58 protein-coding genes and 6 pseudogenes are annotated in these 55,000 nt (G+C 59.0%); 22 read left to right on the top strand and 42 right to left on the bottom strand.

What is annotated here, in order from left to right:
• The first annotated feature begins 59 nt into the window (after positions 1–59).
• Positions 60–1,310 (top strand): hypothetical protein, encoded by a 1,251-nt coding sequence (locus KIP88_RS35385; protein WP_249791255.1) that lies wholly within the window; start codon positions 60–62, stop codon positions 1,308–1,310.
• A 436-nt stretch (positions 1,311–1,746) separates the two neighbouring features.
• On the opposite strand, the gene ligD (KIP88_RS35380) is transcribed toward KIP88_RS35385, so the two are convergent.
• A complete protein-coding gene (ligD, locus tag KIP88_RS35380; protein WP_214492803.1) occupies positions 1,747–4,434 on the bottom strand; it encodes a DNA ligase D in 2,688 nt (895 codons plus the stop codon).
• An 81-nt stretch (positions 4,435–4,515) separates the two neighbouring features.
• On the opposite strand from ligD (KIP88_RS35380), the gene KIP88_RS35375 reads away from it, so the two are divergent.
• Positions 4,516–5,367 carry a Ku protein gene (locus KIP88_RS35375; RefSeq protein ID WP_214492802.1) on the top strand — a complete coding sequence of 284 codons (852 nt, stop codon included), beginning with the start codon at positions 4,516–4,518 and terminating at the stop codon, positions 5,365–5,367.
• A gap of 26 nt (positions 5,368–5,393) precedes the next feature.
• Positions 5,394–6,407 carry an ATP-dependent DNA ligase gene (locus tag KIP88_RS35370; RefSeq protein WP_214492831.1) on the top strand — a complete coding sequence of 338 codons (1,014 nt, stop codon included), beginning with the start codon at positions 5,394–5,396 and terminating at the stop codon, positions 6,405–6,407.
• A 196-nt stretch (positions 6,408–6,603) separates the two neighbouring features.
• On the opposite strand, the gene KIP88_RS35365 is transcribed toward KIP88_RS35370, so the two are convergent.
• From KIP88_RS35365 to KIP88_RS35350, 4 genes and pseudogenes are all read right to left on the bottom strand, one after another.
• On the bottom strand, positions 6,604–7,059 hold the full coding sequence (locus KIP88_RS35365) for a pyridoxamine 5'-phosphate oxidase family protein (protein WP_308163709.1): 456 nt from the start codon (positions 7,057–7,059) through the stop codon (positions 6,604–6,606).
• A gap of 430 nt (positions 7,060–7,489) precedes the next feature.
• Positions 7,490–8,734 carry a DUF763 domain-containing protein gene (locus KIP88_RS35360; protein WP_214492801.1) on the bottom strand — a complete coding sequence of 415 codons (1,245 nt, stop codon included), beginning with the start codon at positions 8,732–8,734 and terminating at the stop codon, positions 7,490–7,492.
• A 71-nt stretch (positions 8,735–8,805) separates the two neighbouring features.
• Positions 8,806–9,461: pseudogene (locus KIP88_RS35355) on the bottom strand (DUF72 domain-containing protein).
• 138 nt (positions 9,462–9,599) lie between these two features.
• Positions 9,600–10,768, bottom strand: a pseudogene (locus KIP88_RS35350) (zinc-dependent alcohol dehydrogenase).
• A gap of 125 nt (positions 10,769–10,893) precedes the next feature.
• Here KIP88_RS35350 and KIP88_RS35345 point away from each other — a divergent pair.
• A pseudogene (locus KIP88_RS35345) lies at positions 10,894–11,680 on the top strand (SDR family NAD(P)-dependent oxidoreductase).
• A 910-nt stretch (positions 11,681–12,590) separates the two neighbouring features.
• Here the strand turns inward: KIP88_RS35345 and KIP88_RS35340 are convergent.
• The 3 genes and pseudogenes from KIP88_RS35340 to KIP88_RS48275 all read right to left on the bottom strand — a co-directional run bounded on the left by KIP88_RS35340 (position 12,591) and on the right by KIP88_RS48275 (position 14,244).
• On the bottom strand, positions 12,591–13,106 hold the full coding sequence (locus KIP88_RS35340; RefSeq protein ID WP_214492800.1) for a DUF2243 domain-containing protein: 516 nt from the start codon (positions 13,104–13,106) through the stop codon (positions 12,591–12,593).
• 165 nt (positions 13,107–13,271) lie between these two features.
• Positions 13,272–14,002, bottom strand: a pseudogene (locus KIP88_RS35335) (DUF72 domain-containing protein).
• Positions 14,003–14,052: 50 nt separating this feature from the next.
• Positions 14,053–14,244 carry a hypothetical protein gene (locus KIP88_RS48275; protein ID WP_214492799.1) on the bottom strand — a complete coding sequence of 64 codons (192 nt, stop codon included), beginning with the start codon at positions 14,242–14,244 and terminating at the stop codon, positions 14,053–14,055.
• A 92-nt stretch (positions 14,245–14,336) separates the two neighbouring features.
• On the opposite strand from KIP88_RS48275, the gene KIP88_RS48605 reads away from it, so the two are divergent.
• Both KIP88_RS48605 and KIP88_RS35320 read left to right on the top strand, forming a co-directional pair.
• The gene (locus KIP88_RS48605; RefSeq protein WP_214492798.1) at positions 14,337–14,522 is read left to right on the top strand and encodes an FAD-dependent oxidoreductase; all 186 of its coding nucleotides are present in this window, start codon (positions 14,337–14,339) and stop codon (positions 14,520–14,522) included.
• Positions 14,470–15,246 (top strand): NAD(P)/FAD-dependent oxidoreductase, encoded by a 777-nt coding sequence (locus KIP88_RS35320; protein ID WP_249791254.1) that lies wholly within the window; start codon positions 14,470–14,472, stop codon positions 15,244–15,246. Before KIP88_RS48605 ends, KIP88_RS35320 begins: the two co-directional genes overlap by 53 nt.
• Positions 15,247–15,290: 44 nt before the next feature.
• Here KIP88_RS35320 and KIP88_RS35315 read toward each other — a convergent pair whose 3' ends face one another.
• The 8 genes from KIP88_RS35315 to KIP88_RS35280 all read right to left on the bottom strand — a co-directional run bounded on the left by KIP88_RS35315 (position 15,291) and on the right by KIP88_RS35280 (position 20,076).
• A complete protein-coding gene (locus KIP88_RS35315) occupies positions 15,291–16,376 on the bottom strand; it encodes an IS630 family transposase (RefSeq protein WP_214492796.1) in 1,086 nt (361 codons plus the stop codon).
• A gap of 56 nt (positions 16,377–16,432) precedes the next feature.
• Positions 16,433–16,738, bottom strand: coding sequence for a hypothetical protein (locus KIP88_RS35310; protein ID WP_214492795.1), 306 nt, complete (start codon positions 16,736–16,738; stop codon positions 16,433–16,435).
• A 12-nt stretch (positions 16,739–16,750) separates the two neighbouring features.
• Positions 16,751–17,254, bottom strand: coding sequence for a ferritin-like domain-containing protein (locus KIP88_RS35305; protein WP_214492794.1), 504 nt, complete (start codon positions 17,252–17,254; stop codon positions 16,751–16,753).
• Positions 17,255–17,314: 60 nt separating this feature from the next.
• Positions 17,315–17,635: a hypothetical protein gene (locus KIP88_RS35300; protein ID WP_214492793.1), complete on the bottom strand. Its 321-nt coding sequence runs from the start codon at positions 17,633–17,635 to the stop codon at positions 17,315–17,317.
• Positions 17,632–18,267 carry a cysteine hydrolase family protein gene (locus KIP88_RS35295; RefSeq protein WP_214492792.1) on the bottom strand — a complete coding sequence of 212 codons (636 nt, stop codon included), beginning with the start codon at positions 18,265–18,267 and terminating at the stop codon, positions 17,632–17,634. Before KIP88_RS35295 ends, KIP88_RS35300 begins: the two co-directional genes overlap by 4 nt.
• A gap of 274 nt (positions 18,268–18,541) precedes the next feature.
• The gene (locus KIP88_RS35290; protein ID WP_214492791.1) at positions 18,542–19,390 is read right to left on the bottom strand and encodes a Ku protein; all 849 of its coding nucleotides are present in this window, start codon (positions 19,388–19,390) and stop codon (positions 18,542–18,544) included.
• A 66-nt stretch (positions 19,391–19,456) separates the two neighbouring features.
• Positions 19,457–19,735: a hypothetical protein gene (locus KIP88_RS35285; protein WP_214492790.1), complete on the bottom strand. Its 279-nt coding sequence runs from the start codon at positions 19,733–19,735 to the stop codon at positions 19,457–19,459.
• Between the two features lie 101 nt (positions 19,736–19,836).
• A complete protein-coding gene (locus tag KIP88_RS35280) occupies positions 19,837–20,076 on the bottom strand; it encodes a hypothetical protein (protein ID WP_249791253.1) in 240 nt (79 codons plus the stop codon).
• 189 nt (positions 20,077–20,265) lie between these two features.
• Between KIP88_RS35280 and KIP88_RS35275 the strand changes: the two genes are divergently transcribed.
• The 5 genes from KIP88_RS35275 to KIP88_RS35255 all read left to right on the top strand — a co-directional run bounded on the left by KIP88_RS35275 (position 20,266) and on the right by KIP88_RS35255 (position 23,241).
• Entirely contained in the window at positions 20,266–20,496 is a 231-nt protein-coding gene (locus tag KIP88_RS35275) for a hypothetical protein (protein WP_214492789.1), read from the top strand.
• Positions 20,483–21,073 carry an alpha-ketoglutarate-dependent dioxygenase AlkB gene (locus tag KIP88_RS35270; protein ID WP_214492788.1) on the top strand — a complete coding sequence of 197 codons (591 nt, stop codon included), beginning with the start codon at positions 20,483–20,485 and terminating at the stop codon, positions 21,071–21,073. The genes KIP88_RS35275 and KIP88_RS35270 overlap by 14 nt, the downstream gene beginning before the upstream one ends.
• Positions 21,070–22,017 (top strand): non-homologous end-joining DNA ligase, encoded by a 948-nt coding sequence (gene ligD, locus KIP88_RS35265; protein ID WP_214492828.1) that lies wholly within the window; start codon positions 21,070–21,072, stop codon positions 22,015–22,017. The genes KIP88_RS35270 and ligD (KIP88_RS35265) overlap by 4 nt, the downstream gene beginning before the upstream one ends.
• 83 nt (positions 22,018–22,100) lie before the next feature.
• A complete protein-coding gene (locus KIP88_RS35260) occupies positions 22,101–22,973 on the top strand; it encodes a YihY/virulence factor BrkB family protein (RefSeq protein WP_214492787.1) in 873 nt (290 codons plus the stop codon).
• 64 nt (positions 22,974–23,037) lie between these two features.
• A complete protein-coding gene (locus KIP88_RS35255) occupies positions 23,038–23,241 on the top strand; it encodes a hypothetical protein (RefSeq protein ID WP_214492786.1) in 204 nt (67 codons plus the stop codon).
• Positions 23,242–23,359: 118 nt separating this feature from the next.
• Here KIP88_RS35255 and KIP88_RS35250 read toward each other — a convergent pair whose 3' ends face one another.
• From KIP88_RS35250 to KIP88_RS35240, 3 genes are all read right to left on the bottom strand, one after another.
• Positions 23,360–23,896: a DUF4142 domain-containing protein gene (locus KIP88_RS35250; RefSeq protein ID WP_214492785.1), complete on the bottom strand. Its 537-nt coding sequence runs from the start codon at positions 23,894–23,896 to the stop codon at positions 23,360–23,362.
• 89 nt (positions 23,897–23,985) lie between these two features.
• Positions 23,986–24,165, bottom strand: a complete 180-nt coding sequence (locus KIP88_RS35245; RefSeq protein WP_249791252.1) for a hypothetical protein — start codon at positions 24,163–24,165, stop codon at positions 23,986–23,988.
• A 39-nt stretch (positions 24,166–24,204) separates the two neighbouring features.
• Positions 24,205–24,414: a hypothetical protein gene (locus KIP88_RS35240; RefSeq protein ID WP_214492783.1), complete on the bottom strand. Its 210-nt coding sequence runs from the start codon at positions 24,412–24,414 to the stop codon at positions 24,205–24,207.
• A 686-nt stretch (positions 24,415–25,100) separates the two neighbouring features.
• Between KIP88_RS35240 and KIP88_RS48600 the strand changes: the two are divergent.
• Both KIP88_RS48600 and KIP88_RS35230 read left to right on the top strand, forming a co-directional pair.
• Positions 25,101–25,649: pseudogene (locus tag KIP88_RS48600) on the top strand (ferritin-like domain-containing protein).
• A gap of 230 nt (positions 25,650–25,879) precedes the next feature.
• Complete coding sequence (locus KIP88_RS35230) at positions 25,880–26,224, top strand: hypothetical protein (protein ID WP_214492782.1); 345 nt, start codon at positions 25,880–25,882, stop codon at positions 26,222–26,224.
• Here the strand turns inward: KIP88_RS35230 and KIP88_RS35225 are convergent.
• From KIP88_RS35225 to KIP88_RS35210, 4 genes are all read right to left on the bottom strand, one after another.
• On the bottom strand, positions 26,184–26,444 hold the full coding sequence (locus KIP88_RS35225; RefSeq protein ID WP_214492781.1) for a hypothetical protein: 261 nt from the start codon (positions 26,442–26,444) through the stop codon (positions 26,184–26,186). The two genes, KIP88_RS35230 and KIP88_RS35225, sit on opposite strands and share 41 nt — an antisense overlap.
• A 102-nt stretch (positions 26,445–26,546) precedes the next feature.
• Positions 26,547–27,569, bottom strand: a complete 1,023-nt coding sequence (locus tag KIP88_RS35220) for an alpha/beta fold hydrolase (protein WP_214492780.1) — start codon at positions 27,567–27,569, stop codon at positions 26,547–26,549.
• Between the two features lie 559 nt (positions 27,570–28,128).
• On the bottom strand, positions 28,129–28,542 hold the full coding sequence (locus KIP88_RS35215; protein WP_249791250.1) for a DUF421 domain-containing protein: 414 nt from the start codon (positions 28,540–28,542) through the stop codon (positions 28,129–28,131).
• Between the two features lie 131 nt (positions 28,543–28,673).
• Positions 28,674–29,201 (bottom strand): NUDIX domain-containing protein, encoded by a 528-nt coding sequence (locus KIP88_RS35210; RefSeq protein ID WP_249791249.1) that lies wholly within the window; start codon positions 29,199–29,201, stop codon positions 28,674–28,676.
• 259 nt (positions 29,202–29,460) lie between these two features.
• Here KIP88_RS35210 and KIP88_RS35205 point away from each other — a divergent pair, with 259 nt between their 5' ends.
• A complete protein-coding gene (locus KIP88_RS35205) occupies positions 29,461–30,075 on the top strand; it encodes a M50 family metallopeptidase (RefSeq protein ID WP_214492779.1) in 615 nt (204 codons plus the stop codon).
• A gap of 408 nt (positions 30,076–30,483) precedes the next feature.
• On the opposite strand, the gene KIP88_RS35200 is transcribed toward KIP88_RS35205, so the two are convergent.
• The 4 genes from KIP88_RS35200 to KIP88_RS35185 all read right to left on the bottom strand — a co-directional run bounded on the left by KIP88_RS35200 (position 30,484) and on the right by KIP88_RS35185 (position 33,234).
• Positions 30,484–30,834, bottom strand: a complete 351-nt coding sequence (locus tag KIP88_RS35200) for a hypothetical protein (protein WP_214492778.1) — start codon at positions 30,832–30,834, stop codon at positions 30,484–30,486.
• A gap of 43 nt (positions 30,835–30,877) precedes the next feature.
• The gene (locus tag KIP88_RS35195; protein WP_214492777.1) at positions 30,878–31,177 is read right to left on the bottom strand and encodes a PilZ domain-containing protein; all 300 of its coding nucleotides are present in this window, start codon (positions 31,175–31,177) and stop codon (positions 30,878–30,880) included.
• Between the two features lie 188 nt (positions 31,178–31,365).
• A complete protein-coding gene (locus KIP88_RS35190; RefSeq protein WP_374226545.1) occupies positions 31,366–31,974 on the bottom strand; it encodes an NYN domain-containing protein in 609 nt (202 codons plus the stop codon).
• Between the two features lie 891 nt (positions 31,975–32,865).
• Positions 32,866–33,234, bottom strand: coding sequence for a response regulator transcription factor (locus KIP88_RS35185; RefSeq protein ID WP_214492776.1), 369 nt, complete (start codon positions 33,232–33,234; stop codon positions 32,866–32,868).
• 749 nt (positions 33,235–33,983) lie between these two features.
• Here KIP88_RS35185 and KIP88_RS35180 point away from each other — a divergent pair.
• A complete protein-coding gene (locus tag KIP88_RS35180; protein WP_214492775.1) occupies positions 33,984–34,184 on the top strand; it encodes a hypothetical protein in 201 nt (66 codons plus the stop codon).
• Positions 34,185–34,641: 457 nt separating this feature from the next.
• Here the strand turns inward: KIP88_RS35180 and KIP88_RS46845 are convergent.
• The 4 genes and pseudogenes from KIP88_RS46845 to KIP88_RS48595 form a co-directional block, all read right to left on the bottom strand.
• Positions 34,642–34,752, bottom strand: a pseudogene (locus tag KIP88_RS46845) (DNA ligase); the annotation flags it as partial.
• Positions 34,753–34,935: 183 nt separating this feature from the next.
• The gene (locus KIP88_RS35175; RefSeq protein WP_249791248.1) at positions 34,936–35,181 is read right to left on the bottom strand and encodes a response regulator transcription factor; all 246 of its coding nucleotides are present in this window, start codon (positions 35,179–35,181) and stop codon (positions 34,936–34,938) included.
• A 215-nt stretch (positions 35,182–35,396) separates the two neighbouring features.
• On the bottom strand, positions 35,397–36,164 hold the full coding sequence (locus KIP88_RS35170; RefSeq protein ID WP_214492774.1) for a Ku protein: 768 nt from the start codon (positions 36,162–36,164) through the stop codon (positions 35,397–35,399).
• Between the two features lie 10 nt (positions 36,165–36,174).
• Positions 36,175–36,393 carry a Ku protein gene (locus KIP88_RS48595; protein WP_214492773.1) on the bottom strand — a complete coding sequence of 73 codons (219 nt, stop codon included), beginning with the start codon at positions 36,391–36,393 and terminating at the stop codon, positions 36,175–36,177.
• A 773-nt stretch (positions 36,394–37,166) separates the two neighbouring features.
• On the opposite strand from KIP88_RS48595, the gene KIP88_RS35160 reads away from it, so the two are divergent.
• The 4 genes from KIP88_RS35160 (at position 37,167) to KIP88_RS35145 (ending at position 40,793) form a co-directional block, all read left to right on the top strand.
• Positions 37,167–37,385, top strand: coding sequence for a hypothetical protein (locus tag KIP88_RS35160; RefSeq protein WP_214492772.1), 219 nt, complete (start codon positions 37,167–37,169; stop codon positions 37,383–37,385).
• A gap of 1,055 nt (positions 37,386–38,440) precedes the next feature.
• The gene (locus KIP88_RS35155) at positions 38,441–39,229 is read left to right on the top strand and encodes an alpha/beta fold hydrolase (protein WP_214492771.1); all 789 of its coding nucleotides are present in this window, start codon (positions 38,441–38,443) and stop codon (positions 39,227–39,229) included.
• Positions 39,222–40,343: a PAS domain-containing sensor histidine kinase gene (locus KIP88_RS35150; protein WP_214492770.1), complete on the top strand. Its 1,122-nt coding sequence runs from the start codon at positions 39,222–39,224 to the stop codon at positions 40,341–40,343. Before KIP88_RS35155 ends, KIP88_RS35150 begins: the two co-directional genes overlap by 8 nt.
• A 75-nt stretch (positions 40,344–40,418) precedes the next feature.
• Complete coding sequence (locus KIP88_RS35145; protein ID WP_214492769.1) at positions 40,419–40,793, top strand: response regulator; 375 nt, start codon at positions 40,419–40,421, stop codon at positions 40,791–40,793.
• A 96-nt stretch (positions 40,794–40,889) separates the two neighbouring features.
• On the opposite strand, the gene KIP88_RS35140 is transcribed toward KIP88_RS35145, so the two are convergent.
• The 3 genes from KIP88_RS35140 to KIP88_RS35130 all read right to left on the bottom strand — a co-directional run bounded on the left by KIP88_RS35140 (position 40,890) and on the right by KIP88_RS35130 (position 43,146).
• Entirely contained in the window at positions 40,890–41,936 is a 1,047-nt protein-coding gene (locus KIP88_RS35140; RefSeq protein ID WP_214492768.1) for a hypothetical protein, read from the bottom strand.
• Entirely contained in the window at positions 41,933–42,220 is a 288-nt protein-coding gene (locus KIP88_RS35135; protein ID WP_214492767.1) for a hypothetical protein, read from the bottom strand. Before KIP88_RS35135 ends, KIP88_RS35140 begins: the two co-directional genes overlap by 4 nt.
• Positions 42,221–42,486: 266 nt before the next feature.
• A complete protein-coding gene (locus tag KIP88_RS35130; protein WP_214492766.1) occupies positions 42,487–43,146 on the bottom strand; it encodes a hypothetical protein in 660 nt (219 codons plus the stop codon).
• Between the two features lie 432 nt (positions 43,147–43,578).
• Here KIP88_RS35130 and KIP88_RS35125 point away from each other — a divergent pair, with 432 nt between their 5' ends.
• On the top strand, positions 43,579–44,232 hold the full coding sequence (locus KIP88_RS35125) for a recombinase family protein (protein ID WP_214492765.1): 654 nt from the start codon (positions 43,579–43,581) through the stop codon (positions 44,230–44,232).
• 420 nt (positions 44,233–44,652) lie between these two features.
• On the opposite strand, the gene KIP88_RS35120 is transcribed toward KIP88_RS35125, so the two are convergent.
• The 8 genes from KIP88_RS35120 to KIP88_RS35085 form a co-directional block, all read right to left on the bottom strand.
• On the bottom strand, positions 44,653–45,180 hold the full coding sequence (locus KIP88_RS35120; RefSeq protein WP_214492764.1) for a cytochrome c: 528 nt from the start codon (positions 45,178–45,180) through the stop codon (positions 44,653–44,655).
• Positions 45,181–45,235: 55 nt separating this feature from the next.
• Positions 45,236–46,360: an acetylserotonin O-methyltransferase gene (locus tag KIP88_RS35115; protein WP_249791247.1), complete on the bottom strand. Its 1,125-nt coding sequence runs from the start codon at positions 46,358–46,360 to the stop codon at positions 45,236–45,238.
• Positions 46,361–46,838: 478 nt separating this feature from the next.
• Entirely contained in the window at positions 46,839–48,041 is a 1,203-nt protein-coding gene (locus tag KIP88_RS35110) for an acyl-CoA dehydrogenase family protein (RefSeq protein ID WP_214492763.1), read from the bottom strand.
• A complete protein-coding gene (locus tag KIP88_RS35105) occupies positions 48,041–49,414 on the bottom strand; it encodes an MFS transporter (RefSeq protein WP_214492762.1) in 1,374 nt (457 codons plus the stop codon). Before KIP88_RS35105 ends, KIP88_RS35110 begins: the two co-directional genes overlap by 1 nt.
• A gap of 24 nt (positions 49,415–49,438) precedes the next feature.
• Positions 49,439–49,684, bottom strand: coding sequence for a DUF1127 domain-containing protein (locus KIP88_RS35100; protein ID WP_214492761.1), 246 nt, complete (start codon positions 49,682–49,684; stop codon positions 49,439–49,441).
• 421 nt (positions 49,685–50,105) lie between these two features.
• Positions 50,106–51,563 (bottom strand): PLP-dependent aminotransferase family protein, encoded by a 1,458-nt coding sequence (locus tag KIP88_RS35095; protein WP_214492760.1) that lies wholly within the window; start codon positions 51,561–51,563, stop codon positions 50,106–50,108.
• A gap of 242 nt (positions 51,564–51,805) precedes the next feature.
• Positions 51,806–52,075, bottom strand: a complete 270-nt coding sequence (locus tag KIP88_RS35090; RefSeq protein WP_214492759.1) for a hypothetical protein — start codon at positions 52,073–52,075, stop codon at positions 51,806–51,808.
• Positions 52,076–52,148: 73 nt separating this feature from the next.
• The gene (locus tag KIP88_RS35085; protein WP_214492758.1) at positions 52,149–53,111 is read right to left on the bottom strand and encodes a homocysteine S-methyltransferase family protein; all 963 of its coding nucleotides are present in this window, start codon (positions 53,109–53,111) and stop codon (positions 52,149–52,151) included.
• 231 nt (positions 53,112–53,342) lie between these two features.
• Here KIP88_RS35085 and KIP88_RS35080 point away from each other — a divergent pair, with 231 nt between their 5' ends.
• Entirely contained in the window at positions 53,343–53,969 is a 627-nt protein-coding gene (locus tag KIP88_RS35080; RefSeq protein WP_214492757.1) for a TetR/AcrR family transcriptional regulator, read from the top strand.
• A gap of 364 nt (positions 53,970–54,333) precedes the next feature.
• Positions 54,334–54,678, top strand: coding sequence for an integration host factor subunit alpha (locus KIP88_RS35075; protein ID WP_214492824.1), 345 nt, complete (start codon positions 54,334–54,336; stop codon positions 54,676–54,678).
• Positions 54,679–55,000: the final 322 nt, after the last annotated feature.

The following is a 55,000-nucleotide window of genomic DNA, read 5'->3' as shown; positions in this document are numbered from 1 at the left end:
CAACGATGTGCCAGGGCGGCGCAACTGGGGTTACGACGGCGTGCTTTTGAACGCGCCAAATGCGCCGTATGGACGGCCCGAAGACCTCAAGCGGCTTCTGCGCTGCGCGCATGAGCAAGATGATCTATCTTGACGTCGTTTATAACCATTTCGGGCCACAACTGAATTACTTACACAGTTATGCCGAGCCCTTCTTTACCGACCGGCATTCGACGGGATGGGGACCGGCAGTCAATCTTGAAGGCAATCATGGCGGGTTCGTGCGTCAATTCTTGCTCGACAACGCCCTCACGTGGATCAGGGATTACGGCTTTGACGGGCTACGGTTCGATGCCGTCCATGCGCTGAAAGACGATTCCGAGAAACATTTTCTCCTCGAACTTGCCGATACGATACGCACGCGACTTGTGGGCCGGCATGTGCACCTAATGCTCGAGAACGAAGCCAATCAGTCCCATTTGCTGGAACGCAAGACTGGTCGCGCATGCCTTTACAATGCGCAATGGGGTGATGACTTCCACAACGCCCTGCATGTGTTGCTGACGGGCGAGAAAGAAGGCTACTACCGTGCCTTTGCCGACAAGCCGCTGGATCATTTGGCCCGCAGTCTCACCGAAAGCTTTGCTTATCAGGACGAAGTCTTTCCTTTGCACAACAAACCACGCGGCGCCAAGAGCGCGCATCTGCCGCCGGACGCCGCCATCTTTTTCGCCCAAAACCATGATCAGGTCGGCAATCGCGCGCATGGTGAACGGCTTTCGACTCTTGTGAGCACTGAAAAACTACGGCAGGCGATGGCGCTTGTTTTGTTGAACCCTCACATACCGATGCTATTTATGGGCGAAGAGGCTGCCGCTGAGACGCCATTTCTGTTTTTCTGCGATTGGCAGGGCGAGGCCGCCCAACTTACCCGCGACGGCCGTCGCAAAGAATTCGCAGAATTCAAGGCCTTTTCGACGCCAGAGATGCGCGACGAAATCCCCGATCCCAAGACGAGAGGACATTTCTCTCCTCGAAACTCGATTGGGATCGAATCCAGCATGCGCCGCGCAGCCGCGAATTCCGCGCGCTCACGCATGAGTTGCTCGCAATACGGCATCTCCAAGTGGTGCCACTTATCAAGGAGGGGTTTGCTCGTGCCCACGCCGAAACGTTCGGACGCTCGCGCACGGCCATGGAAAGTATCAACGTCATCTGGCATACGCAAGAAGAGAACAGCCTTCAGATCATCAGCAGCTTTGCCGATAATTCTGTACCCTTGCCTAAAATCGAGGGCAACGTCATCTGGAATTCGGAGCGCGTTCCGGTGATAGCGTCACTCCGGCCGCACCAGATCGTGGTCGCTATTGGCGACGGCAAACCGCAGCCGTAACTCGTTACGCGACCGCCCTTGTTTGGGCGGATGAGCCTTACGCGCACGGGGGGCGCCAGTTGCTCGCCTCCGCGTGGAACAGGCGTCCTGAAGGATACACGGAAGATCCGCCCCTTGAGCGACACGCATCCCACCGATGTTCAAACAAACAGCCCGATGGGCCGAGCGCCGCCACACCAAAGCATTGAAATCGACATGCGGCGTTCATCGAACCAGGAAACGGTCGGCACGACAAAGCTCTGAGCCTAGTTGTCTATGGCAGTTTCTAAGCCCTAAGGCCCGCCAAGGGCTTTTCTTCGTCATCAACGAGGCCTGCAATTTCGAAAGTGCATATGGCGTCCCGAGGGCGATAAATGAACAGCCGACGGATGCAGTCAAGCTGCCCGTTTAAGCTTCGCTTGTCTTGCTATCGCCTCTAGCGGCGGGCGTTCGCCGTCGCAGTAATCGGACCACGCCTTTGACTTCTTGAGAAGCTGGGACACGGTCTGGATAGTGTATTGCATGGGGTCGAGGCCGTGCTTGACCTGGGACCATGTGATCGGCATCGAGACCGGCGCATGCGGGCGTGCCCGGGGGGAGAGTGGCGCCACCGCTGTCGAAAATTGATCGTTTCGCAAATAATCCAGAAATATCTTCCCCGTTCGTTTTGCCTTGCTCATGTTGATCAGATACCGGTCCGGACTTTCGCTCGCCATCTGGCTGCAAACGTCGCGGGCAAACTGCTTCGCGTCGGCCCAGGTCAGTCTTTGTCCCTTTTTAGGGGGCGCGAGCGGTGTCACGACGTGCAATCCTTTGCCGCCGGTCGTCTTGCAGAAGGACACAAGGCCGAGATCGGTAAGGCGATCGCGCATTTCCTTTGCAGCGTCGATGACGACCTCGAAATCGACATCGGGCGCCGGGTCGAGATCGAACACCAGGCGGCCGGGAAGTGCGGGATCGCCGGGCTGGTTGTTCCAGGGATGCAGCTCGACGCCGGCACTTTGAGCTACGGCTGCCAGACCCTCAATTCGATCAATTTGCACATAGGGTTTGCGGTCGCCAGAGACGGATACTTCGTCAAGTAGGTTTGAGCCGCCCTTCATCGAGTGACGCTGAAAAAAGCGCTGTCCGCCGATGCCATCAGGCGCGCGGATTATTGAACAGGGACGGCCCTTGAGATGCTCCATCATCCACCCGCCGACGCTCTCGAAGTACTTGGCAAGGTCCAGTTTGGTGAGCGCCCCGTGTCCCTCGTCAGGCCACAGGATCTTATCCGGCCGACTTAGAGGAACTCCCATGACGACCCCGCCATTGGAGGCGTCGGACGACTCCCTTACGAATCTGGCGCGGCGCGCAGGAGCAGGCTTTGCGATGTCGATCCTATCGGCTGGCGCGGGCGTCTCTGCTTCGACCTCCTTCGCAGGCTTGTCCCGGCGAAGGCCCTTGAAGGCGGCCTGCCGGATCATGCCTGCTCCGGTGAAGCCGGCAAACTCGATCTCAGCCACCAGTTCGGGCTTCAACCAATGCATTCCGGCCTTCTTGCGAGGTGCATCCTTGCCACCAAACGGATTCGTCTCCGATGCAGCGGCCTTGAGCTTCGGCATCAGATTCGCGACCTTCTCGCCACCGTAGCCGGTTCCGACATTGCCGACGTAGACGAGGTGGTCGCCGCGATACACGCCGGCCATCAGCGATTTGAACTGGCTGCCATTGCTGTTCCAACCTCCGATGACCACCTCGTGTCCAGCGCGACACTTGGCCTTGATCCAGGAGTCGGTCCGTCCGGGAGCATAACGGGCGGATGTTAGCTTTGAGACGATCCCTTCCAGTGACATCCGGCAAGCGGATTTGAGGACCGCTTCACCGCCGCTCTCGAAATGCTCGACGTAGCGGATTTCGGTCTGGTCTTTTCCGTAAGCCTTTTCGATCAGCTTCTTTAGAGCCAGCTTACGATCGGCAAGACTCTCTTGCCGCAAGTCCTGACCCTTGAGAAACAGAAAATCGAAGGCGAAATAGATCAGGTCATCGGTTTTCCCATCAGACAGGGCGGCCTGGAGGCCGGCGAAATCAGGGGAGCCGCGGCGGTCGAGAGCGACGATTTCTCCATCCACGATGCAGTCAGGCAGCTTGCTGGCGGCCATTGCTATTGCGCCAAATTTGGCCGTCCAGTCGAGTCCCTTGCGGGTCTTCAATGTCACCTCACCGCTCTCCACTCGCATCTGAATGCGGTATCCATCAAATTTGATCTCGTGGACCCATTCGCTCCCGGCCGGCGGCCGGTCTACCGACGTACATAACTGAGGGGCGATAAAAGGGGGCATCTTTGGATCGGAAGCTGTCTGCCCTTTTTTGGAAGCCTTTTTCCCGGGAGAGCGACTGCTTCGGACCGCTACCGGGCGAGACCGTTTCTTCGCCGCAGGTGTGCGCGCGGCAGCGCGATGTGACTTCGTTTCGGCTTTTGCAGGCGCTCGGGTCTTCTTCGCCGTGACGAAAGGCTTCGGGCCCCGACCTTTGCCCGCCGTGATTTCGTCCATCGATCGGCCAGAGGCCACCGAGGTATCCTCATCCAAAAGCTTGTTCTTTTTTCCTTCCCGGGCGAACTCATCGCGATGCTTGATCAGAAGCCAATTAATGCGCTTTTCTTCTCGCTTGCGCATCCGGGTCAAAATCCAGCCGCCATGAAGCTTCTCACCCTCCAAGGTAAAGTCCAGCTTGCCTTTCCGATAGGCGCGCTCCGGATCTTTGCAATTCCAATGGCCGCGATCCCAGACCATCACGGTGCCGCCGCCGTATTGGCCTTTGGGGATCGTGCCTTCAAAGTCACCGTAATCCAGCGGATGATCTTCGACTTCGACCGCGAGGCGCTTGTCGTGGGGGTCGAGGGAAGGGCCCTTGGTGACGGCCCATGATTTGAAGACCCCGTCAAGTTCGAGCCTCAAGTCGTAATGCAGGTGCGACGCTGCATGCTTTTGGACGACGAAGCGGAGGCTCTTTGAAGCCTTAACTTTCGTGTCCCCGCCGGGCTCGGCCGTTTTGGAGAAATCGCGTTTGGCGCGGTACTTTGCGAGCAGCTTTCTGACCATTAACGCACCGTCAACATTAGATCCTGACGGAACTGAAAGATCCCGGTCCGGTTAAAGTTCCAACTGCAACGGAGATCGAAAATGGCGCCTCGTGCCTATTGGAAGGGTTCGCTAAAGCTTTCGCTCGTGACTTGTCCGATCGCGCTCTATCCCGCCTCAACTCAGGCGGAAAGAACGCATTTCCACCAAATCAATACCAAGACGGGCCATCGGCTGAGGCAGCAGATGGTGGACGAACAAACCGGTCGGGTCGTCGACAAGGACCATAAGGGCAGAGGGTACGAACTCTCGAAAGGAAAGTATGTCGAGATCGAGGAGGAAGAGCTGGACGCCGTGAAGCTCGAGAGCACTCACACCATCGAAATCGACGATTTCGTTCCCGCCGAAGATATCGACGAGCGGTACCTGGACAAGCCGTACTACATCGTCCCCAATGGCAAAGCGGGCGCGGATGCGTTCGTGGTCATTCGCGACGCCATGAAGCGAAAGGACAAGGTTGCGCTTGCGCGCGTGGTGCTTTCGAACAGGGAACATGTCATCGCACTGAAGCCGCTTGGCAAAGGATTATTGGGAACGACCTTGCGTTATCCCTACGAGTTAAGGGATGAGGATGATTACTTCGACGACATTCCCAATCCGCGCGTGTCGAAGGACATGATCGATCTAGCTTCTCACATCCTCGATAAGAAGGCTTCGAAATTCGACCCAGACAAATTCAAGGACAAGTATGAAGCGGCGCTGAAGGCCCTGGTCAAGCGCAAGGCTGCAGGCAAGACGATCGAAGTCCCGGAGGAAAATGCAGAGGAAAGCAACGTCATCGATCTGATGGATGCGTTGAAACAGAGCTTGGGACGCAAGAAAGCTGCCACTCCCTCTGCAAAAGGAAAGAAGCGGGCCCCGGCGCGCCTTAGTCGCAAGCGGAAAGCGGCGTGAAGAAAAACCGCGTACATAGCGAGGCGATGGAGGCGCGCTCCGTCGACGCCATCCCCTCAGGCAAGGAGTGGCAGTACGAGCCAAAATGGGATGGATTCCGTTGCCTCCTGACGCGGGATTCCGGCGCCATATCCATGTATTCTAAGTCGGGCCAGGATCTGGCGCGATATTTTCCGGAACTAGTTGCCGCGGCATTGACCTTGCGCGAAAAAAGCTTTGTCCTCGATGGCGAAATCGTCGTTCCCGTAGATGGGCGACTTTCGTTCGACGACCTGCTGCAGCGCATTCATCCCGCGGCGAGCCGCGTAAAAAAACTGGCCGAGCAAACTCCGGTGCTTTTTCTCGCGTTCGATTTGTTGAAGAAAGGAAAGACCGAGCTTGCAACCCAGCCCCTGAGCAAGCGGCGGCCGCAACTCGAGCAGTTTGCCACCCGTCACTTTTCCAGCAAGGACCTTTTTCGTCTATCCCCGGCCAGCCTGAGTCTGAAAGACGCAGAACGCTGGCTTACGTCCGCAGGTGGCGGAAGCGACGGCGTCATCGCGAAACGCCTCGATCTTCCGTATCAAGCCGGTAACCGTGATGGGATGCAGAAGATAAAGCGGTACCAAAGCGCGGACTGCGTGATCGGCGGTTTTCGCTACGGGGAAAACCTTCAAGTCGGCCGCAAGGTCGTGGGATCGGTCCTCCTCGGATTATATGATGCCGACGGCTTGCTTCATCACGTGGGCTTTTCTTCAGGCATCAAGGCCAAGGACAAGCTGGCCCTCACGGAAAAGCTCGAGGCCATAAAAAATGATCGGAGTTTTACGGGTAATGCCCCGGGGGGGCCCAGCCGATGGTCGACAAACCGATCGTCCGAATGGCAGCCGGTGAAGCCGAAATACGTGGTCGAAGTTTCTTATGATCATTTCACCGGGGGGCGTTTCCGCCATGGCACATCGATCCTGAGGTGGCGACCGGACAAGAAACCTCGTCAATGTACCTTTGAGCAGGTTGATCAGAAGATAGATCGCCGGCTCATGGCAGCCGTTGATATTTAACTCCGCTATTGAGCGGTAGACACCTGCGATAGCACCTCGTCGCTTTGGAGAAGAACAAGAGGGAGTGTTGGTTTTGGGGCAAGTCGGCTGCATAGCGACGCACAAGCGCCCTGATCCGTCTAAGGCAACTTCTCCCAGATCAATCGTCTCGCTCGTTCTCAAGGCGCAGCGGGATGTCGACGTCGCCCCGGTCCCCCTACACTTGGACTTCGCCTTCCTCTTCACCGTCCCAGTAGGTGATCCGATTCGCCTTGACCTTAATGAGCACGATGTTAGGCGTGTCGACGCCTTTGTCGAACCAGCGATCTAGGTCGCTTGTCCAGTGCGCTCTGAATGTAGCCTTATCGCGGATGAGTTCGGCGCTGCCTTCGATCGCCACGTAAATCGCATCCGAAAAGATCCCGCCTTCACCGGTAAATCCGAGAGCAACTTTAGGGTTGGCCTGAATATCGGCAACGGTTCGGGCTTGCTCATACGTGAAATAATACGACGTGCCGTCATATTCAACATCGCCGTTGTTACTCATCGGCCTGTTGGCAATCTGACCGCCTTCGGTGTGCGTAGATAGAAAACCGCGATGTCGATCCCAGCCATTCTCTTGTGGTGCATGGACGTGGCCCTCCGTTCTTAACGATGGCAAGCGGACGAGCACAGCAAGTGTTCCGAGGATTCTTGGTCGCTGCCCGGTTCAGCGCTGTCCGAAGCAAGGTTAGGAGCCGGACTAGTCGTTCTACTGCGCTCCCACTGCCAGTCCGGCAATATATCGCTTGTCCAATGTGCCAGGGAGGACGATTGCGTGAGTCCCCGACTGCCTCTGATCGCCAAGACGGCGTTTCGCTGGCCTGCCGGCCTCCCGCTTCGATCTTGCGTGTTGAGGCGGTCAGCTGTTGCCTCGGCACCGGCTCGCCCAACCCGCCGACGTCTCGGCCAGGGAATAGTCCGACGCGGCGCGGTTTGGGAAATTGGCGGCCAAGGTCCGCAGTTCTTGCCTCGTGATGGGCATCCAGCAATATCGTGGGCGAGACGTCAGCAAGGCTCGGGCACGCGACTGAAAGGCCATTCCAACCCAGCTCGCCAGCCGATTAAGAATCGGCGGCTTTCTTTCCCGCCGAGTCTTTCTCCCAGCCGAATACCGATCTGCCATCCAGCGCGGGAGAGGCCGCGCGCTCAACAGCAATAAAGGACTGCAATGACGGCCCCTCCGCGAAGCGCTCAAGGCGGCGCGCCTGGGTGTCGAGCCGCTTCAGCGCCTGCATCTCCTCGTCTCGTCCGAGCCCGGCTTTCTGTACAGCCGACTTCATCACGCGGATGGTTTCATCGTAAACTTTGAGTGGAACGGGGTAGGGGTGGCGATCTTTCCCGCCATGCGCCAGCGAGAAGCGCGCAGGATCCCGGAAGCGGTAGGGAGCTCCGTGCACGACCTCGGCCACCATGGCGAGCGATCGGACCGTGCGCGCGCCGACGCCAGGCGTCAGGAGAAGTTCCGGGAAATCCACCGGGCCGCGCTCCGCCGCTGCTGCGAGCGCGCCATGGAGCCGGCGCGTGAAGACGTCGCTGGACCGCACGTCGTGGTGTGCGGGCATAACGAGGTGCGGGAGCAAGGCCTGGGCCGGCGCCTCGTCCGAAAGGGCCGAAAGCTCGGAAACGATACGGTCCGGACCCAAGCCGGTGAGCAACTCCAACTGGGCTGAGCGCGAGGTCTCGGCGCGCTTGTCCGTAAGGTTCACGATCTCGCCCTGCACAGGCCCGTCGATCGCACTGTGCGGTTCGTCTACGAAGCTCTTCAGATCTTCGGAATGCCAATGGTACCGGCGCGCCTGCTTGTTGTCGCCGTTCATGCCCTGCTGCACGACCGTCCACTTGCCGTTGTCGGTGACGAAGAATCCGTGCAGATAGAGATCGAAGCCGTCTTGGACCGCGGCGCTGTCGACCTTGGCGACGAGGCGGCTCGCGCGGGTAAGCTTGGCGCCGTCGAAACCGACGCGTTCGCCTAGTAGACGCAATTCGTCTGGCGTCTTGCGTGAATGCCGGCCTCGGCCCCCACAGACGTAAATGCCAAGTTCCCCTGAGAGCGGTTGCAACCCGCGCTTGAGGGCGCCGATAACGCTGGTGGTAATGCCGGACGAGTGCCAATCCATGCCCATTACCGCACCGAAGGCCTGGAACCAGAATGGATGAGATAGCCTCCGAAGGAACTCGTCTCGGCCGTAGTGATGGACGATCGCCTGCGTGATGACGGCACCTAGCGCAGACATGCGCGTCGCGAGCCAGGGCGGCACACGTCCACCGTGCAGAGGAAGAATTGCCGTCCCGGAGCGTCTTGTCATCGAATCGCGTCCAGGTTCGCCCCAACTCTATACAGAGTTCGACGGTCAGGTGAGACTTGCCAAGCGGCGTGTTACCGCTTTGCAAGCATTTGCTTCAACTTCAGGGCATCGATCGGCGCGGCGCTCTTCTGGTCGTTGTCGAAGAAAACAAACACGTCGCACCCTTGCGCTTTCCATGACCTGATACGCTGGGCCCACCCCGCCAGGGCATCTGTTGAGTAGTGTCCCTTGTATCGTCCGCCGGGACCATGGCCTCGAACATAGACGAAGTCCGCTGTCCGCCTCCAGGGTGCCGGCGCGTCATGATGGTCGGAGATGCATAGCGAGATGTTGTTCTCCGACAGGAGGCGCATGATTCGTGGCGAATACCAACTGGGATGGCGAAATTCGAAGCTGTAACGTCTTTTCGGCGAAAGCATTCGGAGAAAAGCGGAAAGGCGGTCTGCATCGGCTTGAAAAAGTTGGGTGGCAATTGAAATAGGACCGAGCCGACTTTGTGACCAAGCAACGACAGGCGATTTTCCATCAATTCGAGGCTGTTGGCCGAGTTTGCAGAGAGCCGCTTCCAATGGGTGATGAACTTTGAAGCCTTCCACGCGAACACGAAGTTCTTGCCGGTCTGCTCCTTCCAGCTTCTGACCGCATCGGGCGTCGGTGTGCGGTAGAAAACGCCATTTAATTCGGCGGTTTGAAACTGGCTGGCGTAATATTGGAGCTGTGCTCTTATGGGAAGACCGGCGGGATAGAAGGGCCCTCGCCACGAATCATAATGCCACCCGGACGTGCCAATTAGAACGCGAGCCATGGCACATTCATCGCGCCCGCCCGATCAAACAATGCTTGGGATTCGGTGCCTCGAAGCAGTTCATGGTTTCATGACAACCTTGATGCATCCGTCCTGCTTGGCTCGGAACGTTTTGTATAGTTCAGGTCCTTCCTCAAGGGTCGCTCGATGGGTGATTACGAACGAGGGATCGATTTCGCCCTTCTCGATGCGCCCGAGTAGCTGGGGCAGGTAGTGCTGGACCGGTGTCTGGGCCATGCGGAATGTAAGGCCCCGGTTGATGGCCGACCCCATGGGAATCTTGTCCAACAGGCCGCCGTATACGCCGACGATCGAGACGGTCCCGAAGTTGCGGCAACAATGGATCGCCTGTCGCAGGACATGGGGACGGTCGGTTCCCATGAACGTCGCGACCTTGATGCGGTCGACGACGGCGTCGAAGCCAGAGCCAATGTCCGGCTCAGTTCCGACGGCGTCTATGCAGGCGTCCGCCCCGCGGCCATTGGTCATCTCCTGGATCCGGTCGTAGATATCCTCCTTCTTGAAGTCCAGCGTCACGGCGCCCGATTCCTGGGCCAGGGCGAGCCGCTCCGGAACGGTGTCGATGGCGATCACCCGTTCAGCCCGCAGCAGGAACGCGCTCTTGATCGCGAACTGCCCGACGGGTCCGCAGCCCCAGACCGCGACCGTCTCGCCGCCCTTCAGATTACAGAAATCGGCAGCCATGAAGCCTGTCGGAAAGATGTCCGACAGGAAAAGGACCTGTTCATCGCTGAGCCCTTGCGGGACCTTGATCGGGCCGACATCGGCATAGGGCACCCGGAGATACTCGGCCTGGCCGCCGGCGTAGCCGCCCAGCATGTGAGAATAGCCGAAGAGTCCCGCCGGGGAGTGCCCCCAGAGTTTTTCGGCCACCTTGTGATTGGATTTGAGCGCTCGCAGCCGGAGAAGAAGCCTTTTTTGCAGAAGAAGCATTCTCCGCAGGAGATCGTAAATGGAACCACGACGCGGTCGCCGACCTTAAGCTTCTTGTTTTCCGAACCGACTTCGACGACTTCGCCCATGGTCTCGTGACCCAGGACGTCGCCCTTTTCCATCGTGGGCATGACGCCATCGAACAGATGCAGATCCGAGCCGCAGATGGCGCAGGCGGTGACCTTGATGATGGCGTCGCGCCCGTGCTCGATCTTGGGATCCGGTACCGTGTCACACCGAATGTCGTTCTTGCCGTGCCAGGTCAGCGCTCTCATTCCAAAATCTCCATGCCGCAAGCTGTGCTGGGACAAACTCTGGAAAGAAAATCGGTTCCTCAAGTCCGCGGAACGACAATGGAAAGCCGGGGTTGGGATGAACAACGACACCAAAGGAGATTGCTATGTCTGCTATCCGACCTTTTGCGATCGTCACCGGGGCATCAACCGGCATTGGATTTGAACTGGCGAAGCGCTGTGCAAAGTAAGGCTACGACCTTCTGATCGCGGCGGACGAACCTGAGATCGAAAAGGCGGCGGCTTCGCTACGTACCGATGACGGGAAAGTGGAAGCTCTGGAGGCGGATCTCGCGACGATTGAGGGCGTCGACAAGCTCTATGCGGCAGCGAGCGGGCGTCAGGTCGACGCACTATTGGCAAATGCCGGGCGCGGTCTTGGCCAGGCATTCCTGGACCAGGATTTTGAAAAGGCGCGGCGGGTCGTCGATACCAATATCACCGGCACGATCTACCTGATCCACAAGGTAGGTAACGATATGCGTCGCCGGAATACGGGAAGGATTCTGATCGTGGGATCAATCGCGGGCTTTATACCCGGCAGTTTTCAGGCGGTTTATAACGGGACCAAGGCCTTTCTCAATTCGTTCTCATTTGCGCTGCGTGACGAACTCAAGGACACCAAGGTGACGGTGAGCTGTCTCATGCCCGGCGCAACCGAGACGGAATTCTTCCGCCGGGCCGAAATGATGGATACCGCAGTCGGGACCGCAGAAAAAGATGATCCCGCCGAGGTCGCGAACAACGGTTTCGATGCCATGATAAAGGGCGAGGGCGACGTGGTTAGCGGGTTCAAGAATAAAGTTCAGTCCGCCGCGGCCAATGTAACGCCGGCCAGCGTTCTGGCCAGCCAGCAATCGCAAGAAGGCCGAGCCGGGTACCGCAAAGCAATGATGGATCTGTCTCTTGTATATAGGCCTCCCTTGATTTCTGGTGACCGTTCGCACGAAAATCGCGGGGCCGCTCGGCGCCGGCGGCCGGTTTCATCAGCAGTACTTTCCTCGACGGTCGTCAGTTAGCTATCGGCTGCCAAAATCGGACGCGTGGCCGCTGTTGTCTGGATGTCCGTTGCCGCCATACCCGCGCGCGCGACTGGGCCTTAACCGCCGAACCCTCGATCGGGGCGGTGGCCGTCGGCATCGCACTTCTCCTAGCGTTATCATTTGTTCGTCTGGCGGCTTTTTGCTGGCCGGGCGAAGTTGACTGTTGGGATAACACTGGCACGGCGGTGGTAGTTGCAAAAGCGACGGTCAGAGCGAGAATAGAAATTCGCACGAGCATGCCTCCTTGGTTCACGCCCACACAACGCGCCAAACATTGATGGCTTCCCGGTTAAGGCGGTACCGGCGCCGATTGCCCGTTTTACTCGCGATTTCTTGTATGCCTTAGCAACCGCTGGAGGTGCGGGTCGTTTAGTCACGAACTAGGAGTACTTCCATGTGGCAAACTCAAGGACAAGTTGGTCGGAAAGACCAAGCAGGCCGTCGCCGAGATTATAGGGGATAGGAAATTGAACGAGCAGGGTAAGGAACAGGCCAGAACTATTGAGCCTACAAATAGTGAGCCTCCCGGGAAGCCAATCGGAAATTTGAACAAACTCACCTGACCCGACCTGACCTAGCTTGCCAACGGTCGAGTAGAATGTGACCATTCACGCCTTGGCCTTAAGGGCTCGAAGAACAGATAAAGGCGAGGAAATCGTCCAAAGCGGGATTGAAGCCGAACACGGCCAGCCGCCAAACCGGGGCCGTCGCCATTAAAACCAGTACGACGAAGACGGACCACACGAACATCGGTGGTACCGTCATCGGGCGGCCCTTTGGCGTACCAAGCCTTCAGGGTCGCCCTCGCGTTGTCCCTGCCGCAGCAAAATCCATCCGATGATAAGCATCAATATGCCCCACAAGATGAAGCCGGCATCAAAGTAAAACCGGTAGGCTGGATCGACAATTTCGTTTACGTGGTGAATGCCAAGCAAGTGGTGATCGACGAGACCCTCGACAACATTGAAGCCGCCGAAGCCAATTAGGATACTTCCTGCTAGGAGTTTGCTCGACCAATACAGATGAAAGCGCTGGGCCGTGCGCCATAGGATAAAAAGCCCCGCTACTACGAATAGATAAGTAGCGCTGTGGAAAATGCCGTCCCAAAACGTGTTGAGCTCATAATTCTGGATGGAATTCATCGGGTACCAGGTGCTCAGCATGTGATGCCAGCGAAGGACCTGATGAAAGATGATGCCGTCAAAAAATCCGCCCAGGCCCAAACCGAAAAGTATGCCAGCTGAAATTGGAAACTGCGCCCTCACTGCCCTTTCCATGTGCCACCCGTTTTCACAAGACGCCGACAAAAACGCCGCCAACGCTTGTTCTAACCACTGTTTAAGTACCCTGCACGCGAGCCCGAGCCGATGCCGCGGCGTCGGAACACCATCGACTACGCGTGTCGGGCGCGACATCACCGTCCAACCAGAGTGATTTGCTGGTTATGGAGCTATTTCCCAAACATCTGAGAACGCCCGCGAGACCGACAAAGTTCCCGCGTTCCGCTTTACGGTCGCCGGGAGGACGCGGCCCAGCATCTTCCGCAGGGCGGTCGCGTTTTTGGGGGCGTGGGCCTCGTTGTCGTTATTAAAATATATCCAGGCGCGCTTCGCTCCGCTTGCCTTAATCCTATCCGCCCATACTTCGAGCTCGTTTTTTGAGTAGTCGTGCCGATACCAGCATTTCGGGCCGTGCAGGCGGATATAAACTTCGTCGGCGGTTCGTATGAGTTCATCAGGCAGCCGCGGTCCGCTGCAGGAGCAAAAAATGATCCCAGCCTTCCGGAAGGCGCTGTAAACCTCCTCATTCCACCAACTGACGTGCCTGAATTCAACAACGTTGCGGCGCGCGAGATCAAGCTGGCTGACAATGTCATTGAGCCGGGTCCTATGAAGCGATAGCTCGGCGGAAGCTGAAAGAGAAAGCAGCCCATCCGGTCGCCCAGGATATCGGCGATTATCCCAAAGTCCTTCACGAGGGTCTTAGTGCCCTTGAACCTCTTGATATGGGTGATGAGTTCGCAAACCTTCACGGTATAAACGAACTTTTTCTTCCCCGGCTGACGGCGCCAGGCCTGAACGCCGGCGACTGTCGGCCAGGAGTAAAAGGATGCGTTGATTTCGACCTTGTCGAAGCGCTTCAGGTAATGCTCAAACCAATCGTTCTGCGGCACGCCGGCATAGAAAGAATCCCGCCATTTCCAGTAGCGCCAGCCCGAGCATCCTACAAAAATGGACGGTTTCGATTCAGGCGGGTTCTGCGGGCTTTCAGTTTCTGCCCGGACGCGTAGGTGTGCAGCTTCGCCGCACGCTTGATGTTATCCTCGCGCTGCTTCTCGCGGCGTAGCCGCCTCCGTTCACGGCGCTCTTCGAGCGTCAGTTCTGTCCATGGAGCTGCTGTTTTTGCGCGCGGCATGAATTCCTTCCCGACATCTAACGCATGAACATCGGGAAAGGCTCCAACGACCGCGAAGAGCCCTATCTTCCTAGCGTAAGAAAGGCCTTTAGATGCAATTTGATGTTCTCATTGTCGGCGGCGGACCTGCCGGATTAAGCGTCGCACTCATCCTCGGACGGTGCCACCGCAGCGTTTTGCTCTGCGATGCGGGGCGCCAGCGCAACCTGAGATCCCCCGCAATCCATGGCCTTCTTGGAAGGGAAGGGCGGGCGTTCTCCTTCCTCATTTCTGATTGAGGCGCGGGAAGAACTCTCCCGCTACGAAACCGTCTTGGTGCGCGAGACCTCCGTTACCGATATCATTCCTGCCAGCGATGCGTTCGAGTTTAGCAGCGCGGACGGTACGACTGGCAAGGCTTCGAAGGTTCTGCTCGCCACGGGCCTTGTTGACGAACTTCCTGAACTCGCAGGGATCGAACCTCTCTACGGCGTTTCTGTCCATCATTGCCTGTATTGTGACGGCTTCGAATACGTTGGGAAGCCGGTAGCCGCGTTTGGTGAGGGTGATAAGGGCGCGGAGCTTGCTATTATGATGAAGCACTGGATTGAGGACGTTGTCGCTTGCAGCGGTGGATCTGAGGTGAGCGCGAAGGCAGCGCGAAAGCTCGAAGAACATAACATTCCGCTACGCTCGGAGGCAATCCAATCCATGGAAGGCTCGAATGGAGAGCTGAAAAAGATCGTATTCAGGAGCGGCCCTGATCTGCCACGGGCTGGCCTATTCTTTTCGACCGGCTGCCATCAGGCGTCTGATCTTTCTAAGCGTCTCGGCTGCCGGCGGAACGCGAAAGGCGGCGTGGTGACGGACCCTGTTACCGAGGAAACCAGCGTCCCCGGCGTCTACGTTGCGGGTGACGTGTCGCGCGACGTTCTTTTGGTCGCGGTAGCCATCGCGGAAGGCGCGCAGGCTGCGGTTGCAATCAACAAGGCGTTTTTGCGCCGCGACGGGTTTTGCGACTAGATGAAAAAGCTCGCTAGTGTCCCGATTCTGAAGTCGACTTCATTCTAGGCGTTTGCGGCGAGTGTGCGAAGGCAAAAGCGTTGGATGCTGGCCAAGATGTCGTCGGCGGTCTTGGTCCAGCGGAACGGTTTGGGATCGGTATTGGTGGCGTCGATGCAAGCCTTGATCGCTTTTTCGAGTTCGGCGACCGAACGGAACACGCCTCGTTTCAAGGCGCGCTCGGTCAGCAGGGCGAAGAAGCGTTCGACCTGATTGATCCATGACGCTGAGGTTGGCGTGAAGTGCACGTGCCAGCGCGGGCGCTTGGCGAGCCAGTTACGGATCGGCCTGGTTTTGTGGGTTGCGTAGTTGTCCATGACGATGTGAACGTCGAGGTTGGCCGGCACGTTGCGCTCGATCTCATCCAGGAATTTGCGGAACTCGCTCGCGCGGTGGCGGGCCATGCACTTGCCGACGATGGTGCCCGCTTTCACATCGAGTGCCGCGAACAACGATGTCGTTCCGTGCCGCTTGTAATCGTGCGTACGCCGCTCGGCCTGTCCGGGCCGCATCGGCAACAGGGGCTGCGTGCGGTCGAGCGCCTGCACCTGGCTTTTCTCATCGACACACAACACGATAGCGCGCTCGGGCGGCGACAAGTAGAGCCCGACGATATCGCGCACTTTCTCTACGAACAGCGGATCGGTGGAGAGCTTGAAAGTCTCGACGCGGTGCGGTTGCAGGCCGAAGGCGCGCCAGATGCGATGCACCGTCGAGGGCGCATGACCGATCTCTTTAGCCATGCTCCTGAGGCTCCAGTGGGTGCCACCCTTTGGTCGCGTCTCCAACGTTTTGCGGATCGTGCTCGCGATTTCGTCGTCGCCAATCTCGCGCGGCGCGCCGGGCCGCGGCTCGTCGTAGAGACCGTCCATACGGTGGTCGGCAAAGCGGTTGCGCCAGGTGCCGACCGTGTGCGTGCAGACCCTAAGCTTCGACGCGATCTCTTTGTTCTTGAGACCGCCAGCCGCCGCCAACACAATGCGCGCCCGCTCCGCCACGGCCTGCGGCGCGCCGTGCTTGCGCGTCAATGCCGTCAGCTCGCGCTTCTCCACGTCATCGAGTACGATCGCGACAGCTCGTCCCTTGGCCATTCCCGCCTCCCGGTCTAAAGGTCGGCAGAAATGTAACTGATTTGTCGATCAGGACACTAGCTCTTCGCTTCCTTCTCGGCTTTGGGATACCAGCGCCAAACGCCGATGGCGTTGATGAAAAGCAAAATGACGTTCTGGATAACGAGCGACGCTTTGCTTTCGATCCAGCCGTCGACCATCCAGGCGATGCAGGCGACGATGAAGATCACAAATCCGAGGACGGTGACGCGCGCATTCAAGTTTGCTGCCACGAGGGCTGCAGCCAACACTGTGGTCACGGCAGCGAATGTTCTTAATATTATCAGTATGTCCATGCTTTCCCCAAAAGAAGGCCGCCCGACAGTGAGCGGCCCTTGTTTCAATTGGCACCACGTTCAGGCGGCTCTTTTGTTTACGTTGCGCAGCGCCATTGCGTTCAGTTTGTCATTCGTCAGCTTTTCCTCATCTAGGTTTTGCTGCAGCACGGACGCGCAATCCCCGCGGCCTAACATTTTTGCCCATGCGATCAGCGCTCCATAACGCGCGATCTCATAATGCTCGACGGCCTGGGCGGCGGCGATCAGCGCGGCGTCAAGCACGTCCTTGTCGTCGACTTCGCCCGCAACGTCACTCGCTTCTTTCAGGATACCGTCGATCGCGGGGCAATCAATGCCTTTGGCTTGGACGCCGTGCATTTGGAATACCTGTTCAAGGCGGGAGATCTGGCCTTTTGTTTCTTCCAGGTGCTTTTCGAAACCGTTCTTCAGGGTCGCGTCCGTTGCCTTGGAGACCATGTCCGGTAGGTTCTTCGCGATCTGCTGCTCGGCGTAGTAGATGTCCTGCAGCGTATGCACGAAAAGATCGTTCAGCGTTTTGATGTCTTTGGTAAAAAAGCCCATGGCTTCCTCCTATTGGGGTTTGCCAATCAAACCATCCCGAGGAAAAGGAGTTCCTAGATATTAGAGCCGAGTAATTTCCTGCGCGCGGATGACGAGCTCATCCTGGGAAAGCTCCCGCTCTAACCGAGCGCGCAGGGACCGCCAGAAAGGGCGGTCGAGGTGCTCAACCATCACCTCGACTACAGCGATGCGGTCTTTCTCGGTCGCGCCGCCGCTTTGCCACAGCCCCTGTCCCGGGGCCCGCAGAAAGCTCGTCGCGCCGCCGAACTTATCCGTCAGTTCCTCAAGGAACCCTTCGAACCATTCCTTGCCTATGGGCCGCCCGTTGCCGGTTTCTTTCGGCAGGAGGATCTGCACGAGATGCGAGGGGCCTGAGCTCATGAGACTTTGCGGTGCCGCGTGCCCTGCCAGCTTTCAAGGAGGGTTTGCGTCGTGACGGTTTCGACCTGCTCGCCGAACCGATTCATGTAGACATTCATCATGGCGTCGTGGGTTTCATCCGCCGAGCTGCAAAGGGCATCGGTCACAAGGATAACGCGGAAGCCCCAATCGATCGCGCCCAGCATTGTGGCGAGCACGCAGACGTCGGTTTCACCGCCCGTGATGATGACCGTGTCGATGCCGGCGCTACGCAGCTGCTGGTGGAGGTCGCTCCCCGTCCACGGGGAATAGACATGTTTGTCGTAGGTGCGGGCAGGGGGAACGAACTTCGCGAGGTCAGGAACCAGCCCGATCTTTTCCGGGCCCAGCTGATCGATGGTCATGGAGCCCCAGCGCACATAGTAGTGCCGCCACATCCCGACGCCCTGACCGGGCTTCTGGGCCGGGATGAAGCGGGTAAAGATCGTCCGTTCCGGGTGGGTAGAAGTAATTGACACGATGTTCGGCAGCACGCGCTCGAGCCAGGGCATTTTCCACTCGGAGCCCTCAGCAAACATCCGCTGCATGTCCACGCAAATATGGACAGCTGTCTCCCCTGGCGCGCCATAACGCAATATGTCGTTCTTTGACATCGCCGTATCCCTGAAAACCAGCTCTAACGGTGCATTGAGAACTTCGTTCCAAAGCCAAGGAACGGGTTACAGGCCATGCAACGGCTAGCCCAGCGGCAAGGGCGGTAGGGCAGTCAAAGGACGGAGCGCATGCAGCGGCGAGCGGAGCGAACTTACCTTTGACGGCTAAGGGCGCAGCCCTTCTTGCGCGAGGGGCCGTAACCGGATGGCCGAGACGAAAGACTCGGGCGCCGATAGACGCTAGTGCCCGGTCGCGGCGTAAGCCGCGGCGCGCTCAGCCGGCCTTGCGCTTTTTAGCGGCCTTCTTCGCCGGAGCATTTGCAGGCTTTGTTGCGGGCGCCGCCTTGCCGGATGATTTCAGGCTCGCCCGCAGCGCATCCATCAGGTTGACTACGTTGTCGGGCGCCGTCTTCTTGGCGGCAACGATCGGCAGACCCTTCTGCTTTTTGTTCAAAAGCTCGGTCAGCGCGCGCTCGTAGTGATCCTCGAACTTGGCCGGCTCGAAATGCCCACTCTTCTGCTCGACGATGTGCTTCGCAAGATCGAGCATGTCCTTGGTGATTTTCACGTCCTGGATATCGTCAAAATATTCGGACGCATCGCGCACCTCGTAAGGATATCGCAGCAGCATGCCCATAAGCCCTTTGTCGCGGGCTTCCAGCGCGATGATATGCTCGCGGCTTGTCAGCACGACCCGCGCAATCGCCACCTTGTCGAGCGAACGGATCGTCTCGCGGATAACAGCATAGGCGTCATGGCCGACTTTGCCGTCGGGCACGATATAATAGGGGCGTACGAGATAGAGGTCGTCGATCTCGCTGCGCGGGACGAACTCGTCGATTTCAATGGTGCGGGTGGATTCGAGCGCTATGTTCTCAAGCTCGTCTTTGGTAACTTCCAGGTATTGGTCGGTATCGACCTTGTAGCCCTTGATGATGTCTTCGGACGCGACTTCCTCGCCGGTCTCGGCATCGACCTTGAGGTAGCGGATTCTGTGGCCGGTCTTCTTGTTGATCTGGTTGAAACTGATCTTCTCGGACTCCGATGTGGCCGGGAACAGGGCGATCGGGCAGGTCACGAGTGAAAGGCGCAAAAAGCCCTTCCAATTGGCACGCGGGGCCATGAACTGAAACTCCACCTCTACTGAATGGGCTCAATATAGGCGGAGATCAGCCGATGTGGAGTCGCCTTAGTCGCAATCCGGGCAGGTTTCTCCGATGGAGCCCATGACTTCATCCAGCGCCTTGAGACAGGTTTCCGGCGTCGCGCCGGGGAAGGGATGCCGCCAGACTTCCTCCCGTGCGCGTTCCCACGCGTCAGGGTCCGAGCGATCCTTGCGGTGCCCGTGGTGGTTACACTCCGTCACTGCGCCCTGATCAATGAGGGTTCCGAGCGCCCATCCCTCCACGGTGCGGTACGGGGGACGGGTGCGCGGCGAAGCGGGTTTTCGCTGAAGAACGGTTTTCACGGCATAAGGTCCGAATCAATTTCGTCCCTTTCTTATACCACCGCTGTCAAGTGGCCGGTCCGGCCTCGGTGCTATCCCCGTTGTCCACGTTACGCGCAAGCCTAGTCGGACAGACGAGCCACGTTTGCAGCGATAATCTTGCGGTAATTGTCAAGAACATGCGCGGGGTCGCCGCCGCGAATGAGAATGGCATGCGCCTTGTCGAATGCCTCTATCTTCTCGCTGACCATCAGGAACATTTCGTCCGGTGTACCCTTCCCGAGAGCGATCAGGCGGAGACGCATTTCGATGACCTGCATGGCGTCAGCCATGAGCGTCAGAAAAGGATACCAGATAATCATTGAACTCTTCTGCGCTGGAGAATGGAAGGAAAGCAAAACCTAACCCGGGCGCAATTCGTTTGTTCCTAACGCTGCCGCCGCAGCCGCGGGGATATGCGCAAGATGAAGATGTCCGGTCAGGCGATTGCGTCTGGAACTTCCAGCATGGTCGGCCGGTTGGGTAAGGAACTTAAACCACGGAGATGAGACATGAAGAAGCACGCCAGCAAACGCGAATTAATCGCCCCCCGGGGCGACAAGCGATATATCCGCCGCGACGCAGCTGGACGCATCAAAGAAAGCGACGACGTTAGCCGCTCGCTGTCGCAGGATCGCCGCAGGAAAGCGAAGAAGGCGGCAAAGCCCGGGCAGGGGGATCGCGGCGACCGAAAGCCTGCCTCCAAGGCTCCCGCCCGGAAAAAGACGCGTGCCAAGCGCTAGCGCCACGCTCGATCTTTTTGGAAACGATGCTCTTCCCGAAGGCTTCAGGTATCAGCCTGATTTTCTGAGCCGCGCGGAAGAGCGGTCGCTCTTGCAGAATATCGCACCCCTGCCGTTCCGCGAGTTCGAGTTTCAGGAGTTTACCGGCAAGCGCCGTATCGTGTCATTCGGCTGGCGCTACGACTTTAATGGCGGCGGCCTGACCAAAGCGGTGGACATGCCGGACTTCCTGTGGGCAATCCGCACTCGCGCGGAAAGCTTCGCCGGGATCGCGCCCGGCACCCTTCATCAGGTTCTTATCACCGAATACACACCCGGCGCAGCAATAGGCTGGCACAAGGACCGCTCGGTCTTCGGCGACGTCGTCGGGATTTCTCTGCTTTCTCCCTGCACCTTCCGGCTGCGACGTAGAAGCGGCCGCCGCTGGGAGCGGCGTAATCTTAGGGCGGAGCCACGCTCGATCTATTTGCTGCGCGGACCCTCGAGGACTGAGTGGGAGCACAGTATTCCCGGTGTGGACAGCCTCCGCTACTCGCTCACCTTCCGCAATGTCCTCGAAGACACCGAGCAGGCATGAGTCGCACATCGACATTGCCAAAACGCCTGCAGCCGATGCTCGCGACGCTGACAGACGCGCCGTTCGATGACAAGGGCTGGGTTTTCGAGGATAAATACGATGGCTTCCGCATGGTCGCCAAGAGTCGAGGCGGGAAAGTTACGCTCTACAGCCGCAATGGCAAAATCATCAGCCGCAGTTACATTGAAGTCGCGAAAGCGCTCGAAGGCGTCAAAGGGGACGCCGTCATCGACGGCGAGCTTGTTGCGCTCGATAAAAACGGCATCTCGCATTTTCAGCTTCTGCAAAACGCACTCCGCCACGAGGCGAAGCTGCTCTACTGCGCGTTTGATCTCATGTTTCTGGATGGAGAGGATTTGCGCGGCTTCACCCTGTTAGAGCGCAAAAAGCGGCTCAAGGATATCCTGCCGCGCCACAAGCTCATCGCGTTCAGCCGTCACCGCAAGACGTCCGGCACGATGTTCTTTGAGGAGGCCGAGCGCAAGGGCCTTGAAGGCATCATGGCCAAGCGTGCCGAGAGCACCTATCACTCGGGCATCCGCACCCATGACTGGCTCAAGATCAAGACCTCGAAACGGCAGGAAGTCGTCATCGCAGGATTTACGGCTCCTAGGCGGACACGCCCATTTTTTGGAGCGCTCGCCCTTGCAGTGCGCGAGAAGGATTGTTGGCGGTATATCGGCCATGTCGGCACCGGCTTCAGCCATAAAACGCTGGGAGAGCTTCATGGCAAGCTGATGCCGCTCAGAGCCGCCAAGTCTCCATTTTCGGCTAAGGTGAAGGATGAAGCCGTGACGACCTGGGTCAAGCCGTCGCTGGTTGCGGAAGTCAAGTTCACCGAATGGACCAAGGCCGGCGAAATGCGGCACCCGGTTTACCTCGGACTCAGGACGGACAAGCAAGCCAAAGACGTCGTGCGGGAACAGGAAAAACAGCGCGCTTAGTTGCTCGCGTCTCCCCGGCATCCGGCTCCGCTAGGAACCTTTGTGCACTCTATCTCCTTATCGGCTGATAGCGAGGTGGGAACATGTGGTGGACAGTAGCGAAGGAAGCAGTTGCCAATTGGTCGAGCCATAAAGACGCCCGTCAGGGAGCGGCCCTGGCTTATTATTCGGTATTCTCACTTGGACCGATCATTCTAATCGCAGTTGCTGTAGCGGGCCTGTTCTTTGGCCAGGATGCGGTGACGGGACAGGTGATGTCGTCATTGAAAGGGATGCTGGGAGACACTGGTGCGAAGGCAGTTGAGGCGATGCTCGCTGGGGCAAGCCGTCCCGCCGCCGGCGCGCTCGCAACGGTCCTTGGGATAGGCGCTCTGCTGTTCGCCGCCATCGGCGTCGTCGTGCAGTTGAAGGATGCGCTCAATGTCGTATGGGAAGTCGAGGAGTCAAAGGAAAGCGGCCTCTGGCATTTCGCCCGCAATTATGTGCTTTCGTTTGCTGCCGTGCTGGCTCTTGGTTTTCTTCTTCTCGTCTCGCTCCTCGTTACGGCAGGCTTGGCTGCCGCCGGAAAGTTCATCGCTCCCTACCTGCCCGAAGGCATTTTGCATCTCGTCAGCATGCTAGTGTCGTTCGCCGTTGTAGCGGTCTTATTTGCCATGATGTTCAAATGGCTGCCCGATGTCTCGGTCGCCTGGGGCGACGTCTGGCTCGGCGCCCTGCTAACAGCGCTTTTCTTCGAGTTGGGAAAGGCCGCGATCGGCTTCTATATCGGAAAGCAGGGGCTTGAATCCACTTACGGAGCTGCGGCATCGATCGTCGTGGTATTGATCTGGGTCTATTACACCTCGCAAATCATCCTGATGGGCGCCGAAGTCACCCACGCCTATTCCAAGCGTCATGATCACCAGTCAGACGATGTTCATCCTGCCTCCAGCGCCGTAGCACGCGGGCGTGCCTGAAATAGGATCGACCTCACGCGAGGCGCATTGCTTATTGCTGTGATAGCAAAGGGAGAACTAAGCGATGGCAGACGAGCAAAATCCAAACAAGAACCAGCAAAATCAGCAAGGCAACCAAGGCGGCGGTCAGCAAGGCCAGAACGCCGGCCAAAAGCCGGGCCAGCAGAACCAAGATCCGGGACAAGGCCAGCAGGGTCAGAACCCCAGCCAGAAGCCAGGTCAACAGAGCCAGAACCAGGACCCGCAACAAGGCGGCCAAGGCCGCTGAGCCAGCAGAAAGCTCGGCCGTGTGCCGTAGTTATCGCCGCAGCTAGGCACGTTGTGCCGAGGCATTTGGCTGGCGGTGTAAAAAAAGGCCCGCTGGTTCATCCCAGCGGGCCTTTCATTTACTTCCTGTTCTTGTCGAGCATTTGCGCCATTTCAAGATGATGTTTTAGGGCAGGCAAGGTTTTGCCCGCCCAGTCCTTGAGCTTTGGATCGTCACCGCCATTTGCGTAGCGCTCGAATAGCGACACCGCGTCCTTGTGGGCGCTGACTTGCATGGAGTCGTACTCCGAAGCGAAATCCTCTGGCTTCGCGTCACGAAGCTTGGCGAGCTTCTTCTGGTGGGTATCATCCAATGCGGTCGGAACAGCAGCCTTCATATTCGCCGGGATCATGGCCTTGAGCTCATTGCTTGTCTTGGTGTGATCCGCCAGCATCATTTCAGCGAACTTTTTCTCTTCCGCATTGCCTTTGAGCTGCGCGATTTTCGCCGCCTCGATCTCCGTCATGTCACTCATGGCCGCTTCTTTGATGAAATCCTCGGTCTTTGGCGCAATACCGAGCGCGGAGTTGACGCCGGTCTTTTCACCGACCGACTGGGCAAAGGAAGGGGAGGTGAGAGCAGCCACTATGGTGAACGCCAGGATCGCTTTCTTCATGCCTAAATTCCTCTGAGAAGTGAATTCGGGCGTTTCAACCATCCCCAAGGTACAAAGTTCCTAAAGAGCAAACGCAGCGATGCTGTTTTTCAGCCGCCCAGTACGTTGCCCCATCCATCGAATTCGAAGGCCCGCCAGGCGACCGTCCCATCAACCAGCGTAACGGATGTCTCTCGGTAATCGGCTTCTTCCTCCCCTGCCCAGGTTTCGATGCTGTCGGTAATGCGATCGTGAAGGATCGCAGGCTCCGAAGGATTGAAGCTGGACATCGGCCTCGATTCGCGCGCGCCGGTTGACATCGAGCCCTCTTAGCCTTGCGTAGCGATTTTGATATCAAAGCCTTGGGCTCTCAGATCGAGAAGAGTTATCCTGTCCTGTGGTGTCGCATGCAGCGGCTCGCGCACGACGAAACTTCTTCCCCGATTTTCAATGACCGCGATTCGGAGAGATGTGAGACTTTGAAAGTCGTGGGTTGCGACGAGTGCGTCCGTGTTACCCTGCTGGCGATAGATATCCAATTCCCACATCTCCCTGCTCATTGCTTGGCGTCCTTGTCGACATCCTGATTTATGACGCGCTGCCGTAGAATGAATAGGCGGGCGCCTACGGCCGCTGCGCTCCGATTAAGCTCCGCACCGATCGAAAACGTCGGACGTCCGGCGGCGCGCATTTCGAGCAAGCGCCGGTCATCGTCCGGCGTCCAGGGCCTGTTTCTTTTTAGCGCCATCGACAACGGCTTGCCTCTTCATCGCAAACACAGCCTTAGCCGACGAGTCTGTAAATCACAGTGATGAGCGCATTTCCCAGGCAAAAGGCTCCCACCATGCATACGATGATCTCGTCGCGATCCCAGTCTCGCACTTCTTTCACAGCTTCTCCCCTAACGCCCCGCAGAACGGACAGGTAAATCAGGCAGAGTTGGCGCAGACGGGGGCCGATGTCTCACGCTGTTAATGCCCACGTACACTCCAGGCATGCAAAATGATAAATAATGGAATTGCCAAGTTGTTCCTGGAGGCACGCGACGCCCCTCCAAATCCAGTTGCGGTTGCCAACGTCCTCATGCGCTTCAACCATTAAATGCGGTCGAAGCACCTCCTACCAAAATTTGCCGACCGCTCGGTCCGCCTGGCAACTGCGGCGTTTTGATCGAGCAGGACTCCTCCAAAAGACAATTTTGTTCCGGCACAGGAACCGCGGACCCATTCAATTGTTGGTGGGGCCTAACAAGGGAGCGCGTAGTGGCGAAAAGCCAAAAAAGCTCGAAGATCTCTTCATGAAACACTCAAAGACATCTATTTGCCGAGAACAAGATCCTGAACACCTTGCCGAAGATGGCGAAAGCGGCGCAGTCTAAAGAACTCAGGGCCGCCTTCGTTCAACATGAGCGCGAGACTAAAGGCCAGGTTAAGCGGCTCGACCGCGCCTTCAAAATTATCGGACAGCCCGCGAGGGGCAAGACGTGCGCCGCCATCAACGGTATCACCGAAGAGGGTCCGAGATCATGAAGGACTTCAAGGGAATGCCTGTGCTTAATGCTGGCCTTCTCGCTGCTGCCCAGGCCGTAGAGCACTATGAGATTTCGCGCTATGGCACGTTGTCCACATGGGCGGAAGAGCTCGGGTACGCTGAGGCTGTCGATCTCCTCGAAGCTACGCTTCAGGAAGAAAAGAACACCGACAAAACCCTTACCGGAATTGCCAAGTCGGTTGTCAATGTAGAGGCCGAGCAGGACGAGGCCGAAGACGGGTAAGTCGATAGGTCAGCGAGCTGGCCACGGGAGAGTGTCCGGCCGCGCAATCATTTGAGGGAGCAAGCAAGGCCCCCTGTCCAGGGCGGCCTTGTTATTTAGGTGCGTCTCCGCGGTCTGTCGTTAGCTCAGGCATTCGGCGGCTGCGTGCTGTCGGGTTAAGCAGCATCTCCGCGTTTTCTTCCTTCGCAAAGGACTTCGCCAGTCATTGCGACGATGGCGCTGTCGCTCAATTGCTGCGCGAGCTTCTTTGCGGTCGTTTAGCCCAATATCTCGCGCCGCGCCGATCAGCGCGAGGGCGTCGCCTTTATCGGGAAGATTTCTTTTTGGCCTTCTTTTTCCCAGGCATCATTTTTTTGGCCGCTCGCTTCGTCGTCTTCGCGGCGGACTTGGCCGCCTTCTTCACCGTCCGAACTGGGCGCGAGACCAATGATTTCTTCTTCGCCCTCTTGGCCATCGTTTATCTCCCGGTTTTCGATTTGGATTTTCTAGCTTTCTTCGATGCTTTCTTTCCCGCCTTCTCTTTCGGAGCCGTTTTCAGCGCCGATTTTTTGCCCGCTTTATTACTTTCTTCGTAGCCTTCTTGTCAGTCTTTTTAGGCGCCTTGATCGCTTTAGCAGCCACTTTGGCAGCCTTTTTGACGGGCCGGGGTGTCTTGTCGTTGGCGGCTTTCGTCACGCGCTTTGCCACTGGCTTTACCGCGCTCTCTGCTAGTGCGCCTGCCGCAGCTCCAACCAGCTCCGCCAATTGCTCAGTTATCGGCTTCTTAGATTCGTCGTTGGTGTTCGTGTCATCCATGGGCTGGGCCTCCGTTCGAGCATAATGAGCTGATTCGGTAGCACGAAAGCCCATCATGGCCATACGGCTCCCTGGCCGCTCTCGCGGTCGTTGGCTCCGAAGCTATTCCGCAGCTTCAAGTTTTGACGGGCCACCCGCTACCTTGAGTATTGCCGACATCACCTCATCTGTGGCCGTCTGCTGGATCATGCGGCCGTTTCCGGCGACTCGGTGCAACCTACTTTGCGGAATTTCGGAGTGCAGCCGTGCCGACTGTGTGTCGATGTCGATCAATCTGTCTTGCTCGCCTGCAATGATCACGACCGGCATTTTCAAATCTGCGTACCGATTGCGGAACAGGAAAGCATCCGGAATCATCAGCGCCGATTCCGCGGCAGATGCCCGTATCTGTGAGGGGCGAAGGGCCATTTCCTTCGGAAACCCTTCGAACTTCGTCGGCACAGACTGAGGACCAAAGATTTTCTTCATCATCAACGGCCAGATCGCCCGGCTAATCAACGGCGACAAGGTGTGACTTAGAAGGTCGCCGACGACCGGCAACGAAGGCGCGCCCATCGCGATCACATCGGGTCTTGCGGTCGGATAGTAATAGCCCGAGGCAAGCACCAAGCCGCGGATGAAGTCGGGGTATTTGAGCGCTAGTGCGACGGCAACCGATGCGCCCCATGAGTGTCCGAGAACGGTGGCGCTCGAAAGGTTGAGTTTTGGGAGTGCTTGCTTGATCACTTCGGCCTGGGCGTCGGGGGTCCAGACCACATTGCGCGGGCGATCGCTGTGACCGAACCCGGGTCGGTCGAAAACGACGACCCTGAAATGTTTTGCCGCCAGATCAATCAGACCGCTGGAATCAAAGTCTTCAATCATGCTGCCGTTGCCGTCCAACAGAACCAAGGGATCGCCCGAGCCCCGTTCAACGTAGTGGAGGCGAACGCCACCTACATCGAGGAAGCGGCCGGACGCTGGATTGTCACGCTCCGCTTTCTTTGCAAAATGACGATTGACTAGCGCCATTGCGGCCACTGCTCCGATCGCGACTGCCGAGGCCACCGCATAGGAAGGCACTTTTGCTTTACGGCGTTGGACGGTGAGGGCAGGGCGCAGGGGTCTCACGAGATTAGGGGTCATGAATTTCACTTTGGAAAGGCGCGTGCACGAAATCCGGAGGATCCTGGAAATATTGCAGCGCTATGAGGTGCTGTCCGGTTCGTTTTCTTGAGGCGTCTCCCGGCACTGGAGCATTTTAGCAGTGAGGGCTCCGAGGGCTTTCTAGGCCTGAACCCCAATTAAACGAGTAAGGGATCGTTGGCCAAGGCGATGGCGTTCCGTTATCCGACGTCTTTGCTTTTTCGGTCTTTGACATGGAAAACGTCCTCTATGATGCAATGCAACATTAGAGGACCAACATGTTCCTAGTATTTTGCGGCAAATAATAAGTCCCCGGGGAAATGAGCCTTCTTTAAATAGAGCGACACGACAATCGCACTATTCCCAGTCCTCTGACGCCATGACCTGAAATTCAAAAGTAACGGCTGGTTCGGAGCGTTAGCTGTAGCGACGGAGCTTCGCACCGCAATGGAGCATCTTCATAGCGGGGTTTTTCGATCGGTGACGACAGCAATCGAACATATTAAGGGGCAGCATGCGGAAGGCAGTTGCGGGCCGCCTCCAGCTACATCCGCTGCGCCTAATTTCGTTTCAGGACGCTGAGGCGGCCGTCACCTTCCAGGGTAGCCAGCTTAATGTCTTCGTAGCTCTCGACACTTTGTTCTCGTAGCTGCGATTTCAGTTCGTCTTCGGTAATCATTTCCCTTCGCAGGTTCTGAGGAATCAACCTCCCGTCGCGATTAAGGGTAAGACTGGCAGGCTTGAGATACGGCCGCGTCGCGAGAAAGCGCCAGACCAACCAGTCCAGAAGATACTCCCACCCAACGATCGTAAGTACGAGCGCGAGACCCTCCGTGACCGAGCTATACTCTTTTCCTAGCCCATTCTGCGCGGCATCCGCTATCAGGACCATGACGAGAAGGTCTGCGGGTCCGAAATGTCCGGCCTGCCTTCGCGCCATGAAGCGCATAATGACGAACAGCCCAAGATACATAAGACTTCCGCGGACAACGATCTCTGCAAGTCCTATTGCCGGCACGACGACGGAATTCCAGTCAACCGATAGGCCATGGGCTTGCTCCTGTTTATCTGCCCGAGCAGGCTTGAAAATGCTCCGCGCACAATCTAACCGTTAACGATTGCGGACAGGAGGCGGTCGAGAAAAACCGCTTGCCCTTTCAAAATCTTCGCATGCGCCACGTTGATGCCAAACCATTCGGCGCGGTCAAGTTCAGGAAACTTCTGACGTCGGCCGGATCTGGGCGGCCATTCCAACTCGAACATATTGCTCTTAAGGCGAGCGGCCTCCCAGTCGCCTTCGACGGCCCATACGTGAACAATCTTCCCTCCAGGCTGCTTTGCCTCGCCGAGCGGCCGCGCTTTGCCGCGCGGCCTATGGCCCGTCTCTTCCGCAAACTCCCGCTTTGCGGCGGCGAGCGGCGACCCTCCCTCAGCAATCAGGCCTTTTGGAATCGACCACGATGCAAGGTCCTCGTTACGAGCAGAACTTCGATGCCGTCGTCGGAATGCTGGTAAAGCAAAAGACCTGCACTCTGTTTGCCCGGATATTATCGATCTCGATGCAGACGGCGCCGTGATGCCCACCGTCAACATCGAGAGCAATCCTCTGGCGGCGGCTGATTTTAAGGTCATCGATCGCTCCGCAGAAAGCCGCAAGCTCGAAATTGAGGTGCCAAGACTATGAGCACGAAAATCGGCCCTCCGGGTTGGCAGCCGCATGCGATCGTATCTCGTCTCGATGGGTACGTCAGCGTCGATGGTCGAATGCCCGACTTCATCGCCAGCATGATGGCGGCACCTGAGGCACGAGGCGAAAATCGTTCTGTCCCAGCTATCCGTGCCCGCATGGCATGCCGTGAGCGCATGCTACGCCGCATGAGGAAGTTTAATCATGACTGAGAAAGTCCCGCCGGACGAAGGCAACGCACAACCTGCGGCCTCTTCCGCCGGAGCGGCGACCGCTGACGAAGTTGGAGTTGGTGCCGACAACGCCAGCGGCCGCCCGCCAGAGGTTGATGTAGACGATGATGATTGGTCTCCAGTACCGGGCCGGTCGCGGGACGAAGACGTTCGGATCGCCATTCACGAAGCCGGTCACGCTGTGGCCGCGCGGGCGCTCGGACCTCAGGTAGGAGGCGTGACCGTGAACCCCAGCGCCGACGGCAGCGCTGATGGCCTATGTTGGGGGGTCGGGTACAAGGAAGCGTTCGCGCAAGGTCGCGGAGACGCCTCCGACGTTCGCGAAGCACTGGCGCCCTTGATGCCCGAACCGGGTGAGGATCGCCGCGGCGTCTTCGACATCTTCGGACACGTACGCGATCAATGCATAGAATTTCTAGCTGGCCGGGCCGCGGAGCGCATCCTGCTGGACGGCAAACCAGTAGAGCCGGTCGATGATCTTCGGCAGGCACGCGAACTGGCTTTCCTGATCGGCTCTTCTGATGAAGCCGTCGAGACGTTCATCGCGCATTGCGACGTTGCCGCACGTGACTTGTTGATGCCCTAAGGCGATGTGGTGATGGCGCTGTCTATCCTGTTGCGCGTAAAACGGACATTGAATCGTGCTGAGGTTGATGAGCTGATTTCGGATGTGCAGACCCGAAAAGCCCGGGCGATTGAACTCGCGCGGCGGGCCGATTGGAAGAGATGTGAGTTGTCCGCTCGGACCTTCTTGACAGAGATAAAATCACGCGAGTGACGCACGCGCTGCCACATGTTGCACACGATCAGATGGCGAGATGTCGAGAGGAGCGTCGGTGAATTGGCGGATGACCCAATCCTAGCATAGAGGCCCCCGGAGAGATCATCTCCGGGGGCTTTGTCTTTTGGCCGCCACTTCGTGATGAAAGCCATCTTGCCGTCAAACGCTCGGCAATTTGGCTACTCAACGATTGCGAGTGGCACTGTCCCCCGCTCATCTGTTCGCTTCTGGGCCGTCTTGCTCGGCTGAAGCTTCGGTGTTCGCTATTTCTGCCAGTGCCATTACCGATGCAAACTCGGCGATCGAATAGGTTCTATTGCCATCGCTGATCGAGATGTCTGTTAGCCGCCCGACGACATGCCATTCGATCGCTTTTGCAAAAGCGTCCCTAGCCGTTTTGGCGGTAGCTTTGAACATGTGATCGTCAACGTGGGCATGCACGTGGAAAATCATGGTTGATGCTTGCCCAACGCCACGGGGCTGGACCAGACGGAAAATCTCGCACGGTGCTGCTTGGCGCTCCAATTGCACCGAGGAACGGTCTTTTTGCTCAAAGCGTGCCATCTTGAGCCTATGATGCGAAGCCGACTGCTTGCTGTGCCGGAGTTTAAGGCACCGTCTGCTGCGACTTCTTCTTTATGTCGGCCGCTTTGATGAAGCGGACGCCCACCTGATCGCCGTTGACCCAAGCAAGTTGGCAACGCCGGTATGCTTTCCCCATTGTCGAAAGCACAAGGAAAAACTCCTTCAGGGGAAGACCTTCGATCGAACCGTCAACGGTAAGTCTAGCCCCAGTTTCCGATACATCCTGCACTGTACACGGACGCTGCCACGTACCGTCGATCGCCATCATGTTCGCGGCGAACCCACGCTCGAATACGACACGATGTGCCTTACGCTGTTCCATCTAGTCAAATCGTCGAGCTAAAATGAATGACGACGGGGCCGCCAACGATGCGACGGATTATCACTATGCAATGCTCGCGCGGTGCGCCTTTTCGGATCGGACCACGATGAACAGAGATTATAGGTCGGCGGTTAATATTTGATACACGATCGGGTAACATGCCCGCAAATGACCCGAGATTTGCCGTCCTATCGCTTGCTCGGGGAAACCTTAGCGACGCGGACTGCAGGAACCGCGGCGCTGGAGGATGCGGCTCGCGCGGGCCGCGCGGACGGGTCGCGGGCGAAGCTTGACTGCAACTCCACGAGATCCGTGAAGACGTCGGCCTGGCGCCGCAGTTCGTCGGCGATCATCGGTGGCTGGCTCGATATCGTGGAGATCACCGTAACGCGGACGCCGCGACGCTGCACTGCCTCGACAAGGGAGCGGAAATCTCCGTCGCCGGAGAACAGAACCATCTGGTCGATTTGATCGGCGAGATACATGGCATCCACGGCCAGTTCGATGTGGATACTTCCTTTAACCTTGCGGCGGCCGCCGGCGTCGATGAACTCCTTCGCCGCCCGCGTGACTACGGTGTAGCCATTGTAATTGAGCCAATCTGTCAACGGGCGGACCGAAGAATACTCCTGATCTTCAATGATTGCCGTGTAGTAGAACGCGCGCAGCACAGGACCGCGACCTTCAAATTCTTTGAGGAGGCGCTTGTAGTCGATATCGAAGCCAAGCGTCTTCGCGGTTGCGTGTAAGTTCGCGCCGTCGATGAATAGCGCGATGCGATTAGATCTGAACGACATGTATGTTTTCCAGCGCCGGATTTGCAAACACAAGCGAAGCGAACTCTCGCCTCAAGCTTTGGATGGCTTGAATCTCACAATGAAACTGAGAATGCAGCGGCGTTTCACCGGGAGCCTCAAGTTATACGTTATTACTTTAAGGTTCAAATTGTTTTTCCGTAACAGTTCCCGGTGCGGAATAGGACTTCGCGTGCCGTCGTCCCCTGGCTTATTGTGCTTAAATGCTTGAACCTAAAGCCAGTTCTGCCGACTTACTGTAGATGAACAAATGGAAGGGCCGGAATGCCACCGCATCAATTGCCTATCTTTGAAACTCTGTTGCAAAAGCGTGGTCGTGTATGGAGATGGAGCGTTTGTACGGCCGAAGGGCGCGTCGTTATGCGAGGTGCCGAAAGTCGCCGAGCCTCTGCCAGATACAAAGCTAATAGAGCGCTCTTCCTGATGTTACTCTGCGCTCCTTACTCATATGTCCATCTGCGTAACGGCGACAGTGGAGCGGGCAGCCATTCTGGTCACTCACATTCCAGCATTCAGCCCACGTGAGCGAGCATCTAAGGCGGACTAAGGTGTGATGGTGGCACTTGGCGGACATAGCGCGTTGCCGCACCATCACGATTAAACGGAATGTGCTGCGGCACCGCGCAAACGATCGAGGCGGCGAAGCTTCGAGCGGGGGCGGCTCGGGGCAAAGCGCATAGGCCCATGCATCTCCAGCAGTGGTGTCACAACCTTGGCTCCCCGATGATGTACAGCGGCATCGGGCCGACAGGAAATTGCGGTGTCGTATTGGGAGTTAGCGAAGTTGATTGCGACGGCGCTAGGAATATCTACTCTCACCACGGCAATAGGGTCGTTCTGGTGGTGGCTGATCAAATAGGCTATGGCTGCTGACTAAGCCGCAGCTTTCGAGATGACATCCAGCAAGACATTCCCTGTGAACGGCTTGCGCAAATAAGCGATGCACCCGGCGTCCATCGCTTCATTGCGCGTCGCCTCGTCGTCGTTCGCCGTCATGAAGATGACGGGCCACTTCGATCCTGATGCCGCAAGCCGGCGCCGCAGATCAATTCCCGAAATTCCCCCGAGGTGAATGTAAAGGAGCAAGCAGGTTGCCGTCTGCACGTTGTCGCTCGCAAGCAGCGCCTCGGCCGAGGCGAACGTCCGGCTCTCGATGCCGTGGTGCGCTAACAGCCGCGCCACGCTCTTCAGAAGGCCCGGATCGTCATCAACCACGACCACGACTGTCCGCTGCGCCACCATATCCGTTTCCAGTCCCTAGACTTATTTGGTCCCCAAGGGGTCGGCCGACCATTGATCTGGGTCAAACCCCTCGGTAAGGGCCGGCTGAGTGGCCGACCTCTTCCTTGACGGAGTTGCTAAGTTGCCCAGAAGTAGTCGTCAATTGCATCGCAGCGGCATATCCGGCTTCAGTTAGCCTGCTCAGGGTTGTGTCACCACGGTTGGCACATTCGATTATTTTGTTGGCGATGATCCTACGGGTCCGGTGTTTTTTGCTGCCAGTCGGAAGAAGTAAACACGCCCGCTCAAGGCGACTTCCATATTTGCCATGGTCCGGCGATCGAAGTGCTCGGCGATCATTTGTGATCTTCCTTTCTCCGCCCGGCCAAAAATATTGCTCCAACACTTGTGTCTGTCCGGTGTCCGACAATTGTAAACGATAGCCGCCAAAAATGTGTTTCAGCCTAACGGGCCCGTGTTGCAGTGCGATCTACACAACTTACCCGGCGACATTGAGGCAATGATCGCTACCCATCCGTACGTAACGAAATAAGGCCGCCGCCTCTTAGGGGCTAGCCCAGCAGGCAACGCTCTGGTCATCGGCGACGCTACCGGTGTTTGGGAACAACTGTCTCCGTAGGATTGTTTCGTTTGCACACAGTCGCACGCGCCCGCCTCAACCCTCATGCCCCGAGAGGGCGCGGGGCCGTGTGTTCAATCTCGCTCGCCAGGAGTGTCTACAAAGGCGACGACACACAAAGGCAATCGCGATGCTATATCACGGGATCGAATACTCCGTTGTGCAGGGCATTGTACGCCACCAGTGGAAGTGGGCCGCGACTGTCTGCGGGACCAAGATATCCGGGTATGGCAGCACGCGGGACGAGGCGATTGATAACGCGAAAAAAGCCATCGAGCGCGCTATCCAGAAGCAACGCCTCAAGCAGGATTTAGGCGGAGAAGATCAATGACGGTGAGCAAAAGTACTGCTGCAATAGCCGCTTTAGCGTTGGCACTAATCTCGGTTGGTAGCGCCGCTGTCGCTCAAGGTGCTCCTCCGGCAAAGAAACCGACCGTCCGAGGAAAGCCGATTGTTCAAGCGCGGCCGAGCACGCCAATGGGATGCAAACTGGTAGGAACGGTCAGAGGTACCAAGATTTGGGCGGGCGACTGTGTTAGTGCATCAGAACTTAGGGGGGTTGCGCCCGCTGAAGAACTGTCACCGCCGCCCGCGGTCGCTCCCACCGAAAGGCAATGATAAAAGCCAAGCAGCCTCGCAGCGCACGCTTACGCCTATAACACAGACTGGAGAAAGGTAGACGCCAACTGCCGTGACGAATGTGAGGCCAATCGCGATGGCAGTGTTTCGGACAACGTGGCCCAGTTCATACTTCTCGGATGAAAATGGTGCCGCACCTTGCCCTCTGCCTATTTCGCACGGTATTCAATCTCGACTAGCAACTCCGGCTCGACCCAGATGCCCCTGTGCGCAATCCTAAGGCTGCGTCTTACGATCAGCAGCTTCAACCGCTTGCGCAGCGTTTTGTTGGACATGATCCATGTCTGCTATGCGCCGATCACGACCAAATTCCGCATCGCAGCGGAATGACGCGATGTGCCAGAAAAGACGCCGGCAACGAGGGCATGAACCTCGTCACCGTGCGCGGCGCACTTCACGCGGCTGATATTAGCTCATGAATCGCGTTGGCGATCTCGGTTGGATTATACGGTTTGGGCATAAAGCGGGACGCCTTCGGGCAAGTCGTTCTCCGTGATCTTCGCGTGACCTGACGTGGCGATGATTTTGATCGGCGGCCAACGACCTCTCACGAAGTGGGAGAGCTTCAATCCGTCCATTGAACCCGGCATATCGATGTCGGTGAAGATGAGACCGATGTCATTGCGCTGCCAAAAGGTGATTTTCAGCGGGCACATTAGCTCCAGCACAAAACCAGGCGGGAGCTTCAACTCTCTCTGTCACCAATACCTGAGGGCGAATTCGGTGATGGGCCACGGTGGGCGCAAAGGGCGGCAATAGCTAGTTAATTTTGCGCTCGACCCTGATCTAACGTCGGAGATTTCCATCGGTACTGCATACAACGCGCGTCGGATCTCTGACGGACTTGCAGACGAAGCAGTAGGGTGAGCCTTACGAGATCGGTGGGCCCCGTAGGCGGGGGGAACTACCCTGCTCCGCGCGCCCGTGCGGGATGCGTGCCGAACCTTTTGCACCTCCCCGCTTGGGCGAGGGCTTCGCCGGACGCTCGGCGGCGATGCTGCGCCGGAGCGCGTCCATGAGATTTGATGACGTTCTCCTGCGACGGCTTGACCGCAGGCCCATGCGTGGGCCGCGTCGCATGCTTTTTGCGCAGGATGCGAACAAGCGCGGTGCGGTAATGATCTTCAAGCATAGATGGATCGAACTCCGCCGACTTCGTCCTGATTATGTGTTGGGCAAGCTTCATCATCTCGGTCGGAAGCTTCATCTGCGGAATCTCGCTGAAATAATGTTCTGCGCTGCGCACTTCATTCGAAAAACGCAGCGTCACACCGCGAAGGCCCCTGTCCATGGGCTCGATCAAGAACGGCCGCTCTCGGGAGGACAACACGACACGGGCGAGGCCAATGACACCCTCGCGGGCCATGGCGTCGCGGATGACTGCAAAAGATTCCTGTCCGATCTCTTCGCGCGGCAAGACATAGTACGGCTTCTCGAAATACCGGGCGTCGATCTGGCCCGCCTGAAGAAAGCGCTCGATCTCGATCGTTCGCGTGTTTTCCGGACGGGGAACAATCTCATCTGCCTCCTCATTATCGCGGCCATTTTCTTCCGTGTCCTGCAGCCCGGCGGGCACTGTCGGCGGACTCGCGCCGGGGGGCGGCTCGGCAAGTTCCACGGCGCCGGGCGGCAAGCGCTCGCTGCGCGCCCGCTCAAGGTCGCGATCCTCCACTAGCAGAAACTCATTTTCGCCAACTTCGTAGCCCCGCGCTTTGTTGACGTTCCACCGCCTCGCCAGTGACGGAATCCACGAGTTTGTGCCTAAGGCGATGACCGGTATGCCGGTTAACTTGCCGGAAAGAGACCCGCTCGGCCGCTGAAGTCGCGGGGTAAAGCGCGACCGGACACGAAACGAAGGACAGCTTCAGGTAGCCTTTCCAGAAGGCGCGGGAAGCGGGCACGGCAAACTCCAACGCAACGGTGGGACAGTACGTCCCCCAAACGTAACGGGCTGCAAGCACGAAGGTTTCCGGCGTTCACGCGGCGTCGTGACCGTTGCGGTACGACCAGCGGATAACAGCCATGAGCCCAGCGGCTTCGGAGGATATGGTTTGATTACAACGGCCGCCCGGGATTTGGGGTGATCGCGACTGCTCTGAGCGTCTTGATGGTGCAGAATGGACGTAGTCGCGACGGCTGCTCAGAAGTTATTCGGTACAAGGTAGGGTGCATCTTGCATCCGCCGCACCGTGTGCCGAACCCTACTAGGACATGCACTCCAGCAGACCCCTGCTGGCCTCGGCTGCGCCGCGCTCGCTGGGCTGGCACCTGCCGCCCCTGAGCGAACCAACGCTGAACCCTGGTCGGGCCTCCGTCTTCAAAGGCTCTGTCACCCCACACCGGGGGGAAACGCGGGCCAGCCGGGTAGGATAGGCCTCTCGAAAGATTGTCGGAACGGCTCGTGTTGACAATTAGTTCTCGCTTTGTTCTCATGGCATCTCACCCTGAGCTGGCCATTGGGACTGGATCACATCCGTTCGGAAATCGAACACATGCGCCTGCAGGTCGCTCGGCAGTGGAAGGAATCCTGCAGCTACAAAGAGCGGGCATACCGACGACCTCGGCTGAGGCCCTGCTGCAGCGGATGCTCCACAAGATCGACAGCCTCTGCGCAACGGGATCGACTGAAGGCCGAACTGCCCAAGCCAAAGGGCCGAGTGCTGGGAGGCCGCCAGTGGTGAAGCATTTTCAAGACGATCCAGACCCGCCCCCTTTCATCAAGGCGCTGGCTGAACTCCGCCAGTTAGCGACGCGGGAAGGCTACTGCTACCAGCACGTCCAAGCCATCACGGTCGCCATCGCCCAGTATGCCGAGAAGGCGCTGGGCAACCGCGAATACTTCTTGAACAAGCCGCAGAGCATCGGGGGGGGCCAGAACGGAGACGTGCCTTAGCCGTGCCCGACTGGCGTAGTCATCCGTTGGGCAGCGCCTGCTATCCGAAAACAAACCAGCCCGCGACGGCGAGCAGAGGAACAATAGCGACTGCTACCAGCAGCAAAGGTGCAGGCTCGTTCCCAGTCTTATCGGTGGGTGTCTCATCGGTCATGGAGCATAAAGCCCGCCACGTGTTTCTCGTTCCTATGCCCTGACCAGACACAAGTATCGGGTGGCGAAGCAAAGCAATCTTCAACAAGCGACCTGCATTGGTCGCAAGAGAAATGCTCCTTAAATCTGCTGTCGGATAGGAACGGCTGGGCCGGTTGGCAGTTTTCGGTGTGTCCCCAAAGAGGACATTGGTATCGACTTCTCTGGCCCGTCGCACGTCCCCCCAGGCGGCGGGCCATTTTCTTTTGTGTTTTACGAAGGCCTGCTGCGGACCAGTTCATTCGAGCGACTGTCGAAAGGAACGGGACGCGGCGCGAAAACTTCAGCCGTATCAATACGGTGTTGATCTCTCGAGCGAAAAGGTGGTGCTGCCAGACAGGATTGAACTGTGATAGCAATCCCATCAGCTATTGATTTTTTTGGACTTTTCGGTCCGGCGATCAGTTTTTGTGTGGCACCTTTGGGAGGCGCCCCAGCAATGTTAGCACATTCGCGCGAGGTCCCTAGGGAGAAATCCTATTAGCTGCAGGAGCTGACCGGTCTGACCTTCGATTGTTCTTGCGGGACCGGCAAAAGCCGCACTGGCGGAGATAGTGGGACCCGCGGCCGTCTGGATGGCCGCGCACTGCGTGCCAAAAGAGCGGTCTGGCGTCGGCGCAACCGAAGGATCGGACGGCTGAGAGACCCCATGAAAACTCACGCTGCAAAGTGGGCCGACAGTTCATTGGCTGGGCCGACGAAGGCGGTAGCCGCCACGGGTCCAAGGTCTTCATAGCCTCGAGGACCGGCCGGTTCTACGCACACGGAACCAACAACACCGTTAACGCCTGGTCCAGGGAGGCCTTGCGCAGCGCGTCACGGGTTTGCACCGCCTTACTGGCCTCACGATCAAGGAATCAAACATGGAAGTGTTGGCGAGAAACAACGTTCACATGAGTGGGCGGGGTGAACGGGCTATGGTGTTCGCCCACGGCTTCGGGTGCGACCAGAATATGTGGCGGTTCGTGGCGCCGGAGTTCGAGGGCGACTTCAAGGTTGTGCTGTTCGACCACGTCGGTGCGGGCGGCTCGGATTTGACGGCATATGACAAGACCAAGTATTCGACGCTGCACGGCTATGCGGACGACGTCGTGGAAATCGGTCGTGCACTGGGGCTGAAAGACGCGGTGTTCGTCGGCCACTCCGTCAGCGCGATGATCGGGCTCCTGGCCTCGCTGAAGGCTCCGGAGCTGTTCGGTCGAATGGTCCTGGTCGGCCCTTCGGCCAGGTATATCGACGATGGTGACTACGTAGGCGGCTTCAGTGAAAAGCAGATCGCGGAGTTGCTCGAATTCCTGGAAGACAATCACATGGGTTGGTCCGCCGCGATGGCACCTTCGATCATGGGCAATCCGGACCGACCCGAACTCGGCGAGGAACTGACCAACAGCTTCTGCCGGACTGATCCGGAGATCGCCAAGGCCTTTGCTCGGGTGACCTTCACGTCCGACAACAGGGACGATCTGGATAAGGTTACGATTCCGACCCTGATACTTCAATGCAGCGAGGATATCATCGCCTCCGAGGAAGTCGGAAAATTCGTGAGAAGCCGGATCCCGGGCAGCGAGATCGTATTCCTCAAGGCCACGGGGCATTGTCCGAATCTGAGTGCTCCCGCAGAGGTCGTTTCGGCCATCCGGGCATATGTCTGAATTCGGACCCGTCGACGAGTACAAGGATCTGTTCGAGAACGCCCCTTGTGGCTATCTCACCATCGGGTCCGACGGGCGCATCACGAAGGTCAACGCGACGCTGACCGCCTGGACGGGGATCGAGACCGACAAGTTCATTGGCCGGCGTCTCCATCAATTCCTGAATATGGCCGGCCGCATCTATTACGAAACCCACATCGCGCCCCTGCTGCGGATGCAGGGGTTCTTCAACGAATTCGCGTTGGACTTCGAGACGGCCGCCGGCGAGCGGCTGCCGGTGATCGCCAACGCCGCCGAACGCCGCAATGTCGACGGCACCCTGCTGTTCACTGCGGTGGTGGTCATCAAGGCGACCGACCGGCGGCGTTATGAGCGCCAATTGGTGGATTCAAGATCGGAGCTTCAGAAAGGTCTCGCCACGGAGCGGGAGACAGCGGAACTGCGCGAGCAATTCATCGCAGTGCTTGGACACGACCTCCGCAACCCGCTCGCAGCGATCAGTGCCGGCGCCCGAATCCTGCAGCGCTCCGGCGCGCTGCAGGAGCACAAGCACCTCCGCGTCCTGGATATGATCAATACCACCGTCACCCGCATGTCGGACCTCATCGACCACATCCTGGATTTCGCGCGCGGACGGCTCGGAGGAGGCATCACCTTAAGCCGAGACTCCCGACCGCTGGAGCCAATCCTTGAGCAGGTCGTCGACGAATTGCGGACGGCCGCGCCCCAGCGCGTGATCGAGACCAGCTTCGAATTGACGGAACGCGTCGATTGCGACCGCACGCGGATCGGACAACTTCTGTCGAATTTGATCGGCAATGCCCTTACCCATGGTGCCGCGGACCAGCCAGTGCACGTGGGCGCAAAAACGGAGGGCGGCGTGTTCGAGCTCTGGGTCGCGAATGCCGGAGAACCCATTCCGGCGGCAGCCATGGAAAGGCTGTTCGAGCCCTTCTTTCGGGGCGAGGTTCGCGACAGCCGCCAAGGCCTTGGGCTGGGCTTGCATATCGCCTCGCAGATCGCGCAGGCGCACGGCGGGAGGCTCGACGTCACCTCGACGCCCGATGAAACTCGGTTCGTTTTCAAGATGCCGCTCGTTCAGCCGGCATCTTGATGATCACGCCGCAGCGAGGGTCCAGACCCTGGAACAAAACCTTGCCTAACCGCTTGGCAGAGCGGAGGAAATGAGATGGCGCGAAGAGACCCGGTAATCCTTATCGTGGAAGACGAATTGTTGTTGCGACTGGATTCCGCCGAGACGACCGAGCACGCCGGATTTGAAGTGGTCCAGGCAGCCAATGCCGATGAGGCCATCGCGATCCTCGAAGCTCGTCCGGAAATTCGCGTCGTGTTCACTGATATCCAGATGCCGGGTTCGATGGATGGGCTGAAGCTTGCCCGGTTCGTCCGCGACCGCTGGCCGCCGATCAGGATCATCGCGACCTCCGGACGCGTGGTGGCCGGCGAAGACGACTTGCCGGCGGGTAGCTTGTTCCTGTCAAAACCGTATCGGGGTCCGGTGCTCGTCTCCGCGCTGCGCGAGTTGACCACCGCGGCCGATTAGAGCGGCCGAAGAACCGGTCTTTCTGATTTTTGGCGGCACCGCGCAATGCGCGACAGTTCAAACGAGGAAGTCCGGGAGCGGTCTCGCGCTCACAGCCTAGCGGTGATGTTGCATCGTACGCCCGAGACGTCGAAATCGAGTTTCGTGCATCCGTCCAGGTCGCTGACAACGAACTCTTGGAGCAGCCGGCTGCCGAAGCCTTTCTTGGTCGGTGGCACAACCGGAGGCCCGCCGCTTTCCTCCCAGTCCAAATGCAACATTCCCTCGCGGACGCTCCACTCCACACCCACGGTGCTGCGAACCGGCGCCATTGAAGTCGTGACCTGCGCGCTGATCCCCAACCCGGCTACCATCCTTGAAGATCGATCCGGCATAGGTGTCATCGCGCAGATCGAGGAAGTCGCCGTCGATTACCTCGACGCGGTGTTTGGCGCCATCGACGTGGCCGTAGAGATACGACAGCGACAGCGTGAAGCTCTCTTTCGCGAGTTTGCCGTCGAACAAGCCGTTGACGCGCGCGACGAACTTCTCCCGCACCTCGGGCTCGCGGTTCTGCGACAGCGGCAACAGGAGTCGCCATCGCTCCTTCGCGCCGGGAACGTAGGATGGCGACGAGTAAAGGATGCAGCGGAGCCTAGTCCTGAGGACGGTCGCCAGCGCGGTGTCGAACGATATGTCTCCCGCGTCGTGCTCGACCTCGATACCGGTGATTTGCAGCACGTTTTCATTGGTGCGGAGACTATTCTTTTCGCTCCGCTTGTTTCCAAAGAGCGCCAGCTTTAGCCAGGGCAGCGCCATTTTGCTGGCGGCGGTCTGAAACCTGATGTGTTCGGCGAGCTGCAGCAGGGTCATGTCGACGCGGCGCATCTCGCTTCCGGTCTCGTCCGTGATGAATGTCACCGTTACCTTTCGGGTGTCGATGTCGCTGTTCGGATAAGGTTCGTCTTCGGGTGGCGGCACATCGTCGATGTCTGCGAACGGACCCGGATCGCCGCCTGGCTCGATCGGAACGTCGCTGGCGCAGCCGTTGTGCTCCCACTCCTTGCCCGGTTGGGGCGGCCGGTTGGGGTCTCCCGAGGACCTGACGAAGTCGGGATCACCGTATTCGGCGTCGAACGAAAAAGGATCGTTGGCGTCGCTCATGCAGCGCCCCCATCGCTCTCAGATGCCGTTTCTCGCTCGGAATCCGCGAGGGTTTGGCTGGTTTTTTTGCCTTCGCCCCACCAGGGGTGCTCACCTGCCCGGAATGGCCACAGCGCGCAGCCGGTGGCCTCGCAGCGTCGGATTTCGCTGACCTGATAACCCGCGCAGTCAAAGCACTTGGTACGGATCGCTTGCAGCGGGCTTTGCGGCGCATGTCCGGCCTCGCGCGCGACATCGGCGGTCGGCGGCCAGATGGCGGTCAGTTCGGTTCTGGATTTGGGCATGTTCGGACCCTCGATTGAGGGCCGACGCGGTCCTTGGCTAATGCGTTGATCGGAACTATATTCGGAGTGTTCGATGCCCCAACACAGTTCCGGCCGACGCCTTCCAAGGGCGTCGGCTTTTATGTTTCAGGGGTGGTGGTCACTGTGGCCGATCCTTCTCTCACTGGAGCAGCGCGGCGTTCACCGGCGCTGCGAGAAGGATGGGACAACCAAATGTAAAGTGCGCCCGATTGATACCGAGCGTTCCCGATTTTTGCCGAGCGAATTTAAGAACCGGCTTCCGAGCGAATTAGGCCTGCTCTCGTTTCCTGTATCGTTTTGCCAGCCGCTCTATCTTGCTTTCCAAGGTGCCAGAGCCAAATGCCTTCTCCGCCAGCATTTGCCGCCTCCTCTGGGGAAGCGGCCCGGTGCGATGAGATCAGTTCTTTCATTTCGTCCAAGAGGGGGAGATCGATGGCGGCATAAGAGCCGTCTCCCTTCTTGCGCCCCCGCATTTTAGGAGTTGCCGTTTCTGAAGTGCCCTCAGGCTGGAGCTGCCTCTCAGCTGGAGCGGCTTCTTGCTTGACCTCCTGCTTGGCGATCAGGCGCTGTAAGTCGTCCTCGTCCATGAAAATACTGACGGTGGGATCCTTGTTGAACGAGAGGCCAAGGCGAGGGTAGACGAGACCGCTGGTCAACAGACACTCGCCTCGTTCGAGCCAAGTCAGAGCTTCCTCAAGCCCCCAACGCTCGGGGAAAATGGTGTGGGTCTTACCGGTCCCGGGGTCTATGATTGTCGTCAAACTCGACGCACTATAAAACTCGGCCCTTAGCTCCACCTTGGCCGCGTTCCGCCCATCCTCATTGGTCTGGTCCGCCGTCCGTCGAGCTTCAGCAAGCCGATCGACTGCCACAGTCAACGACACCCGCCCTTTGGATACGAACATCCTCCGCATCCCCACTGATGCTTCCGCATGAGAGAGACGTGGCAGCCCAACGCGGGTATCGGGTTTTCGGGCCGTCGCCCTATCCGCGTCTAACTGGGATCTTAGGCGGTGACGGCGAGCCGCACCACCTTGCCGGTTCGGGGCTGGGACCTGACAGCGACGGATTAACAGTCCGTTCGAGGCGGCCGATTGACCGTAAGGCCGCATGTAGCAAACGGACGGACGTTCGACTCCATGCTATCATCTCCAGAGGCGTCTGAGGAATCTGAGCCGTTGCTGATCGAGCATGAAAAACAAACACGGGATTAGAGCTAGGCGATTGGCCTAGGGCGCCAATGTCCTATGCCTAACCCCGCAACGCCTTGCCTTGTTAGTCCTATCATGACAATACAACGGACATAGCAGTGTAATAAGTCGAGGGAATATAAACCTATGATGCCAGCCATCGCCTACACCCGCCTGTCCAAGCCCAACAAGAAGGGCAAGCCCGGCGTCGGCCTAGACGCCCAGCAGGTGGCGATTGCCACCTTCGCCAAGGCCGAGGGCTACGATCTGGTCGAGATCTTCAGCGAGGTCGAGACCGGCGAAGGCTCCGATGCGCTGGAAAAGCGGCCCCAGCTGGCCGCAGCGATGAAGTTGGCCAAGAAGAACAAAGCTCCCGTAATCGTAGCGAAGCTCGACCGCCTGAGCCGCGATGTGCACTTCATCAGCGGCCTGATGGTGCACAAGACTCCGTTCATCGTCACCGAACTAGGTGCCGATGTGGACCCGTTCATGCTGCACATTTACGCCGCGGTCGCTGAGAAGGAGCGCCGGCTGATCGGCCAGCGTACCCGGGACGCGCTCGCCGAGCTGAAGGCACAGGGCAAGAAGCTCGGCGGCTTGCGGCCGAAGACCGCCCTTAAGATGCAAGCTGCCGACGAGCGCGCCGAGGCGCTGCGCCAGGTGCTCGCTGAGTTGCGCGAGCTGTCGGCCAACGCCATCGCCCGCGAGCTGAACGCGCGCCAGATCGCGACACCGAGCGGCAAGCCGTGGTCTGCGGTGACCGTGCTGCGCGTGCAGCGCAGGCTGGAGGGGTTGTCATGAAGGCGCTCACGCGCGTCGGCGAGGCCGAGTGATCCATGGCCAACGCCGCCAGCCGGGGGGTGGGGTGGGAGACCCCCGGGGGGATATGTCGGGATTTGTTCGGTATGGGACTACTGTACCAGTTATGGGCCCATATCTCCGAGATCCCGCCGACGTCTGCCCCTTTCTTCGAAAATTCGGCGTCCTCTCGCCGCAGGATTATCAGGCACGGGCAACATCCAGCACGTCAACGACATGATCGAGCGCATGCATCGTCTGACCGGCATAGCGCGCGCGCCCCCCCGCAAATCGTGCGGCCTCGGGTCCAGCCCGACACTTCCGATCCACTCCGACACGAGCCGGGCATATTGGCGGTCCGGACACCGAGTTCCCCGCTACGATCGCTAAACAAATGCGGAGTATTGTTTGGATCAGACCAGACTACTTGGCCGCAGCCGCTGCAGTTTCGCCCGGTGGCACAATCCGGAACATGAAGGTCGAAACCTTTTCCCCAGGCTTGAACGGACCGGGACTCTGGTTGCTGACCGGGTTCAAACTTTGGAGAAAAGCCGCGATCGCCATGGCGTCATCCGCTGTGAGTGTCGCAAAAGCGTGCCAAGGCATGATCGGTGCCAGGATGCGGCCGTCCGGCCGTTCACCGACCTGTATCGCCTTCACGATCTGCTCTGGGGTCCAATTACCGATGCCGGTCTTTTTGTCGGGTGTGATGTTTGGGCCCACAAAGACACCTTGACCCGGAATCTCGAAGCCCACATCCGAGCCGCCGAGAAAGCGTGACATGTCGGGATTCCCGAAGAAGTATCCCGGCGTGTGGCAGTCGTTGCAGCCGCCGAGCGCGACGAGATATTTGCCGCGCGTGATCTGTGAATCGTCAGCCATGGCCGCGAACGCTGGAAGCGCGATAACTGCCGCGGTCACGAATGCAAGACGAACTGAAATCCGCAACATGATTTGCCTCCCTGGCTTCGATTGCTTGGTCCCCCTCTGCACTCAGCCTTGCGCCTTATGGTTTGCGGCCGATCACGGCGCCGTTCGCGGCGGGTGCGTCGAACCAGACCGTCTCGATGTGCCGGAAGCCGGCTTCCTCCAGCCACGCCGAATATTCGGTAGGCGTGTAGTTTCGTCCTTCCGCCTCGATCAGCATGTTGAGGCTCATCAGCGCGGCCGGCGCCGGCCCGGTCTTTTCGTCATTAACGAGAAGCTCGCTGATGACGACTGCGCCGCCGCTCGGCAAAGCCTCGAAGGACCGGCGCAGCAGCGCGCGGTCCTTCGCCTCATCCCAATCGTGCAGGATCATCGACAGGAGATGCACGTCGTGATCCTCGGGAAGCTGTTCGAAGAAGCTGCCGCCGGCGGTCTCGATGCGGTCGGTCAAGCCGGCCTCGGTAATTTTTCCCGCGGCGATCGCGGCCACATGCGGCAGATCAAATACGGTCGCGCGCAGCTCCCCATACAGGTTGCAAAGCTCTATATCGTACGCGCCCGATCCGCCGCCGATGTCCAGAAGGCGGCGGAAATGATTGAGATCCACGGCTTCGCCGAGCTTGCGCGCGGTCATCGTGGAGACCGAATGCATCGCTTCCCAGAAGAGTGCCAGCATCGTCGGATCCTCGCCGTCGAACATCGAGGATTGCACTGCCGGGTCCCACGTGGTTGGCCGGTTCGTGCGCAGCGCTTCGGTAAGTTTGCCCCAGCCCGCGTAGAGCCGCTTGTCGGCCATCTGCACGAAGCCACCGAAGTAATACGGCTTCCCGCGCACGAGAAAGGCTTCGCTTAAGGGCGTATTGCGATAACGGCCGTCCGTTTTCTCCAGAAGCCCGAGTGCAGCGCAGCCGGTCAACAGCATCTCGGCCGGGCGTGGATGCAGACCGAGCGCTTCCGCCAGCTCCGCAACCGTGGTGCCGGCGCCGCCTGCAAGGTGACTGAATAGGCCCTCCTCGTGTGCTGCAGCCAGGGTCTTGAAAGCCCAGAAGCCGGTCGAAAGTGCCATTAGCGGGACGGCGGAAGGAAGCTCCTGCGTGGTGACGATCGGTTGATCGGCCGCGCGCAGCCTTGTCTCGCCCGAGATCGAACCGGGCTGGCGGGCAAGCGTTGTCCTGTGCGCAGCCGCGCGCTGATGATTGGGCATAGTGCTCTCCTCAGTTGTTGACGGTTAAGTCGCAGCTCTTAAGCCACGCGGTGGTCTTCAGCACAGATCCACGTAGTCGCTTTCCGCCGAGACAACGGTAAGGAGACTATAGGACCGACAGAAGTGCCAATTCATGATTCCTGGCCAATCCAATTCCGGTTGGCATGGTGACACCTGCAAGGCCCTACGCTGAGGCAGCGCAGGGCGCAGGAGGACCGGTCGAGGTGCCGAATTCTTGTACTTCCGTCAGACCAATTCTAATTACTGAGTTATGCGGCCGCCGCGTACTCGCAACGCGGCGCCGATGGCGCGCACATAGTCATCCAGGGTCACCGTGGCGGCCGGCGTGGAATCGGCCTCGTGGCCCGGCAGATCAATGGCATGAGCCCGATGTCTGTGCTCTTCGAGCGCCGCCACTACCTCGAAGCGCCGCGCTGATGTCAACGGCAACGGAATCGAGCTAACCGGTGGCTGGCCATCACATGACATACGGCGGATAGACGACGTCCAGGCCCGCGATCAACCTGCCCAGTTCACTCAAGTGCTGGTGGGCGAACAGCAGATGCTGGCGCGCGGCCTGCACGTCGCTGAGGGCCCGCAGCAGGCGGCTCCCACGAAAAATAGCGGCGCCGCCGCCAAGCTGGTGCGCAGTGGATGTCACCTCGACGCTGGTGTCGCAGGCATGCATGCTGGCCAGGTAGATGCGAGCCTGCAGGCGACGGCTGATCGGCTCTCCGCGTTCGGCGTGTATGTGTGCCTCGCGGACTGCGTCGCGCAGTCCGGCGCGGGCTGCCCGCAGTCGCGTGTCTGCGATGGCCAGTTCGGCCATCGAGATCGACGTGTCGGCTAATTGGCCGCGCCGCGCCGCGCGGCCTTCGCGCGCTTGCCGCGAAATCTCGTCGACGGCGCCCCGAGCGATGCCGAGCGGAACGGCGACGAGGGTCGGCAGCAGCGTCGTATAGACGGGCAACCGCCATAACGTGCCGTCGGGCCACGGCCGGTCGACAAAGCGAAGACATCGATCCAGGTCGATCGGAATTTCGGAGGCGGCGACGTGGTGGCTGCCGGTGCCGCGCAGGCCCACGACATCCCAGGTGTCCTCGATCGTCAGGTCGGCCAAGGGCACGAACACCATGCGCGGTATGGGATCTATTCCATCGGCCTCATGGAAGAGTGCACCGAGGCCGACCCATGCACTGTGGAGGCAGTTGCTCGTAAATGGCCAGCGGCCGCTCAGCGCAGCTCGGCCATGGTCGCTGACCACCCGGCCGACCGGGGCGAACATGGTGGCGTTGCCTTGATCCGGGTCGGCGAACACCGTGCCGGCGCCCGTTGCGGGCATGTAGCCGGCAAACAAATTGCTCCCCGCGCCGATCGCCGCGCACCACCCGGCGCTGCCGTCGACTGCCGCGATGCGCTCCATGATATCCATCACGTCCGTGATCGGCGCCTCCATTCCACCGAGGGCTGCCGGGATCAACAGGCGGTTGATCCCGGTGTGGCGCAAGGCAGCGACGACAGAGTCGGGAAGGCGGCGGTTGCATTCGATTTCGCCCGAGGCCGCGTGGACGAGATCGAGGATCCCGTCCACAGCCCACTTCGTTTGAGCCGTCTCACGCGCCATCGCGCCTGTCACAAGGCGGCTGTGCTCCTGCATACGGTCAACAAGCTTTATGCGCATCACCTGATCTCCTTCATTCGATGTGCTTGATCGCCGGGACGCCACAAGCGGTTTGCTTCCTGACGTTCGCGGCGGCCTCGCTGTTCGGCGGTGGTGAGAATGCGTCGGAGCGCGAATGCGCAAGCGAGGCCGACCAGCGCGGCCGGTGCGACGATCGCCGGCGCGGCCTGCCAGCCGAAGTGCTCGACCCAAAGGCCGAGCGACGCCGGGCCGGCAAATTGACCGAGACTGCTCGCCTGCTGCACCAGCCCGATGGTGGGCGGCACCGCCGAGGGCCCAGGCGCCGCATGCGGGGCCGCCGCATAGATGGCGCCTGGCGCAAGACCGCCCACTCCGAGCGCAAGCGCGGCGAGGATCGAGATGCCTTGCGGCGGAAGCAAATCGCCATACACGGCAATGCATGAAAGCGCGAAGAATCCGAACGTCGTCGCGACGTTGACCCAGATCGGCACTCCAACTCGCAGCAGGAGGCTCGACGAAAGATGTCCGATCGCGCTGACCGCCAGGACCATGGCGGTGAGCAGGCCGGCTGCGCCGAGCGACATGCCATGCGCCGACGTGAGCAGAAGCGGCAGCGCAAAGACGAGAGAGAATATTTGGCATGAATAAGCGAAGAACGCGAAGGCCAATAGCAGGCAGCTCGGTTGCTGGACGATGGCCAAGGCGTCCGCGAAAAAGCGGGCCGTCCCCGCATGCGCAGCCGCCGGCGTCGCCGGCGCATGGATCGCCAGCAGGATCGCGCACGAGCCTGTCGCCAATGCGTTCGCGAGCCAGAAGTTGCGCCAGCCGATCGTCGGCAGCAGCGGCGCGACCAACAGCATCAGCATGATGCCGATGGGCATGTATGCGCTCCAGGCGGCCATCACAAAATCCCGCTTCTCGCGCGTGACCAGTTGCGCGAGCGCGCTCGGGATCGCGAGGACGACAGCCAGGAAGCCGACCCCTTCGATGATGCGCGCCGCGAGTAGAACGAATTCATCGAGCGCGCAGGCGCCGATCGCGTTGCCGAGCGTGATGACCCACATCCCACCGACCAGGGATCGCCGAGCGCCCAGCCGGCTGACCACGAGGCCGGCGGCGATGCCCGTCGTCGCGCCGAGCGTCGCGAACGTCGCGATGATCAACCCGGCGAGATCAAGACCGAGCGCCAGGTCGCTGCGGATCATCGGCACCGCGATGATGGCCTTGCCAACCTGGGCGGCGGCGACGACGCCGCTGCCGATGAGCAGCAGCACCTGCAGTTTTCCTGCGCGTGCCCGTCGTGGCGCCATGCTTGACGTAAGATGTCGGACAGGCGCCGTGATCGTGGCCGTCATGTTGGGGGTCGCCATCGAAAAGCGTGGTGTCCATGGCTCTTTTCTCCTGGTGTTCATGGCACTTTCCTCTTTTCACGGACGTCATTTCCAGAACGGCTTGGCTGCTTCGGCCATGGCTTCTGGCCGTGTCTTGCCGATATCCTTGAGAAAGTGGTCATCGAGTTCAGCCAAGGCTTGTCGCTGCTGCGACCGCTCCGAACACTGGGCACACCAGTGCAGGAAACGTAATCCCCATCCAGGTCCACGATGGCTGGATGCCGCAGCTTCCTTCCGACTGAATGCCGCGGCTTCCTTCAGACTCGTGAGTGAATTGACAATAACGGACATGATAAGTTTCTCCTGATACGCAGAAGTTGCACGGATAGAACTATCGGCAGTCGCTGGCGTGTGAGCTTGTTCACCTCTCACGCGGTCGTGCGATGACGAGTAGTCAAGGTGCTTGCGGTCTCAACGCGAGCGGTCATCGTCGTGGCAGGCTCATACCCGCACGGTCGCATCGCGCTCCGCGTAGCTCGCCGTCTGGTCAAAATCGGCGCAGCTGGGCTAACGCTGCGCGCGTCAGCGGCCCAAGGTTAGAAAGCGAAGCGGTATGGTGGAAGGTCCAATTTGCGGATAATCAATCAGTCCAATTCAGGCGGCGCCTCGCGACTGTTGATCGGAAGGCGGCGCGCTTTGTCGATCGGGGATGCGCTCAGCATGTCCGCGAAATCCTACTTTCGACGCGTGCCGTCACTTCAAGCGACATCGCTCACGCCGCTTTCGGGCGTCGAGACAAGCGTTCATCGAAACATCTGCGCAGCCGCCTCAGCCCTTCGGCAATCCGCGCCGTCTCGATCGCGCCATATCCCAGGATGATGCCGGCCGGAGGCTTTCTGTCCACCTGACAGCGCGACATCGTGTCAACCGCAACGTCGAGATCAAAGGCTCGTGATACAATCGCATCGATATGATCAACCGACGCGCCTCGCGCGCAAGCGGTGATGTGCAGGCCGGTGCTCGATGGAACAAGGTCGAGGTAATCGCTGAAGTTCCTCTTGATCTCCGCGGTCAGCGTCTCATGCCGTTCGCTATAGATGCGGCTCACCCTGCGAATATGGCGCGCAAACGCACCCTCGTCGATAAACTGCGCCAGCGCGCTCTGTGTTATTGTCGCTGTATGCCAATCGGTGACGAACTTGGCCTTTTGCGCCGCCTCTCGCAGTGACGGCGGCACGACCATGAAGGCCAGCCGGAGTGCCGGCAGCAACGTCTTTGAGAACGTGCCGACATACACAACGCGGCCGGCCGTATCGATCGTCTGAAGCGGCTCGAGCGGACGTCCGCCGAAGCGAAACTCGCTGTCATAGTCGTCCTCCACGACAACCGCGTTGTTGCGTTCGGCCCAGGCAAGCAGCGCACGTCGACGCGACAGGCTCATGGCCACGCCGAGGGGAAACTGATGCGACGGCGTTACGTAGACCGCCCTGGCCTTGGCCGGCAGCGCCTCCACGACGAGACCTTCGCTATCAACCGGCACCCCGATCACGCGTGCGCCCAGCGCCTTGAGCAACTCCTTTGGAGGCCGATAGCCCGGATCCTCCATCGCAATGACATTGCCGGGCTCGAGAAGCACGCGAGCGATGATGTCGAGTGCCTGCTGGGTGCCATTCGTCACGATGACGTCGTCGGGCGATCCGGAAACGCTTCGTGAGATACCGATGTGGCGAGCGATCGCCGCGCGCAGGTCCCAATTGCCCGCTGGATTCTCGTAGACGCCTGCCGCCATCTCGCGCGAGCGCAGCGCACGGGCGACGACCCGCCGCCAGCCTCGGTGTGGAAATAGCGAAGCGTCCGGAAGCCCGGTTCTGAAGTCGAAACGCGCCGGGCGGTCAAAACCCTTCGGAAGCGGTATCGTCTCCCAAACTCCACGCACCTGAATCGCGCGGGCCGTCGATGGCTTTGTTTTCGATGCCGGACGTTTTGCCTCAAGCTGATGGCTGACGAACGTCCCGGCACCGGTATGGGATGTCGCGAATCCTTCCGCGACGAGGCTTTCATAAGCAATCGCCACCGTCGATCGCGCAACTGTCAACGCGGCGGCAAGTTCTCGTGTGGGAGACAGCCGCTCTCCAGGCCGGAGACGCCCGTCCAGAATTGCCTGCCGGATCTGACGATAGATCTCGCCACTGAGGTCCCTTCGTCCAACAAGACTGACGTGAAAAGTCACAATTCCGGGCTCTCTTTTTGCTCACATTGGACGGGCAACCTCGCAAAATGGTGAACGTTCCATCATACCGCTTCGCCGATGGTTCATCGTAACCGCAGGTTCCGTGAGCCACCCCGGTCGCGGGGGGGGGCATTCATGTGGGAGCGTTGGTTCGTGCGGCCGCGGCTACACCCATCGCCTCGGCTGAGTGCACAAGGGACAGTTGCGGAAGCGCAGATGTCCCCGACGACATTTGTCCAATATTACGCGGGCAAAAGCGAACTTCGCGAGAGGCCCGGCCGACTTCGGTTTTTGATTCCAAGCGGATCTGGCGTAGTTTCGTCGGAGTAGAATTCCCGGTAAATTTGCCGACTGATGTCAGATGTCGCGCGTTGACCTGCAGGTGCTACCCGCTTGAGCTGTTCATAGCGTTGCGTGGCGGCCGATGCTCGCCTGAACTCAGCAACCATCACCACTATGTAGTCACCGAACAGCGCGATCGGATTGTTCTCCTCGGGAAAAATCCCACGCATGGTTCCTCCATCTTGCGGGATGACTGCAAGGCGCCGCGTCCCGCCCATGTCCCTCACCGGTTTGGATGCTCGGTTAGAGCGTGGCCCTGCAGGCCACGCTGATGTGTTCCACGTGCCGGTGGTCTGTTCCGCAGCAGCCGCCGAGTATGTTGATGTGCGGGTAGCGGCGTAACAGCTCGCCATATTGTGCGCCGAGCTCTTCGGGGTCGCCGGTGTCTAGCTCCGTCGCGTTGTCGAGTTCCGCATGGCTGCGCCTCGACGAGTTTGCCCGCAACCCACGCAACCGCGTGAGCCGGGCCGCGTCCTTGTCCAACACCCGCTCGAAGTGGGTCGGGTGAGCACAGTTGATCATGTAGTAAGCAGGGGCCCTTTCCGTTGCGGCGTCTACGGCTTCAATGGCATCGGCCAGGCTGTCCCCGGTCGGCAGCCGGCCATCCGTTTCGACCGTAAAGGAGATCACACACGGGATCTGAGCCGCTTGCGCCGCCCGCGCCACTCCGAGCGCCTCGTTAATGTTGTTCATCGTGAACGCCGACACGAAGTCAGCGTCGGCATCGCGCAACACGTCAATTTGCCAAGCGTGATACGCCAGCGCGCCTTCGACGCTCATGACCTTGCCAGGATCGTAGCCATCGCCGCGCGGACCAATGCACCCGCTGATAACGATGGGCGTGCGCTCCGTCTCGTAGGCCTGACGAACCTCGCGCATGAGATCGATAGCGGCGCGGTTGATGTTCGCTAGTGCTTCCCGGCCATAACCGATTTTGGCCGCCCAATCGGGATTGGCGCGCCAGGTTGGGCTTTCCAGGACAAAGCCCATCCCCTGCTTGACCGCGAGGGGAACGTACCGGTCGAAATACGCCCGAAGCACCGCCCGGCCACGCTTGCTTTCGAGCAGAGTGAAGGCCTGGAAGATCGGCAGACCCCACCCTTCATGGAAAATGAGCGTGGTCTCCAAACCCCCATCCGTCAGGAAAAGGCGGCCATCGAACTGAGGTAGCCGGTGTCGGTAGTTGGGGCTTGCGGATATTGGCATGATTGCCTCCGTCGTCGTATCGTGGCGCCCCCGGGATTGAGTGGCAGCGAGCATGCGGCTGATCGATCCCCGTTCCTAGAAGACTCGTGGTTCAGGAACTGGCGACGCCGAACCGGCACGAATTCGGCTTTTCGGGAAGGGATATCGGAGCGGACGACAGGTAGCTCACGTCAGCTCGCGTCAACTGGACTCATGGTGCAGTCGGATAGGCCGGTGCGCTGGAGCAACGCCATGTATGACATTCAGCACCGCAAAGGCAGTAATACGCGAGACCGCATTCTGGATGTGGCCGAAGCCGCCATTCTCGAAAAGGGCTTCGCCGCTACATCAATCGACGAATTAATTGCAGCGGTCGGAATCACCAAGAACGGCTTCTTCTATCACTTCAAAGACAAGAGCCAACTCGCCAAGGCACTGCTTGTCCGTTACGTGGCGCGCGAAGATACGCTCTTCGATAACTTGTTCCGCCGTGCTGATGAACTCGACGAGGATCCTCTGCACGGCTTCCTGGTGGGCCTCAAGATGATGTCGGAGGTCATGGCCGATCTTCCTGCCGGCCATCCAGGCTGCCTTGTCGCCGCGTATTGCTATCAGGACCGCCTATTCGACAGGGAGGTGCGGGATCTCTACACGTCGGCCATGCTGGGCTGGCGGCGACGATTTCGCGAACGCCTCGAGCTGATCGTAGCGCGCTATCCGCCCCGCATTGCCGTGGATCTGGACCACCTTGCCGACATGCTCTCGGCCGTAGCCGAGGGCGGAATCGTTGTCTCCAAGGTCATCAACGACAAGAGGGCGCTGTCCCAACAATTAATGTTGTACCGCGAATTCATCCGCGCGGTCTTCCTAGGTACGTGAAGACCTGCTCCTGGCCCAGCAGACAAAACCGGCCGCGCCATCGATGTCGGCCGTTCGGGGTAAAGCGGTATCGCTTCGGCCGGTAGCATCGGTGATGGCAACATCGTAATCGATGTTCAGCCGATCCCAGCCTGCAAGGTCGTCGCGATCACCTTTCCGCCCACGCTCAACAGCGTGTTCATAGTGGCTGCTCGCTGCGACCGGCGCGGTGAACGACGCGTGCTCATGTCCCACTAAAATGCCGGAGTGACACCGGCCAGCGTATTGGCGCACCGAGGTTTCGCCAGTTCCTCGCATGGAGAACGGACTGTTGACCGGGATGCTGGGACGCCTATCGTTTGCTTACAACGGGGAGCAGCGGCCGATGACCAACAACATCACGCGCGGCGATCTCTACGAAGCCGTTTACCGCGCGGTGGGTTTGTCGCGGTCAGAGTCGTTGGCCATGGTCGAACTTGTCTTGAAGGAGATCATGACCTCCTTGGAAAAGGGCAAGACCGTCAAGCTCTCGTCGTTCGGTTCGTTCATCGTGCGCAAGAAGAAACGTATCGGCCGCAACCCGAAGACCGGCGCCGAAGCCACAATTTTGCCGCGTCGCATTGTGGTGTTCAAGCCATCGGCGATCCTGAAACAGCAGATCAACGGTAAGCGGTTCGGTAGGAAGACGCCGGGCGTCGCGGAGCTGGGTTCGTCGGCGCCGGCCCGCTGAGACTCTCATCACCTTATGTCCGCTCTTGAGATGATAGTGTTGAAAAAGTCTTTTTTGGGTGACGAACGAAATTTTCTGGAGCTGCTGATGCGTTTTACGCGCGGCGACGTGAGGGGCCATATCGATTCGTCCAAAATCGACCACGGAACTTCGTAGCGGCGCTGAATAAAAGCAGCAGCGAAGTCTAAAAATCTACTTTCGCGAGATTTTTCGGGTCGTTCGATTTTCGACTTCTGCAACAAAATCGGCGCCTTTCAGACATGCCAACGCACGGTAACTATGTCTGTTTGTAGGGGTAGAGGGGAAGTCGTCGGAACGTGGC

The organism is Bradyrhizobium sp. SRL28, assembly GCF_018596315.1.
In the GTDB taxonomy this organism is placed as follows: Bacteria; Pseudomonadota; Alphaproteobacteria; order Rhizobiales; family Xanthobacteraceae; genus Bradyrhizobium.
This window is presented reverse-complemented; position numbering and strand designations above follow the sequence as displayed.

Excerpts from the sequence above, each read along its gene's own strand:
- KIP88_RS35385 (WP_249791255.1), top strand. The coding sequence starts at position 60 with ATGCGCCGTATGGACGGCCCGAAGACCTCAAGCGGCTTCTGCGCTGCG.
- ligD (WP_214492803.1), bottom strand. The coding sequence starts at position 4,434 with ATGGTCAGAAAGCTGCTCGCAAAGTACCGCGCCAAACGCGATTTCTCC.
- KIP88_RS35375 (WP_214492802.1), top strand. The coding sequence starts at position 4,516 with ATGGCGCCTCGTGCCTATTGGAAGGGTTCGCTAAAGCTTTCGCTCGTG.
- KIP88_RS35370 (WP_214492831.1), top strand. The coding sequence starts at position 5,394 with ATGGAGGCGCGCTCCGTCGACGCCATCCCCTCAGGCAAGGAGTGGCAG.
- KIP88_RS35360 (WP_214492801.1), bottom strand. The coding sequence starts at position 8,734 with ATGACAAGACGCTCCGGGACGGCAATTCTTCCTCTGCACGGTGGACGT.
- KIP88_RS35340 (WP_214492800.1), bottom strand. The coding sequence starts at position 13,106 with ATGGAAAGGGCAGTGAGGGCGCAGTTTCCAATTTCAGCTGGCATACTT.
- KIP88_RS48275 (WP_214492799.1), bottom strand. The coding sequence starts at position 14,244 with ATGCCGCGCGCAAAAACAGCAGCTCCATGGACAGAACTGACGCTCGAA.
- KIP88_RS48605 (WP_214492798.1), top strand. The coding sequence starts at position 14,337 with ATGCAATTTGATGTTCTCATTGTCGGCGGCGGACCTGCCGGATTAAGC.
- KIP88_RS35320 (WP_249791254.1), top strand. The coding sequence starts at position 14,470 with ATGGCCTTCTTGGAAGGGAAGGGCGGGCGTTCTCCTTCCTCATTTCTG.
- KIP88_RS35315 (WP_214492796.1), bottom strand. The coding sequence starts at position 16,376 with ATGGCCAAGGGACGAGCTGTCGCGATCGTACTCGATGACGTGGAGAAG.
- KIP88_RS35305 (WP_214492794.1), bottom strand. The coding sequence starts at position 17,254 with ATGGGCTTTTTTACCAAAGACATCAAAACGCTGAACGATCTTTTCGTG.
- KIP88_RS35300 (WP_214492793.1), bottom strand. The coding sequence starts at position 17,635 with ATGAGCTCAGGCCCCTCGCATCTCGTGCAGATCCTCCTGCCGAAAGAA.
- KIP88_RS35295 (WP_214492792.1), bottom strand. The coding sequence starts at position 18,267 with ATGTCAAAGAACGACATATTGCGTTATGGCGCGCCAGGGGAGACAGCT.
- KIP88_RS35290 (WP_214492791.1), bottom strand. The coding sequence starts at position 19,390 with ATGGCCCCGCGTGCCAATTGGAAGGGCTTTTTGCGCCTTTCACTCGTG.
- KIP88_RS35280 (WP_249791253.1), bottom strand. The coding sequence starts at position 20,076 with ATGATTATCTGGTATCCTTTTCTGACGCTCATGGCTGACGCCATGCAG.
- KIP88_RS35275 (WP_214492789.1), top strand. The coding sequence starts at position 20,266 with ATGAAGAAGCACGCCAGCAAACGCGAATTAATCGCCCCCCGGGGCGAC.
- ligD (WP_214492828.1), top strand. The coding sequence starts at position 21,070 with ATGAGTCGCACATCGACATTGCCAAAACGCCTGCAGCCGATGCTCGCG.
- KIP88_RS35260 (WP_214492787.1), top strand. The coding sequence starts at position 22,101 with ATGTGGTGGACAGTAGCGAAGGAAGCAGTTGCCAATTGGTCGAGCCAT.
- KIP88_RS35255 (WP_214492786.1), top strand. The coding sequence starts at position 23,038 with ATGGCAGACGAGCAAAATCCAAACAAGAACCAGCAAAATCAGCAAGGC.
- KIP88_RS35250 (WP_214492785.1), bottom strand. The coding sequence starts at position 23,896 with ATGAAGAAAGCGATCCTGGCGTTCACCATAGTGGCTGCTCTCACCTCC.
- KIP88_RS35245 (WP_249791252.1), bottom strand. The coding sequence starts at position 24,165 with ATGTCCAGCTTCAATCCTTCGGAGCCTGCGATCCTTCACGATCGCATT.
- KIP88_RS35225 (WP_214492781.1), bottom strand. The coding sequence starts at position 26,444 with ATGGATGACACGAACACCAACGACGAATCTAAGAAGCCGATAACTGAG.
- KIP88_RS35220 (WP_214492780.1), bottom strand. The coding sequence starts at position 27,569 with ATGACCCCTAATCTCGTGAGACCCCTGCGCCCTGCCCTCACCGTCCAA.
- KIP88_RS35215 (WP_249791250.1), bottom strand. The coding sequence starts at position 28,542 with ATGTATCTTGGGCTGTTCGTCATTATGCGCTTCATGGCGCGAAGGCAG.
- KIP88_RS35210 (WP_249791249.1), bottom strand. The coding sequence starts at position 29,201 with ATGACCTTAAAATCAGCCGCCGCCAGAGGATTGCTCTCGATGTTGACG.
- KIP88_RS35205 (WP_214492779.1), top strand. The coding sequence starts at position 29,461 with ATGACTGAGAAAGTCCCGCCGGACGAAGGCAACGCACAACCTGCGGCC.
- KIP88_RS35200 (WP_214492778.1), bottom strand. The coding sequence starts at position 30,834 with ATGGCACGCTTTGAGCAAAAAGACCGTTCCTCGGTGCAATTGGAGCGC.
- KIP88_RS35195 (WP_214492777.1), bottom strand. The coding sequence starts at position 31,177 with ATGGAACAGCGTAAGGCACATCGTGTCGTATTCGAGCGTGGGTTCGCC.
- KIP88_RS35190 (WP_374226545.1), bottom strand. The coding sequence starts at position 31,974 with ATGTCGTTCAGATCTAATCGCATCGCGCTATTCATCGACGGCGCGAAC.
- KIP88_RS35185 (WP_214492776.1), bottom strand. The coding sequence starts at position 33,234 with ATGGTGGCGCAGCGGACAGTCGTGGTCGTGGTTGATGACGATCCGGGC.
- KIP88_RS35180 (WP_214492775.1), top strand. The coding sequence starts at position 33,984 with ATGCTATATCACGGGATCGAATACTCCGTTGTGCAGGGCATTGTACGC.
- KIP88_RS35155 (WP_214492771.1), top strand. The coding sequence starts at position 38,441 with ATGGAAGTGTTGGCGAGAAACAACGTTCACATGAGTGGGCGGGGTGAA.
- KIP88_RS35150 (WP_214492770.1), top strand. The coding sequence starts at position 39,222 with ATGTCTGAATTCGGACCCGTCGACGAGTACAAGGATCTGTTCGAGAAC.
- KIP88_RS35145 (WP_214492769.1), top strand. The coding sequence starts at position 40,419 with ATGGCGCGAAGAGACCCGGTAATCCTTATCGTGGAAGACGAATTGTTG.
- KIP88_RS35140 (WP_214492768.1), bottom strand. The coding sequence starts at position 41,936 with ATGAGCGACGCCAACGATCCTTTTTCGTTCGACGCCGAATACGGTGAT.
- KIP88_RS35135 (WP_214492767.1), bottom strand. The coding sequence starts at position 42,220 with ATGCCCAAATCCAGAACCGAACTGACCGCCATCTGGCCGCCGACCGCC.
- KIP88_RS35130 (WP_214492766.1), bottom strand. The coding sequence starts at position 43,146 with ATGTTCGTATCCAAAGGGCGGGTGTCGTTGACTGTGGCAGTCGATCGG.
- KIP88_RS35125 (WP_214492765.1), top strand. The coding sequence starts at position 43,579 with ATGATGCCAGCCATCGCCTACACCCGCCTGTCCAAGCCCAACAAGAAG.
- KIP88_RS35120 (WP_214492764.1), bottom strand. The coding sequence starts at position 45,180 with ATGTTGCGGATTTCAGTTCGTCTTGCATTCGTGACCGCGGCAGTTATC.
- KIP88_RS35115 (WP_249791247.1), bottom strand. The coding sequence starts at position 46,360 with ATGCCCAATCATCAGCGCGCGGCTGCGCACAGGACAACGCTTGCCCGC.
- KIP88_RS35110 (WP_214492763.1), bottom strand. The coding sequence starts at position 48,041 with ATGCGCATAAAGCTTGTTGACCGTATGCAGGAGCACAGCCGCCTTGTG.
- KIP88_RS35105 (WP_214492762.1), bottom strand. The coding sequence starts at position 49,414 with ATGAACACCAGGAGAAAAGAGCCATGGACACCACGCTTTTCGATGGCG.
- KIP88_RS35100 (WP_214492761.1), bottom strand. The coding sequence starts at position 49,684 with ATGTCCGTTATTGTCAATTCACTCACGAGTCTGAAGGAAGCCGCGGCA.
- KIP88_RS35090 (WP_214492759.1), bottom strand. The coding sequence starts at position 52,075 with ATGCGTGGGATTTTTCCCGAGGAGAACAATCCGATCGCGCTGTTCGGT.
- KIP88_RS35085 (WP_214492758.1), bottom strand. The coding sequence starts at position 53,111 with ATGCCAATATCCGCAAGCCCCAACTACCGACACCGGCTACCTCAGTTC.
- KIP88_RS35080 (WP_214492757.1), top strand. The coding sequence starts at position 53,343 with ATGTATGACATTCAGCACCGCAAAGGCAGTAATACGCGAGACCGCATT.
- KIP88_RS35075 (WP_214492824.1), top strand. The coding sequence starts at position 54,334 with ATGACCAACAACATCACGCGCGGCGATCTCTACGAAGCCGTTTACCGC.